51 protein-coding genes and 2 riboswitches (2 of these 53 cut by a window edge) are annotated in these 56967 nt (G+C 73.9%); of the genes, 15 read left to right on the top strand and 36 right to left on the bottom strand.

What is annotated here, in order from left to right:
- The 6 genes from murG to Q8791_RS15040 form a co-directional block, all read right to left on the bottom strand.
- Positions 1–552, bottom strand: the 5' end (the start) of a protein-coding gene (murG, locus tag Q8791_RS15015; RefSeq protein WP_330092314.1) for an undecaprenyldiphospho-muramoylpentapeptide beta-N-acetylglucosaminyltransferase. The gene continues 609 nt to the left of window position 1, outside the view; only the first 552 of its 1161 coding nucleotides appear in the window; it begins with the start codon at positions 550–552; the stop codon falls past the left edge of the window.
- Entirely contained in the window at positions 549–1976 is a 1428-nt protein-coding gene (ftsW, locus tag Q8791_RS15020) for a putative lipid II flippase FtsW (protein ID WP_330092315.1), read from the bottom strand. Before ftsW ends, murG begins: the two co-directional genes overlap by 4 nt.
- A 164-nt stretch (positions 1977–2140) precedes the next feature.
- A complete protein-coding gene (gene murD, locus Q8791_RS15025; protein ID WP_330092316.1) occupies positions 2141–3613 on the bottom strand; it encodes a UDP-N-acetylmuramoyl-L-alanine--D-glutamate ligase in 1473 nt (490 codons plus the stop codon).
- Positions 3614–3618: 5 nt separating this feature from the next.
- Positions 3619–4692, bottom strand: a complete 1074-nt coding sequence (gene mraY / locus Q8791_RS15030; protein WP_267945821.1) for a phospho-N-acetylmuramoyl-pentapeptide-transferase — start codon at positions 4690–4692, stop codon at positions 3619–3621.
- A complete protein-coding gene (locus tag Q8791_RS15035; RefSeq protein ID WP_330092317.1) occupies positions 4689–6137 on the bottom strand; it encodes a UDP-N-acetylmuramoyl-tripeptide--D-alanyl-D-alanine ligase in 1449 nt (482 codons plus the stop codon). The genes mraY and Q8791_RS15035 overlap by 4 nt, the downstream gene beginning before the upstream one ends.
- Positions 6138–6509: 372 nt before the next feature.
- Positions 6510–8177, bottom strand: coding sequence for a UDP-N-acetylmuramoyl-L-alanyl-D-glutamate--2,6-diaminopimelate ligase (locus tag Q8791_RS15040; RefSeq protein ID WP_330092318.1), 1668 nt, complete (start codon positions 8175–8177; stop codon positions 6510–6512).
- A 367-nt stretch (positions 8178–8544) separates the two neighbouring features.
- On the opposite strand from Q8791_RS15040, the gene mmuM reads away from it, so the two are divergent.
- The gene (gene mmuM, locus Q8791_RS15045) at positions 8545–9474 is read left to right on the top strand and encodes a homocysteine S-methyltransferase (RefSeq protein WP_330092319.1); all 930 of its coding nucleotides are present in this window, start codon (positions 8545–8547) and stop codon (positions 9472–9474) included.
- Here mmuM and Q8791_RS15050 read toward each other — a convergent pair.
- From Q8791_RS15050 to mraZ, 4 genes are all read right to left on the bottom strand, one after another.
- A complete protein-coding gene (locus tag Q8791_RS15050) occupies positions 9471–11453 on the bottom strand; it encodes a peptidoglycan D,D-transpeptidase FtsI family protein (RefSeq protein WP_330092320.1) in 1983 nt (660 codons plus the stop codon). The two genes, mmuM and Q8791_RS15050, sit on opposite strands and share 4 nt — an antisense overlap.
- Positions 11450–11896 carry a hypothetical protein gene (locus Q8791_RS15055; RefSeq protein ID WP_330092321.1) on the bottom strand — a complete coding sequence of 149 codons (447 nt, stop codon included), beginning with the start codon at positions 11894–11896 and terminating at the stop codon, positions 11450–11452. Before Q8791_RS15055 ends, Q8791_RS15050 begins: the two co-directional genes overlap by 4 nt.
- 9 nt (positions 11897–11905) lie before the next feature.
- Positions 11906–13027 carry a 16S rRNA (cytosine(1402)-N(4))-methyltransferase RsmH gene (gene rsmH / locus Q8791_RS15060; protein ID WP_330092378.1) on the bottom strand — a complete coding sequence of 374 codons (1122 nt, stop codon included), beginning with the start codon at positions 13025–13027 and terminating at the stop codon, positions 11906–11908.
- Between the two features lie 280 nt (positions 13028–13307).
- Complete coding sequence (gene mraZ, locus Q8791_RS15065; RefSeq protein ID WP_330092322.1) at positions 13308–13739, bottom strand: division/cell wall cluster transcriptional repressor MraZ; 432 nt, start codon at positions 13737–13739, stop codon at positions 13308–13310.
- A 434-nt stretch (positions 13740–14173) separates the two neighbouring features.
- On the opposite strand from mraZ, the gene Q8791_RS15070 reads away from it, so the two are divergent.
- From Q8791_RS15070 to Q8791_RS15080, 3 genes are all read left to right on the top strand, one after another.
- Entirely contained in the window at positions 14174–15166 is a 993-nt protein-coding gene (locus Q8791_RS15070) for an AAA family ATPase (RefSeq protein WP_330092323.1), read from the top strand.
- 234 nt (positions 15167–15400) lie between these two features.
- On the top strand, positions 15401–16621 hold the full coding sequence (locus Q8791_RS15075) for a DUF58 domain-containing protein (protein WP_330092379.1): 1221 nt from the start codon (positions 15401–15403) through the stop codon (positions 16619–16621).
- Positions 16622–16629: 8 nt separating this feature from the next.
- Positions 16630–19002 carry a transglutaminase family protein gene (locus Q8791_RS15080; protein WP_330092380.1) on the top strand — a complete coding sequence of 791 codons (2373 nt, stop codon included), beginning with the start codon at positions 16630–16632 and terminating at the stop codon, positions 19000–19002.
- 332 nt (positions 19003–19334) lie between these two features.
- On the opposite strand, the gene Q8791_RS15085 is transcribed toward Q8791_RS15080, so the two are convergent.
- From Q8791_RS15085 to Q8791_RS15135, 11 genes are all read right to left on the bottom strand, one after another.
- Entirely contained in the window at positions 19335–19742 is a 408-nt protein-coding gene (locus Q8791_RS15085; RefSeq protein WP_330092324.1) for a DUF3040 domain-containing protein, read from the bottom strand.
- 242 nt (positions 19743–19984) lie between these two features.
- On the bottom strand, positions 19985–21271 hold the full coding sequence (dinB, locus tag Q8791_RS15090; protein ID WP_330092325.1) for a DNA polymerase IV: 1287 nt from the start codon (positions 21269–21271) through the stop codon (positions 19985–19987).
- Positions 21272–21499: 228 nt separating this feature from the next.
- Entirely contained in the window at positions 21500–22297 is a 798-nt protein-coding gene (locus Q8791_RS15095) for a methyltransferase domain-containing protein (protein ID WP_330092326.1), read from the bottom strand.
- 50 nt (positions 22298–22347) lie between these two features.
- Positions 22348–22761 carry a transcription antitermination factor NusB gene (gene nusB / locus Q8791_RS15100; protein WP_330092327.1) on the bottom strand — a complete coding sequence of 138 codons (414 nt, stop codon included), beginning with the start codon at positions 22759–22761 and terminating at the stop codon, positions 22348–22350.
- Entirely contained in the window at positions 22761–23324 is a 564-nt protein-coding gene (gene efp / locus Q8791_RS15105; protein WP_330092328.1) for an elongation factor P, read from the bottom strand. Before efp ends, nusB begins: the two co-directional genes overlap by 1 nt.
- Positions 23325–23475: 151 nt before the next feature.
- Positions 23476–24558 (bottom strand): 3-dehydroquinate synthase, encoded by a 1083-nt coding sequence (gene aroB / locus Q8791_RS15110; RefSeq protein ID WP_330092329.1) that lies wholly within the window; start codon positions 24556–24558, stop codon positions 23476–23478.
- Complete coding sequence (locus Q8791_RS15115; protein WP_330092381.1) at positions 24555–25067, bottom strand: shikimate kinase; 513 nt, start codon at positions 25065–25067, stop codon at positions 24555–24557. Before Q8791_RS15115 ends, aroB begins: the two co-directional genes overlap by 4 nt.
- A 361-nt stretch (positions 25068–25428) precedes the next feature.
- Positions 25429–26610 (bottom strand): chorismate synthase, encoded by a 1182-nt coding sequence (gene aroC / locus Q8791_RS15120; RefSeq protein WP_330092330.1) that lies wholly within the window; start codon positions 26608–26610, stop codon positions 25429–25431.
- A gap of 111 nt (positions 26611–26721) precedes the next feature.
- Complete coding sequence (locus Q8791_RS15125; protein WP_330092331.1) at positions 26722–27684, bottom strand: prepilin peptidase; 963 nt, start codon at positions 27682–27684, stop codon at positions 26722–26724.
- A 212-nt stretch (positions 27685–27896) separates the two neighbouring features.
- Positions 27897–28598 (bottom strand): SseB family protein, encoded by a 702-nt coding sequence (locus tag Q8791_RS15130; protein ID WP_330092332.1) that lies wholly within the window; start codon positions 28596–28598, stop codon positions 27897–27899.
- A gap of 42 nt (positions 28599–28640) precedes the next feature.
- Positions 28641–29117, bottom strand: a complete 477-nt coding sequence (locus Q8791_RS15135) for a MarR family winged helix-turn-helix transcriptional regulator (RefSeq protein WP_330092333.1) — start codon at positions 29115–29117, stop codon at positions 28641–28643.
- A 158-nt stretch (positions 29118–29275) separates the two neighbouring features.
- Here Q8791_RS15135 and Q8791_RS15140 point away from each other — a divergent pair, with 158 nt between their 5' ends.
- The 3 genes from Q8791_RS15140 (at position 29276) to Q8791_RS15150 (ending at position 33285) form a co-directional block, all read left to right on the top strand.
- A complete protein-coding gene (locus Q8791_RS15140; RefSeq protein WP_330092334.1) occupies positions 29276–29818 on the top strand; it encodes a YceI family protein in 543 nt (180 codons plus the stop codon).
- Between the two features lie 277 nt (positions 29819–30095).
- Positions 30096–30401: a DUF2470 domain-containing protein gene (locus Q8791_RS15145; protein ID WP_330092382.1), complete on the top strand. Its 306-nt coding sequence runs from the start codon at positions 30096–30098 to the stop codon at positions 30399–30401.
- A gap of 157 nt (positions 30402–30558) precedes the next feature.
- Positions 30559–33285, top strand: coding sequence for a protein kinase domain-containing protein (locus tag Q8791_RS15150; protein WP_330092383.1), 2727 nt, complete (start codon positions 30559–30561; stop codon positions 33283–33285).
- 94 nt (positions 33286–33379) lie between these two features.
- On the opposite strand, the gene Q8791_RS15155 is transcribed toward Q8791_RS15150, so the two are convergent.
- Both Q8791_RS15155 and Q8791_RS15160 read right to left on the bottom strand, forming a co-directional pair.
- The gene (locus Q8791_RS15155) at positions 33380–35341 is read right to left on the bottom strand and encodes a sigma-70 family RNA polymerase sigma factor (RefSeq protein WP_330092335.1); all 1962 of its coding nucleotides are present in this window, start codon (positions 35339–35341) and stop codon (positions 33380–33382) included.
- Positions 35342–35458: 117 nt separating this feature from the next.
- Complete coding sequence (locus Q8791_RS15160; RefSeq protein WP_330092336.1) at positions 35459–35782, bottom strand: YciI family protein; 324 nt, start codon at positions 35780–35782, stop codon at positions 35459–35461.
- A gap of 145 nt (positions 35783–35927) precedes the next feature.
- On the opposite strand from Q8791_RS15160, the gene Q8791_RS15165 reads away from it, so the two are divergent.
- From Q8791_RS15165 to Q8791_RS15175, 3 genes are all read left to right on the top strand, one after another.
- On the top strand, positions 35928–36593 hold the full coding sequence (locus Q8791_RS15165; protein ID WP_330092337.1) for a DUF998 domain-containing protein: 666 nt from the start codon (positions 35928–35930) through the stop codon (positions 36591–36593).
- Between the two features lie 58 nt (positions 36594–36651).
- Positions 36652–37011, top strand: a complete 360-nt coding sequence (locus Q8791_RS15170; RefSeq protein ID WP_330092338.1) for a DUF1801 domain-containing protein — start codon at positions 36652–36654, stop codon at positions 37009–37011.
- A 144-nt stretch (positions 37012–37155) separates the two neighbouring features.
- The gene (locus Q8791_RS15175; RefSeq protein WP_330092339.1) at positions 37156–38082 is read left to right on the top strand and encodes an aldose 1-epimerase family protein; all 927 of its coding nucleotides are present in this window, start codon (positions 37156–37158) and stop codon (positions 38080–38082) included.
- Positions 38083–38163: 81 nt separating this feature from the next.
- Here the strand turns inward: Q8791_RS15175 and Q8791_RS15180 are convergent, their stop codons facing one another.
- The 8 genes from Q8791_RS15180 to rpe form a co-directional block, all read right to left on the bottom strand.
- On the bottom strand, positions 38164–38799 hold the full coding sequence (locus Q8791_RS15180) for a nucleotidyltransferase family protein (protein WP_330092340.1): 636 nt from the start codon (positions 38797–38799) through the stop codon (positions 38164–38166).
- A gap of 125 nt (positions 38800–38924) precedes the next feature.
- On the bottom strand, positions 38925–40091 hold the full coding sequence (locus Q8791_RS15185) for an XdhC/CoxI family protein (RefSeq protein ID WP_330092341.1): 1167 nt from the start codon (positions 40089–40091) through the stop codon (positions 38925–38927).
- 113 nt (positions 40092–40204) lie between these two features.
- Entirely contained in the window at positions 40205–40714 is a 510-nt protein-coding gene (locus Q8791_RS15190) for a PH domain-containing protein (RefSeq protein ID WP_407942003.1), read from the bottom strand.
- Positions 40715–40751: 37 nt separating this feature from the next.
- Positions 40752–41225: a 6,7-dimethyl-8-ribityllumazine synthase gene (ribH, locus tag Q8791_RS15195; protein WP_330092342.1), complete on the bottom strand. Its 474-nt coding sequence runs from the start codon at positions 41223–41225 to the stop codon at positions 40752–40754.
- A 152-nt stretch (positions 41226–41377) separates the two neighbouring features.
- The gene (locus tag Q8791_RS15200) at positions 41378–42667 is read right to left on the bottom strand and encodes a bifunctional 3,4-dihydroxy-2-butanone-4-phosphate synthase/GTP cyclohydrolase II (protein WP_330092343.1); all 1290 of its coding nucleotides are present in this window, start codon (positions 42665–42667) and stop codon (positions 41378–41380) included.
- Positions 42668–42758: 91 nt separating this feature from the next.
- On the bottom strand, positions 42759–43391 hold the full coding sequence (locus Q8791_RS15205; protein WP_330092344.1) for a riboflavin synthase: 633 nt from the start codon (positions 43389–43391) through the stop codon (positions 42759–42761).
- A 119-nt stretch (positions 43392–43510) separates the two neighbouring features.
- Positions 43511–43639: riboswitch (FMN riboswitch) on the bottom strand.
- A gap of 70 nt (positions 43640–43709) precedes the next feature.
- Entirely contained in the window at positions 43710–44822 is a 1113-nt protein-coding gene (locus Q8791_RS15210; RefSeq protein WP_330092345.1) for a phosphatase PAP2 family protein, read from the bottom strand.
- A gap of 241 nt (positions 44823–45063) precedes the next feature.
- Positions 45064–45735, bottom strand: coding sequence for a ribulose-phosphate 3-epimerase (rpe, locus tag Q8791_RS15215; RefSeq protein ID WP_330092346.1), 672 nt, complete (start codon positions 45733–45735; stop codon positions 45064–45066).
- A 260-nt stretch (positions 45736–45995) separates the two neighbouring features.
- Between rpe and Q8791_RS15220 the strand changes: the two genes are divergently transcribed.
- Both Q8791_RS15220 and Q8791_RS15225 read left to right on the top strand, forming a co-directional pair.
- Positions 45996–46391: a hypothetical protein gene (locus tag Q8791_RS15220; protein ID WP_330092347.1), complete on the top strand. Its 396-nt coding sequence runs from the start codon at positions 45996–45998 to the stop codon at positions 46389–46391.
- 3 nt (positions 46392–46394) lie between these two features.
- Complete coding sequence (locus tag Q8791_RS15225) at positions 46395–47423, top strand: hypothetical protein (RefSeq protein WP_330092348.1); 1029 nt, start codon at positions 46395–46397, stop codon at positions 47421–47423.
- A gap of 48 nt (positions 47424–47471) precedes the next feature.
- On the opposite strand, the gene Q8791_RS15230 is transcribed toward Q8791_RS15225, so the two are convergent.
- Both Q8791_RS15230 and fmt read right to left on the bottom strand, forming a co-directional pair.
- Positions 47472–48941 carry an RsmB/NOP family class I SAM-dependent RNA methyltransferase gene (locus Q8791_RS15230; protein ID WP_330092349.1) on the bottom strand — a complete coding sequence of 490 codons (1470 nt, stop codon included), beginning with the start codon at positions 48939–48941 and terminating at the stop codon, positions 47472–47474.
- Positions 48942–49016: 75 nt separating this feature from the next.
- Entirely contained in the window at positions 49017–49952 is a 936-nt protein-coding gene (gene fmt / locus Q8791_RS15235) for a methionyl-tRNA formyltransferase (protein WP_330092350.1), read from the bottom strand.
- A gap of 109 nt (positions 49953–50061) precedes the next feature.
- Here fmt and Q8791_RS15240 point away from each other — a divergent pair, with 109 nt between their 5' ends.
- A complete protein-coding gene (locus tag Q8791_RS15240; protein ID WP_330092351.1) occupies positions 50062–52248 on the top strand; it encodes a primosomal protein N' in 2187 nt (728 codons plus the stop codon).
- Between the two features lie 21 nt (positions 52249–52269).
- Here the strand turns inward: Q8791_RS15240 and Q8791_RS15245 are convergent, their stop codons facing one another.
- The 3 genes from Q8791_RS15245 to Q8791_RS15255 form a co-directional block, all read right to left on the bottom strand.
- Positions 52270–52812: a DinB family protein gene (locus tag Q8791_RS15245; protein ID WP_330092352.1), complete on the bottom strand. Its 543-nt coding sequence runs from the start codon at positions 52810–52812 to the stop codon at positions 52270–52272.
- Positions 52803–53510, bottom strand: a complete 708-nt coding sequence (locus tag Q8791_RS15250; protein WP_330092353.1) for an SAM-dependent methyltransferase — start codon at positions 53508–53510, stop codon at positions 52803–52805. Before Q8791_RS15250 ends, Q8791_RS15245 begins: the two co-directional genes overlap by 10 nt.
- A 711-nt stretch (positions 53511–54221) precedes the next feature.
- On the bottom strand, positions 54222–55601 hold the full coding sequence (locus Q8791_RS15255; RefSeq protein ID WP_330092354.1) for an aminotransferase class V-fold PLP-dependent enzyme: 1380 nt from the start codon (positions 55599–55601) through the stop codon (positions 54222–54224).
- 60 nt (positions 55602–55661) lie between these two features.
- Positions 55662–55776, bottom strand: a riboswitch (SAM riboswitch).
- A gap of 378 nt (positions 55777–56154) precedes the next feature.
- Between Q8791_RS15255 and Q8791_RS15260 the strand changes: the two genes are divergently transcribed.
- Both Q8791_RS15260 and Q8791_RS15265 read left to right on the top strand, forming a co-directional pair.
- Complete coding sequence (locus Q8791_RS15260; RefSeq protein ID WP_330092355.1) at positions 56155–56538, top strand: DUF3870 domain-containing protein; 384 nt, start codon at positions 56155–56157, stop codon at positions 56536–56538.
- Positions 56539–56546: 8 nt separating this feature from the next.
- Positions 56547–56967 carry the 5' end (the start) of a CaiB/BaiF CoA transferase family protein gene (locus tag Q8791_RS15265; protein WP_330092356.1) on the top strand. The gene runs 881 nt beyond the window's last position, so 421 of the gene's 1302 nt are visible here — the first part of the coding sequence; its start codon is at positions 56547–56549; its stop codon lies off the right edge, out of view.

Consider the following 56967-nt stretch of genomic DNA (forward strand, 5'->3'; position numbering starts at 1 on the left):
CGGGCGCAGGCCGAAGTAGGTGCGCGCCTTGTCGCCCATGGCCAGCCGGTCGAGGGTCGTGATCTGCTGCCGCAGGGGGATGCCGATGAAGCGGCCGTTGCGGATCTGGGTATGGGGGTGTCCGGTGAACACGTGCGGGGTCATGCGCGCGCCCAGCCGGTTGGCCAGCCCCGGGAGGGGGTTGGCCTCGTGCACGACGATGGGGATCTTGCGCCTGCGCGCGGCCAGGTAGCCGGGAGTGGCCACGTAACCGCCGAAGCCGACGATGACGTCCGCCTGCAACCTGTCCAGGTGCTCGCCCGCCGCGCTCAGCGCGCCCGCGAGCTTGCCCGGGACGCTGAGGAGCTGCGGGGTGAGCCTGCGAGGCAGGGGGACCGCCGGGATCAGCCCCAGTTCGTAGCCGCGCATGGGTACCAGCCGGGTCTCCAGACCCCGCTCGGTTCCCAGGCAGATGATCTCCGCGCCCGGGTCGATGCGTCGAAGCGCGTCCGCCAGGGAGAGCGCGGGCTCGATATGCCCGGCCGTGCCGCCTCCGGCTAGGGCTACCCTCATCGTTGCCGATTCCTCCTTGGCCGGTTCCCCGCCGGGACCGGTCCGTTCCTGTGCTTGGCCGTTGTCCTGCCGCCACGGGGGCCCGGAGTACGCGGGACCCGACCTGTGGTGGCGCGCTTGGAGGTCGCTCCGCCCCGGTTGTTCATCGAGGCCACGAAGTTCTCCAGGCCCAGCCAGCTTAGAGCCCTTTGTACCTGACTGGGACCCCGGGCCTCCAGGGCCCGGGCGGCCTGGGGCTCGGCCTTGGCCAGTGCGAGGAGGACGCCGAGGGCCACCATGGTGGTGATCAGCGACGAACCTCCGTAGGAGACCAGGGGAAGGGGGACGCCGGTGACGGGGAGCAGCCCGATGACCGCGCCCACGTTGATCATGACCTGCCCCATGAGCCAGGTGACGATCGCGAAGGCCGCCAGTCGCGGGAACGGCTCCTTGACACGGGTGGCGACCCGCAGGCCCGCGTAGCCGAGCACGCCGAACAGGGCGAGTACGAGAAGGGTCCCGATCAGGCCGAACTCCTCCCCGATGATCGCGAAGACGAAGTCGGACTCGGCGAAGGGCAGGAACCCCCACTTCTCCCGGCTGGCGCCGATGCCGACGCCGAAGATCCCGCCGGTGCCGAGCGCGTACAGCCCGTGCAGCGACTGGTTGCCCGATCCCAGGGGGTCGGCTCCGGGGTCGAGGAAGGAGGTGACGCGCGCCATCCGGTAGGGCTCGATGGCGATGACGATCACGGCCAGCGCCAGGACGAGGCCGAACATGGTCACGAAGAGCCTGCCCGGCGCCCCCACCACCCACAGCAGCCCCAGGAAGGTAATGAGGAACACGAGGGCGGTGGACAGGTTGGATCCGAGCAGGACCAGGAGCACCAGGAGTCCGCAACCGGGCAGCAGCGGGATGAGGAGGTGCCGCCACTCGGAGAGCTCGCGCAGCTCGTCCTTGCGGGCGAGGATGTTGGCTCCCCACAGGGCGAAGGAGAGCTTGGCGGGCTCGGAGGGCTGGACGACCAGGCCGCCGATGTCCAGCCAGCGGGTGGCGCCGTTGACCTCCACGCCCTGGAAGACGGTGAGCAGCAGCAGGGCCACCGACAGGATCATGGTGGGGTAGCCGACCAGGCGGAACAGCGCCTGGGGCATGTGCGAGGCCAGGATCATCAGCGGCAGGCCCACGGCGGCCGAGACGAGCTGCTTCTGGAAGAGGGAGAAGGAGGAGCCGGTCTCGGTGATGGACTTGACCATCGTGGAGGACAGCACCATGACCAGGCCGAGGGCGATCAGGAGGACCGCGGTGCCCAGGATCAGGTAGTAGGAGGTGAGGGGCCGGTCGAGGGACCTCGCCCACTCACGCCACAGGGCGCGTCCGCGCCCTCCGACCTCCGACCTCCCCTTGGCCCGGGCCAGCCCTGGAACCGCTGTCGTCGCCGCCATCCACACCCTCCGCACGATTCGCGCCTCAATACTGGCCTACGGGCGGGTAGGGAACCGTGGACATTTCCCGCGTGTTGGCCATCTTTGGCCTCCGGACGGGTGGCGGGGAGCACAACGGAGGCCGCCCGCGCGGATATCGTCACGCACGGGCGGCCTCCGACTACTCAGAGCAGGCGGTTGACGGCTTCCGCGAAGAGGCGGCCCCGCTCGGGATAGTTGGTGAACATGTCCATGGAGGCGGCGGCCGGAGCCAGCAGCACCGTGTCGCCCTTCTCCGCCATGGCGGCGGCCGCGGCGACCACCGCGTCCATGACCGTGTGGCCCGCGGGCGCGTCGGCGGGCGGCCCCTCGACCTCGACCACGGGCACGGCGGGGGCGTGCTCGGCCAGGGCCTCGCGCAGCCGGGCGCGGTCCGCACCGATCAGCACGGCGCCCCGCAGGCGGCCCGCCGCCGTCGCGACCAGGTCGTCGACCGCGGCGCCCTTGAGCAGCCCGCCGGCGATCCACACCACCGAGGGGTAGGCCCCCAGGGACGCGGCCGCCGCGTGCGGGTTGGTCGCCTTGGAGTCGTCGACGTAGTCGACGCCGCCGGCGGAGGCAACGAAGGCGATGCGGTGGGGTTCCGGCTCGAACGCGGCCAGCCCGGCCCGCACCGACGCGGGGGCGACGCCGACGGAGCGCGCGAGCGCCGCCGCAGCCAGGGCGTTGGCGACGTTGTGCGGGGCGGCGGGGCGCACGTCGGCGAGGGTGGCGAGCTCCTCGGCGCTGCTGTGCGGTTCGGCGCCGAGGGCACGGTCGACGAGGAGGTCCTCGACCACTCCGAGCTCCCCCGCCCTCGGGGTGTCGAGACGGAATCCGACGAGCGGCGCGTACGGGTCGCCGTCCTCCTCCGCCAGGCGGACCGACCATGCGTCCGCCGTGTTGACGACGCGGATCGTGCCGGGCGCGAACACCCTTCCCTTGGCCCGGGCGTAGGGGTCGAGCCCGCCGTGCCAGTCCAGGTGGTCGGGGGCGACGTTGAGGACGGCGGCGGCGTGCGGGCGCACGCTGCTGGACCAGTGCAGCTGGAAGCTGGACAGCTCCACGGCGAGGACGTCGTACACGTGGCCGTCGGCGTCGGGCAGGACCGCGTCGACGATCGGCGTGCCGACGTTGCCGACAGCGAGGGCGTCACGGCCGTCCGCGCGGAGCATGGCCTCCAGCATCCGCACGGTGGTGGTCTTGCCGTTGGTCCCGGTGATGGCGAGCCACACCTGGTCGGCGGGCTTGAGCCGCCAGGCGAGTTCGACGTCGCCGATGACCTCGATCCCGGCCTCGGCGGCCCGGACCAGCAGCGGGGAGTCGGGGCGCCAGCCGGGCGAGGTGACGACCAGGTCGCAGCCCTCGGGCAGCGGTGTGTCGCCGAGGACCACCTCGGCTCCGGCGTCGGTGAGTGCGGCGGCGACCGGTCGGACGGTGTCGTCGTCGCGGCCGTCCACGACGACCACGCGGGCCCCGCGGGCCAGGAGTGCCCTGGCGACCGGGGGCCCGGACACTCCCAGACCGGCGACGCAGACCAGCCGGCCCTCCAGGTCGACCCCGCGCGGCGCGGGGTCGGCGGCGGCGCTGTGCTGTGTGTCGGAAGAGTCGTGCGGCATGCCTTCTACCTTGGCATCCATTCGAGATAGAAGAGCCCGATGGCGATGGCCACGAACAGGCCCTGGATGATCCAGAAGCGGATCACGATGGTGGGTTCGGCCCACCCCTTGAGCTCGAAGTGGTGCTGGAGCGGCGCCATGCGGAACACGCGTTTGCCGGTGAGGCGGAACGACGTGATCTGGATCATCACCGACATGGTGATGATGACGAAGAGGCCGCCGATGAGCAGCAGCAGGAGCTGCGTGCGGGTGGTGATGGCCAGGCCCACGATGAGGCCGCCCAGCGCCAGGGAGCCGGTGTCGCCCATGAAGATCTTGGCGGGCGGGGCGTTGAACCACAGGAAGCCGATGCACGCGCCGAGCGCGGCGGCGGCCACCACGGCCAGGTCCAGCGGGTCGCGGACCGTGTAGCAGCTGTCCGACAGGTAGGACACGCACGACTGGCGCAGCTGCCAGTTGCCGATGATGACGTAGGCGACCAGGGACAGGATGGTCGCGCCGGTGGCGAGGCCGTCGAGGCCGTCGGTCAGGTTCACCGCGTTGGAGAAGCCGACGATGAGGAACAGCGCCCACAGGATGAACAGGCCCAGCATGAGCGGGGGGCCGAAGTCGCGCAGGAAGGACAGGCTGGGGGCCGCGGGGGTGTAGCCGTACCCGTTGGGGAACTGCGTGACCCCGTAGGCGAAGCCGATGCCGATGACGGCCTGGCCGACCATCTTCGCGCCGCTGCGCAGTCCCAGGCTGCGGCGCTTGTAGATCTTGATGAAGTCGTCCAGGAAGCCGACGCAGCCCATCCCGACGAACAGGAACATCACGAGCAGGCCGGACGCCGTCGGCCCGGTCGACGAGGGCTGCACCAGCCACAGCACCAGGTGGGAGCCGAAGTAGCCCACCACCGCGCCGAGGATGACGACGATGCCGCCCATGGTGGGCGTGCCCTGCTTGGTCTTGTGGCCCTCGGGGCCGTCGTCGCGGACCTCCTGGCCGAACTTGAACCGGTACAGGAGCTTGATCAGCGGCGGCATCAACGCCATGGAGACGATGAGCGACAGGGCCGCCGCGATGGAGATGCCGATCACTGGACATCACCCTTGGTGATGAGGTCGATAACCCTTTCGAGCGCTGCCACCCGCGATCCCTTCACAATGACGACGTCTCCTGTGCGCATGCGTTCGCGCAGCGCCGCCGCGGCCGCCTCCGCGTCCGCGACCCGGATGCACTCACCGCGCCACTCCCCCTGCCGGGCAGCGCGTTCGGCGCCGACGGCGATGCCCTCGGCCGCCTCTCCGACCACGATCAGGTGGGACACGCCCGTGCGGGCGGCCACCTCACCGATCTGCTCGTGTTCGGCGCCGCCGTCGTCCCCCAGCTCCGCCATGTGGGCGAGGACCGCGATGGACCGGCGGTTGCGGGCGAGCGCTTCCAGCGTGGTCAGCGCGGCCCGCATGGACTCGGGGTTCGCGTTGTAGGCGTCGTTGACGAGTGTGGCACCGTCGTGCTCGGTGACCTCCATCCGCCACCGGCTGACCGGGGTCGCGGCGCCGAGCGCGGCGGCGACCGCGTCGATGCCCATACCGAGTTCGTCGGCGACGGCGGCTGCGGCCAGGGCGTTGTGCACCTGGTGCGCGCCGACGAGCGCCAACCTCACCGGGGCGGTGCGCCCGCCCAGGTGGAGCGTGAAGGAGGGGGCGCCGGAGTCCCGGAGGACCACGTCGGTGGCGCGCACCTGCGCGTCCTCGCCCTCTCCGTAGGTGACGACCCTGGCCCGGGTGCGCGAGGCCATCGCGTTCACCCGGGGGTCGTCGGCGTTGAGGATCGCGACCCCGCCGGAGCCGCGGCCCTCGGAGCCGGGCGGCAACGCCTCGACCAGCTCGCCCTTGGCCTTGGCGATGGTGTCGCGGTCGCCGAACTCGCCCATGTGGGCGCTGCCGACGTTGAGGACCACGCCGATCCGGGGCGGGGCCACCTCGCACAGGTGGGCGATGTGCCCGACGCCGCGCGCGGAGACCTCCAGGACCAGGTTGCGGGTGCCCGTGTCGGCACGGAGCACGGTGAGCGGGTGGCCGATCTCGTTGTTGAACGAGCCGGCCGGGGCGACGGTCGGGCCCAGTCCTCCGACGACCTGCGCGATGAGGTCCTTGGTGGTGGTCTTGCCGGAGGAACCGGTGACCGCGACGACCTCTGCCGCGTCCGCTCCGCGTCGGACGTCGCTGAGTTCTCCCGCCACGTGCCGTGCGAGTCGGGCCAGGGCCGCGACGACCCCGTCGTCGCCCCCCTCGGCCAGCAGGTGCGGCGCGGAGACGGGGCGGGAGGCCAGGACGGCCACCGCCCCGGCCGCGACCGCCGACTCGGCGAAGTCGTGTCCGTCGACGCGCTCCCCGTCCAGGGCGACGAAGAGCGCGCCTGGCGCTGCCTGCCGCGAGTCGATGACTACGGGACCGTCGACGACGGCGTCGGGGCGCGCTGATCCGCCGATGGCGGTTTGGGTGATCTCAGCGATCCGATCGAGCGTGAGCGCGATCAAATCCACTCCTCATGTCAGGCCCGGCCCACGGCACCACAGGGGCTCTTGGCCACCGGCCGGAGTCAGGTCAGGGGATAGCACCGCGGATGCCGTGCGCGCGGTGCCGCGCCGGCTCACCGGGGCCGCGTCGGCGGTCTACGCCATGGGCGCCACCGTGGGCGGTCGGGCTGCGATTGCCGGACCTACCTTAGAACACATTGCGGTGTCCGGGGTCCCGCCGGGCCCTGTGTGGAGCAATATGGTCCACTTCGTGACCGGTATCGCGGCCTCGGCCATCGATCCGCGTGCCCTGGGCCGTGGGAACGCACGAGGGGCGCGGACATGGTCCGCGCCCCGTGTCCCAGACGGATGCCGCCCGGGAGTGTTGTGGGGTCATCCCTCGTCAGGCACCCTGTGGATGTCCTGGAGGGCCACGCCCAGCCGTTCGCGGGAGCTCACCGCGAGGTGGTCCCCGATGGCCCGGCGCAGCACCGCGCGGTCGTCGAAGGGCAGTACCTCGCCCTTGACGTACTGACCTGTCTCGTGGCCCTTTCCAGCGACGACGATCACGTCGCCCGACCGGATGCGGTCCACCGCGAGGCGGATGGCCTCGGCCCGGTCGAGTTCGACGGTCACGCGTGCGCGATGCTCCTCGGGGACCTTGGACACCCCTTCGAGCATCGCCGCGGCGATGGAGACGGGATCCTCGGTGCGGGGGTTGTCGTTGGTGATGACCAACTGGTCCGCCAGGCGCGCGGCGGCCTCTCCCATGAGGGGCCGCTTGGCCCGGTCGCGGTCGCCCCCGCAGCCGACCACCATGGTCACGTCACCGTCGGTGGTGGCGCGCAGCGCGGTGAGGACGGCCTCGATGGCGCCGGGTTTGTGGGAGTAGTCCACGAGCGCGGTGAAGTCCTGGAAGGCTCGCGGCACGTCGTCGACGACCACGGGCTCCATACGGCCGGGAACCCCTGGCGCGGCGGCCACGCCCGCGATCGCGATCTCCAGCGGCAGGCCCGCCTCGACCAGGCCGACGATGGCGGCCATCGCGTTGGAGACGTTGAACGGTCCGGGCAGGCCGACGGAGGCGTCCGCCTCCATGCCGCCGGGGCCGACGATGCGGAACGTGCTTCCGGTGGCCCCCAGTGCCACGTCCACGGCCCGCCAGTCGGCCGCCATGGCCGTGGCCGGGTCCGCGTCGGTGTAGCCGTCCACGGCGAAGGTGGTGACGGGGATCGTCCCGTCGGCCTCCACCATGTCCACGAGGGCGCGGCCGAACCGGTCGTCGGCGTTGATGACCGCGATGTCGCAGTACTCGGGGGTGAACAGGCGCGCCTTCGTGTCGAAGTAGTCGCGCAGGTCCGAGTGGAAGTCCAGGTGGTCCTGGGACAGGTTCGTGAAGATCGCCACGTCGTAGCGGGTACCGCCGACCCTGCCCAGGGCGAGGGCGTGGCTGGAGACCTCCATGGCGGCGGCGGTGACGCCCTCCTCGCGCATGAGCGCGAACAGGCCGTGCAGGTCCGTGGCCTCGGGGGTCGTGAGGGACGACACGACCCGCTCGTCCCGGACGCGCATCTCCACGGTGCCGACGAGGCCGGTGGTCATCCCGGCCCGGCGCAGACCGGACTCGACCAGGTACGTGACGGTGGTCTTGCCGCTCGTACCCGTGGTGCCGATCAGCAGCAGGTCCTGCGCGGGTTCCTTGAAGACCCAGGAGGCCGCCGTGCCGAGCGCGGCGCGCGCGTCGGGAACGACGACCACGGGCAGGCCCGCGGCGGAGGCGCGCTCCGCCCCGGCGGGGTCGGTGAGGATGGCGGCGGCTCCCGCCGCCGCCACCTGCGCGGAGAAGTCCGCGCCGTGGGCACGGGTTCCGGGCAGGGCCGCGTACAGGTCTCCGGGACCCGCCTTGCGTGAGTCGTGGGTGATGCCGCGTACGTGCACCTCCCTGCCGGGCACCTCGGCCGTGTGGTCCGCGCCGAGGTCCGGGCGCAGGAGGGTGGCGTCCGGCCCGAGCAGCGCTGCGAGGGCGGACAGGGGACGAAGTGGCGTGTGTTCAGGTCGCATTACCGGTGGCACGTGTGGAGGTTAACCGGTGAGGACGACCGGTCGGTAATTTCCACGCGGCGTTCGCCGGGGATTCCCGGACGGGGGCCGAGGCGGGGCGCGCGGGACCTCCCCCGCTCCGGTGACCGTCCGGTGCCCCCGGCGGCCCCCGGAGGGGGCCGGAGCACAACGACGGGACCGGCGGCCGGAGCGGGCCGCCGGGCCCCGCGGGGGCTCCGGTGCCGGGGAGGGGCCCCGGTCCGCGGGCACCGGGAGGCCGCCGCCGGACAGCCCCCGCGCCGGTTCCCGGCCGCGCCCGGACAGGGTGCGGGGCGACGGCGGCCGGTTCCGTGCCTACCCTGGTGGGAACTCGGCGAGGGAGGTCGGCGTGGTCCGGACGGAGCCCGGGGCGACGAGCGGACGCCCGCTCGTCCTCGACGGAGGGCTGGCGACCCGCCTGGAGTCCTACGGCCGGGACCTGGGCGGCGGGCTGTGGTCGGCGAGGCTGCTGGCCGACGAGCCCGACCTGGTCCGCCGGGTGCACCGGGACTACTTCGAGGCGGGCGCCGACGTGGCGACCGCTGCCGGGTACCAGGCGAGCGTCCCCGGACTGACCGCCCGGGGCTTCACCCGGCGCGAGGCAGTCGGGCTGCTCGTCCGCTCCGTGGAGCTGGCGCGGTCCGAGCGGGACGCGTTCGGGTCCGGCCTGGTCGCCGCGGGGGTGGGCCCCTACGGGGCCGCCCTGGCGGACGGCTCCGAGTACACGGGCGACTACGACCTGGACGAGGACGGGCTGTACGCCTGGCACCGCGAGCGGTGGCACGTGCTCGCCGGCGCGGGGGCCGACCTCATGGCCTGCGAGACGGTCCCCTCCCTGGCCGAGGCGCGGGCCCTGGCCCGGCTGCTCGACGAGGTCCCCGGTCCGAGCGCCTGGATCAGCTTCTCCTGCCGCGACGGGGAGCGACTCAACGACGGCACCCCGCTGCACCGCGCCGCCGCCGAACTCGCACCGCTGCACGCCGCCGGGAGGCTCGTCGCCGTGGGCGTCAACTGCACCGCGCCCCGCCACGTCCCCTCACTGGTGCGGGCGGTGGCCGAGGCGGGCCTTCCCGCGGTCGCCTACCCCAACTCCGGCGAGAGCTGGGACGCGGCCCGCGGGCGTTGGACGGGCGTCGGCGATCCCGGCGGGTTCGGTGCGGCCGCGGTGTCCTGGTGCGAGGCGGGAGCTGTGCTCGTGGGCGGGTGCTGCCGCACCGGCCCCGAGCACGTCCGCTCCGTGCGCGCCTGCCTGGACGCCCGCCCGGAGGCGTCCCGCTAACCCGCGTCCTCCTCCTCGAACAGCCGGATGGCGGGCGGGTCGGTGTCCGTCGGCGGGACCTTCAGCGACTTCAGCGCGAAGGACATGATGTCGTTGAACACCGGTCCGGCAGCCTCTCCGCCGTAGTAGGTGCCCTGCGGGTTGTGCAGGACCACCTGCACGACGATCTCCGGGTCGTCCGCTGGCGCGAAGCCCGAGAAGGTCGCCGTGTAGCCGCCGTCCTCGTAGCTGCCCGTCTCCGGGTTGATGCGGTTGGCGGTACCCGTCTTGCCCGCGACCCGGTACCCGTCGATACGGGCCTGCGGGGCGGTGCCCTCGTCGCTGGTGACCGCCTCCAGCATGAGCGCGAGCTGTTCGGCCGTCTCCTCGCTCAGCACCCGGCGCTGCTCGGGTTCCTCGGCGGGGGTGAACTCCCCGTCCGTGTCCACCGTCCCGGCGACCACCGTCGGGGCCACCCGCACGCCGCCGTTGGCGACGGTGGAGTACACCGAGGCCATCTGCGCGGCGTTCACCGACAGGCCGTGCCCGATGGACACCGACGGCAGCTGGGTCCCCCACCAGTCGTCGGGGTCCGTCAGCACGCCGGCCTCCTCACCGGGCAGGTTCAGCCCGGTCGGCTGGCCGAGCCCGAAGTCCTCGATGTAGGAGTGCAGGACCCCGGCCTGCACCTGGTCGGCGATCTTGATCGTGCCGACGTTGCTGGACTGGGCCATGATGCCGTTGACCGTGAGGCGCTGCGTGCCCTCGTTGCTGGAGTTGCGGAAGGTCTGGTCGTAGTACTGGAGGGCGTACGGCACGGTGTACACCGTGTCCGGGGTGGTGAGCCCCTCCTCCAGCGCCGCTCCGACCGTGATGACCTTGTTGGTGCTGCCGGGCTCGAAGGTCTCCGCGACAGCGCCGTTGGACCACTGCTCGGGTCCGGTCGAGTCGATGTCGGCCTGGGAGTACGTCGGGAAGTCGGCCATCGCGAGGATCTCCCCGGTGCCGACGCGCTCCACGACGACGCTGCCCGCGACGGCGTCGAGCTCCTCCACCCTGCTCGCGAGGGTCTGCGCGGCGTACCACTGGATGTCCTGGTCCAGGGTCAGCCGTACGTCCTGGCCGGGCACGGGCTCGCGGACCAGGCCTCCGGCCATGGGGATCTGGGTGCCGTCGACGCCGACCTCGACCTGCCGCTTGCCGGACTCGCCCGCCAGGGTGCTGTCGAGGTAGCCCTCCAGGCCCTCCAGGCCGTGGCCCTCCGAGCCCACGAACCCGACCAGGTCGGCGGCCCCGGTCTCCTCCGGGTAGACGCGGTCGTAGGCGACCTCCGAGCCCACGCCGGACAGGCCCAGGTCCCGCAGTTCCGCCCAGTCGCGCGGCAGGATCTTCGTGGCCACCACCTGGTAGCGGCTGGGTGTGGCGTCGACCTTCGCGGCGACCTCGTCCTCGTCCAGGTCGAAGCGCGTGACGAGCTCGTCGATGAGCTGGTCGCGTTCGTCCTCCTCGACCTCCTCGGGGTCGACGAAGACGGTGCGCACCTCCACCGACAGCGCGAACGGGTTGCCCCCGGCGTCGGTGATCTCGCCGCGCAGGGTGGGGATGTCGATGGTCTGCAGGCGGGTCTGGGAGGCCGCCTCGGCGTACTGCTCCGCCTCCAGCCCCTGGATCTGCACCAGGCGCCCGGCGAAGAGCACCATGATGACGACGATCAGCACACCGCCGAACTTGATCCGGCTGTGCGGCTCCCCCCGCCGGAAGGTGCGGCGCAGCAGGGGCGGGGGCGGAGGCGGCGCCGACCGGCGGCGCGCGGCGCCCCGGTCCCCGTCGCGCCCTCCGCGCGCGGACCGCCCCTCGGCCCGTGCCGAGGAACGGGCGCGGGCGCCGCCCTCGGGGCGGCGCGGTTCGCGCTGGGGGCGCTTGCTGGGCCGGGCCCCGGAGCGGCTCGCCGCTCCGGGCCTGCGGGGGTCACGGGGGCGTCGGTCCCTCGGTGTGCTCACTCACCGCTCCCGGCGCTCCCGGTGATCTCACCGTTCTCGAGGTCGAGGAAGCGCGTGGCCTCGCCCTGCTCCATGCCCATGGACTCGGCCTCGCCGGCGATCCGCTGGGAGGTCTCCAGGTGGGCGACGTTGTTGCGGCGCTGCTGCTCCTCGTACGACAGCTCCCGGTTCTCCGCCTGGAGGCTGGTGATGGCGAACGCCTCCTGGGCGACGACGCTGCGCAGCACCAGAAGGCTGACCAGCGCCCCACCGAGCAGGCACAGGACGAGGAGCACGAAGGGGATGCGCGGCGCGCGCCCCTGGCCGCCCGAGGCCGCCCGCCCGCGTGCCGTCCCGGACTTCCCGGCGGTGGCGCGCTTGGGCGAGGAGGGGGCGGCGCCCCCTCCTCCCTCGGCCCCGGCCCGGCGGGCCGATGCTCGACGCGTGTCCGTCCTCGTGCTCATCTGCTCTCCCTACTGCCGCGGCGGCCGTACCCGTTCGGCCGCCCGGAGGCGGGCCGACTGGGCGCGCGGGTTGCGTTCGTTCTCTTCGTCCGTGGGGAGCTCGGCCCCCCGGGTGAGGAGCCGGAGTTCGGGCTGCCGGTCGGGGAGGGGGACGGGCAGGTCCGCGGGCGTGGTGTCGGTGGCCAGGGAGGCGAGCGCCCTCTTGGTCATCCGGTCCTCCAGCGAGTGGTAGGACAGGACGGCGATGCGCCCGCCGACGCCCAGCCGGGAGATCGCGGCGGGCAGGGTGCGCTCCAGGATGGAGAGCTCGGCGTTGACCTCGATGCGCAGCCCCTGGAAGGCGCGTTTGGCCGGGTGTCCGCCGGTGCGGCGGGTCGCCGCGGGGATCGCCTCGCGGACCAGTTCGGCGAGTTCGCGCGTGGAGTCGATCGGCCCCTGCGCGCGCCGCCGTTCGATGGCCCTGGCGACGCGGGACGCGAAGCGCTCCTCGCCGTAGGCCCGCAGGACCCGGGTGAGCTCGCCGACCGGGTAGGTGTTGACGACCTCGGCCGCGGTCAGGGACTGCGTCCGGTCCATGCGCATGTCCAGCGGCGCGTCGTGGGCGTAGGCGAAGCCGCGGTCGGTCTCGTCCAGCTGGGGCGAGGACACGCCCAGGTCGAGCAGGACGGCGTCCGCCTCGGTGACCCCCGCCTCGTCCAGCGCGTGCGGGATGTCCGAGTAGACGGCGTGCACGAAGTGGGTGCGGTCGGCGTAGGGGGCGAGGCGGGCGGCGCTGCGCTCAAGCGCGGTGGTGTCGCGGTCGACCCCGACCAGGCGCATCGTGGGGCAGGCCCTGAGCAGGGCCTCGGAGTGGCCTCCCAGTCCCAGGGTGCCGTCCACGAGCACCGCGCCGGGCGCGGTGAGCGCGGGAGCGAGGAGTTCGACGATCCGGTCGAGCATGACCGGGACGTGCAGCGGGCCCTCCCGACGCCGTCCACCGTCCTCGGACGGCGCCTCCGGCGCGGCCCCCGCCGCGCTCTCACCGCTGCCGGCGTCGCGCTCCGGACCGCCGCGGGCGGTGTCGCCGATGTCCTCGTGCTCAGTGGCCGAGCCGTCCCCCTCGGGGCGCTCGTTCTGCCGGGTGTCCCCCATGCGGTGCTGATCCTCCACGCTTCGCCGTCTCCCCCTGGTCGCCGCGGTAGCGCCACGATGGTGCGCTCCGCGGTGTCCTTCGCGTGGCCCGGCCGGGGTCCGGCAGGGCCATCCGGACACGGCCGCTATTGTCCACCGTTCGGCGGACTCGCGTACACGACCTGGCACCGGGGAAGTCGCGCCAGCTCGTGTGCGCCGTGTCCGGAGGCCGTTGCCGACCCCGGGTCTGCAAGGGTGTGGAACTGTCGTGCCGCTCGTTCCGGCGGTGGCTCCACCGGCTTCACAGCACCCCGGGCAGCACCTCCTCCGAGAGCTGCGCGAAGGCCTGTTCCTGCTCGGCCTCGTACTCGGACCACGCGTCGGCGTCCCAGATCTCCAGGCGGGTGTTGGCGCCGATGACGACGCACTCGCGTTCGAGACCCGCGTACTCGCGCAACTTCGACGGGATGGTCACCCTGCCCTGCCTGTCGCAGGTCTCGTCGGAGGCACTGGCGAAGAGGACTCGGCTGTAGTCGCGGACCGACTTGGCCGTGACCGGGGTGCTGGCGAGCGCGTCGGTGATGCGCTGGAACTCCTCCGCCGGGAAGACGTAGAGGCAGCGCTCCTGGCCCTTGGTGACCACCAGACCCCCCGACAGCTCGTCGCGGTACTTCGCGGGAAGGAACAGCCGTCCCTTCTCGTCGAGGCGAGGCGTGTGGGTGCCGAGGAACACACTCCCACCCCCTCACTCCGAAGTGGAGAATTCACCCTCTCCACGCTGCTCCACCTTACTCCACTCTTCCCCACCGTCAACAGCTCCAATCGGGATTCACACCCTGAAGAATCGACAAATGCGCAGGTCAGGAGGGTGGAGCGCGAGAGGCCCGCGCGGGCGCCCCCGGGTGTCGTCCGGCACTCCCTCCCCACATACCCCCCGACCTGCGCAAACGACCCCTCCTCGCGCGCGGTCGCGCGTGGGGCGAGCAGGGTGCGCCCTATGGGGAACCCCCATGCTCGAAGGAGCGATTCGGGCCCTTTGACCTCTTTGGTTGTCCGTGGAATCAATCGTCCGCCGATTCCGGCACTTTGGTTTGCAATCGCTCCGATTGGGCCTAGCCTCGGTTCCGAACACCGACACACGAAGCCATACGGAGCGGGAGGGGTCTCGTGTCACTCGGCACACACCACGGCGGTCGCGGGGGCGGCGTCCAGGAGGACGTCAGCGGGATCGTCGCCGTGGCGGACCGCGTCCGCGGCGCGATCGAGACGGTCATCGAGGGCAAGCCGGAGGTGCTGCGCATCGCTCTGACGGTCCTGCTCGCCGAGGGCCACCTGCTCATCGAGGACGTTCCAGGTGTCGGCAAGACCATGCTGGCCAAGGCCCTGGGGCGGGCGGTGGACTGCTCCGTGCAGCGCGTCCAGTTCACCCCGGACCTGCTGCCCAGCGACATCACCGGCGTCAGCGTCTACCACCAGGACCGCCGCGAGTTCGAGTTCAACCCGGGTCCGGTCTTCGCCAACATCGTGCTGGGCGACGAGATCAACCGGGCCTCGCCCAAGACCCAGGCCGCCCTCCTGGAGTGCATGGCCGAGCGCCAGGTCAGCGTCGACGGGCAGACCCGCGCCCTGGAGCGGCCGTTCATGGTCGTGGCCACGCAGAACCCCTCGGACATGGAGGGCACCTACGCCCTCCCCGAGGCCCAGCGCGACCGGTTCATGGCGCGGGTGTCCGTCGGCTACCCGGCCCCGCAGGCCGAACTCGACATGATCGACTCGCACAGCTCCCGCTCCCCCCTGGACACCCTCGCCCCGGTCACCGACGCCGAGCAGATCCGCGACCTCACCGACCGCGTGCGCGCGGTCCACGTCGCCCCCGGCATGCGCCGCTACGTCGTCGATCTCGTCAACTCCACCCGGACCAGTCCGGACCTGCGCCTGGGCGCCTCGCCGCGCGCGACCCTGCACCTGGTGAGGGCGGCACGCGCCTACGCCGCCCTGGACGGACGGCACTACGTCGTCCCCGACGACGTGCAGGCCCTTGCGGTACCGGTGCTCGCGCACCGGCTGCTGCCCGCACCGGAGGCCCAGATGGAGCGCCTCTCCCCCGAGCAGATCGTCGCCAAGCTGGTCGCGCGCCTGCCCGTGCCCGGACCGCAGTAGCCGCGGCCAGCCGGGGGCCGCGGCGCCCCGCTCCTCCCGTTCCCCCGCCCGTCCTCCCCGCCCCGCCGGGTCCGGGCCGCCTCCGAGAGAGGGTCCATGCGCCCGCCCGTCGTCCGCCATCCGGCGCCTTCCGCGCACACCCCGCCACCCGCCGAGCCGCCGGTCTCCGACCACCCCCGGACGCCGCCAGCACAGGAGCGCCCCCGGCGGTCCCTCACCCCGCGCGGCGCGTTCATGCTCGGCTTCGGCGTGATCGCCCTCGTGGCCGGATTCGTCGTCGGGCAGCGCGAACTCGTGGGCGTGGGCGTGCTCCTCACCGTGGTGCCCCCGCTCTCCGCCCTGACGGTCCTGGGAGCCGCCTCCCGGATCGCGCACAGCCGGACCGTGGCGCCCACCCGCGTCGCCACCGGCCACGACGCCCGGGTCCTGGTCCGGGTCGGCAACGCCTCCCGCGCCTGGCCGGTCGCCTCGGTGTCCGTCGAGGACACCCTCCCGGTACCCCTGGGCGCCGAGCCCCGGTACACCGTGGGCTACCTCGGGCCGCGCTCCGTCCGCGACGTCTCCTACCTCGTGCGGCCCGCCACGCGCGGCAACTACCCGGTGGGCCCGCTGCGCGTGGCGGTGACCGACCCCCTGGGGTGCGTGCGCGTCGTCCGCCGGGTCGGCGCCCCGACCCACCTGCTCGTGACCCCCGTGACCGTGCCCCTGGCGGCGCTGGGCTCCGCCGACGGTTCCCAGGGCGAGGAGTCGCCCCGGCGCTCGCTGACCGGCGCCGGCGAACAGGACCCGGTGCCGCGCGAGTACCAGTACGGCGACGAGCTGCGCAGGGTCCACTGGCGCTCCACCGCCAAGCACGGTGAGCTGATGGTGCGCCGGGACGAACAGCACTGGCGGGAGAACAGCACGATCCTGCTGGACACCCGGCGGTCCGCCCATGGGACGGAGGGGCCCGCGGGGTCCCTGGAGACGGCGGTCAGCGTGGCCGCGTCCGTGGCGCTGAACCTGCTCGACGGGGGCCACGGCCTGCGCTTCCACACCGAGCGCGGCCGGGTTCCGACCATGAGCGCGGCCGGCGTCCTGGACGGTCTGGCCGTCGCCGAACCCTCCGACACCCCCGGGCTGCTCGGCGGCATCAGCCTGCTCGGCACCTCCCGCGGCACGTCCAGCCTCGTCGTGGCGGTCCTGGGCGCGCTGGCCCCCGAGGAGGCCGCCGCCCTGGCCCGCACCGGCGGCAGCGGGGCGCGGGTGGCCGTACTGTGCGCCCACGCCGCCTGGACCGGCCACGACGCCGTGGCCGGGGTCCGCGACATCCTGGCGTCCGCCGGATGGCGCGTCCTCGTCCTCTCCTCCCTCGCGGAGCTGCCGCGGCTGTGGAGCCTCGCGGCCGCACCCTCCGGAACGAACGCCTCCGCGCGGGCCGCCGCGCCCCGCACCCCCGGAAAGGGCCCGCGTTGAGAGCACTGATGCCCCTGGCGTCCCTGGTCTGCCTGCTGGCGGCACTGCCGCTGCTGGACACGGTCGTGCGCGGTGGGACCTGGTGGGTCCCCGCCGCCGTCCTGACGGCGGCGGTCGCCGGGATCTCCGCCCTGTACCGCCTGAGCGGGTGGAACACCCTCCCCGTGCCGTTCCTCCAGCTGTTCGCGGTCGTGTTCCTCAGCACCCCCCTCTTCGCCCCCCAGGACGCCTTCCTCGGCCTCCTGCCCTCCGGGGACTCGGTGGAGCACCTGGTGCGGGCGTTCGGGGAGGGCATCGCCACCATCGACGGGAACCCGCCGCCGGTGGCGGCCTCCGGCGGGGTGACGATGATCATCGCGCTGGTGTTCGCGGTGTTCGCGATGGCCTCGGACTTCCTCGCGGTGACCGCGCGCTGCCCCGGCATGATCGGCGGCCTCCTGTTGGCGCTGGTGGCCGTCCCGCTGGTGGTGGACGACGGCGGCGTGGGAGCGGTGGCCGCGGTCTCCTGCGCCGTCGGCTTCCTGCTCCTGCTCGCGGTGGACGTGTGGGTGCGCGGTCACGAGTGGGGCATGCGCGTCCCCGACGGCCCCGACTCCTCGGCACGCCTGGTGAGCGGGGTGCGCCGGGTGGTGACGGTGTCGGTGGCCTCGGCCGCCGCCGTCCTGCTGGCCGTGACGGTGCCGCTGGCGGTTCCGTCGCTGCGCAGCGACGTGTTCTACGCGATGGCCGACGGGGCCTACATCGGTGTCGGCGGGGACGTCATCACCACCACGCACCCGCTGGTCTCGCTCCGCCGGGAACTGGGGGCCTCCTCCGACCGGACGGTGCTGACCTACCGCACCGACGCCGAGCAGCCCGACTACCTGCGCACGTACGTGCTGGACGAGTTCGACGGCGAGAACTGGACGATGTCCCCGGTCAGCGCGTCGGGCGACACCCTGGTCAGCGGGGAGCTCCCGCTGCCCACGGGCTGGGACCGCGAACCCTCCGCCGACCCCGTGACGACGCGGATCTCGCTGGACTCGGACACACCGAGGATGGACTTCCTGCCGCTGCCGTACTGGGCGCGCGCGGTGGACGCCCCCGGGGAGTGGTACGCCGACCCCGACAGCCTCATGGTGTTCACCACGGACAGCCCGCCCACCGGGCTGAACTTCTCCGTGGAGACGGTGGACCGGACCCCCTCGGGGGACGAGCTGGCCGCCTCCGGGACGCCCCTCTCGCTCCCCGGCGACCACCGGAGCCTTCCGGGCGGCCTCGACCCGGCGGTGCAGGCGCTGACGGACGGCCTCGTCGCGGGCGCGGAGTCGCCGTACGAGCGGGCCGTGGCGCTCCAGGAGTACTTCACCGGAGGCCTGTTCACCTACGACCTGTCCCCGCCGGGGGTGCCCGAGGGCTCCGACCCGCTCACCCACTTCCTCCTGGAGGACCGGGTGGGCTACTGCGAGCAGTTCGCCGGGGCCATGGCGGTCATGGCCCGCCAGGCCGACATCCCCTCCCGGGTCGCCGTGGGCTACACGGCCGGCGAGCTCCAGGGCGACGGCCGGTGGTCGGTGTCGGTGGGCGACGCGCACGCGTGGCCGGAACTGTACTTCGAGGGTGCGGGCTGGGTGCGGTTCGAGCCGACCCCCGCGGCGGAGGGCGGCACGGGTCAGGGCTCCGCCACGGTGCCCGACTACGCGTCCGGCGGGAGCACCGGGGAGCGGTCCCCGGAGGAGCCCAGGGACCCGGCCACCGAGAGCCCCGAGGCCCCGGAACCGACCGGGGACCGCGAGGAGCCCAGCGAGTCCCCGGAGGCGAGCGGGTCCCCCGAGGACGAGGACTCCGGGACCGCCTCGGCTGCCGGCGGCGGGTCCGCGGCCGGCCCGGACCTCTCGTGGCTCCCCGCCGCGGGCGGCACGGTGGGCGCGCTGCTGCTGCTGGCGCTGCCCGCGCTGGTGCGGGCCCTGGTGCGCTGGTCCCGGACGGCCTCACTCCGGGGAGGAGACCCGGCGGCGGACGCGCACACCGCGTGGCGGGAGCTGCGGGACACCTGTCTGGACCTGGGCGGCGCCTGGGTGCTGGCCGAGAGCCCGCGTGCCACGGCCGAGCGCCTGGCCCGCTTCTCGACGGAGACCGGCCGCTCCGGTGACGGACCGCCTCCCGTGTCCGCGGCGGCCGTCGCGGCGCTGTGGCGGCTCGCGCTGGCCGAGGAGTCCGCACGCTATGCACCCGCGCCCACCGGCCCCGCCGACCTGCGCGAGGACCTGGGGACGGCCTGCGCCGGCCTGGCCGCGGCGACCGGTGCGGGGACCCGGATCCGAGCGATTCTGCTGCCGCGGTCCCTGGCCCCCTGGCGCCGGCCGCGTCCGGCACCGGACCTCGCCACCGCGACGCCGTAGGACACCGCCGGGCCGTCCCGGACCCGCGTCGCGGGGCGGGCACGGCCCGGGTTTCGGCCAGCCTCGAAGGCGCTTAACAAGCCTGGACCTAAGCGAAGTCTGAACTATTCCACGACGGGCGGTTCGTGCTCGCCGCCCGCGCCCCCACGACAACGTGGTGGGGTGCCGCGAAAAACTGGGGGGCCCCCCCACGGGGCGGGGGGCGGCCACCACCGGCGGCACCCCACCACGTGTCGGTGCGCGTCCGATCCGGGGACCGGACACGAACCGGCGTCATGAGAGGCGCGACCACGCGCCCGACGGCCGCACGGGGCGGCCGCGGGTCGGCGGAATCACTCCTCGCCTTCCTGGCGACGACGCCAGCGCTCCTCGAAGCGGTTCATCATGCCGGGACGGCTTCCGCCCCGACGCTTCTGTTTGGGCTCAGCCGCTGCCGCCGCGGCCTCAGCCCCCCCACCGGACGCCTTGCGCCACGCGTTGGCCCCCCACAGGAAGCACGACAGCATGACGAGGAACCCGAGGACGCTGATGGTGACCTGGACAGCGGTGGACTGGAGCATCAGCCCCGTCATCAGCAGTACGACACCGATGACGAATCCGAGCCCGGCCTTGATGATCCAGCGCTTGTAGTGGACCGCGGGGTTCGTCTGCCGAACAGTGTTCGCGAACTTCGGGTCCTCGGCATACAGCGCCCGCTCGATCTGGTCGAGCATGCGCTGCTCGTGTTCAGAGAGCGGCACGGCGCCTCCCTACGACAGTCCCCGATTGGGGTGACGGGTACTGATGAACATTCTCTTGGTCAGTGGTATGCCCAGAATACGTTGCACTAGCGCCTGGTGGAAAGAAAAGCTGCGCGCGCACCTGACCCACAACGGCCACGATACCCTCGCCCTGTATCGGAAACACCGGCTTCCATGCCTCTCTTCTACCCTGACTCCGGTCGTACCCTTGGAACGCTCCGAGGGCGCCGGAAGTTGCCGCATCATACGTCGTTTTCGTCACGCTTGGCCAACACGGCCGACTGTATCGCGCCTGGACCGAAACGAGCTGTTACCCGGTCCATAACCCGTTCAACGTCCCGCCAACCAGAGTCCTCCTCTCCCAATGCCAATTGACGGTGGGCCTGCTCCTCCGGGGTGACCCCCTCGACCCGCACTCCGATCAGGCGCAACGGTGTCCGGCGCAGCCCGGAGGCGGCGTACAGTTCGCGGGCGACGGCGCTGATCTCGCGGGCCACGTCGGTGCTCTCGGCCAGGGTCCGCGACCGCGTGATCGTGGAGAAATCCGCTCGGCGCAGCTTCACGCTCACCGTGCGTCCCACCTGGCCCGACGCCCTCAGTCGTCGCCCCACCTTCTCCGCCAGCCTCAGCAGCTCCCTGTCCACCACGTCCGGGTCGGCGACGTCCTCGTCGAAGGTCTCCTCGGCGCCGACGCTCTTGTCCGCGGTCTCCTGGACGACGACGCTCTCGTCCACGCCCCGGGCCAGCGCGGCCAGGCGGCTGCCGGCCTTGTTCCCCAGCTCCATCCGCAGCATGTCCGGCTCGTACCGGGCCAGCTGGCCGACCGTGCGCAGGCCCAGGCGGACCAGGGTCTGCTCGGTCCTGTCCCCCACCCCCGGCAGCGCGCCCACCGGGAGCGGGTCCAGGAACCCCCGCACGTTGGCGGTGGGCACCAGGAGCAGCCCGTCGGGCTTGCAGTGCGTGGAGCCGAGCTTGGCGGTGAAGCGGTTGGCGGCCACCCCGACCGAGCAGGTGAGGCGCTGTTCGGAGCGCACGCGCTCGCGGATCATCGCGGCGATCCGCACCGGTCCGCCCAGGCGGCGCCGGGCCCCGGACACGTCCAGGAAGGCCTCGTCCAGGGAGAGCGGCTGCACCACCGGGGTCACCGAGCGCAGGATGTCCATCACGGCCTCCGACGCCTGCCGGTAGGCGGCGCCGTCGGGTGGGAAGACGGCGGCCTCCGGGCACAGCCGCAGCGCCCGCGCCATGGGCATCGCCGAGTGCACGCCCTTCGCCCGGGCGAGGTAGTCGGCGGAGGAGACGACGCTGCGCGGACCGGTGCCGCCCACGATGACGGGGCGGTCGCGCGCCTCGGGGTGGCGCAGCTGCTCGACGCTCGCGAAGAACGCGTCCATGTCCAGGTGCAGGATGTGGCAGTCGGAGTCGGGGCCGGACCCGTCCTCGGGGAAGTCGACGCCCAGCGGCACGATGCCGTCCGGGGAGACCATTCCGCGGAGTGCGGCACCGCGTTCCAGCTGACGTCGGCTCATAGGACCAGGTTATGCCCTGGCGAAGTGTGTGCGCCCCCCGGTACCGTGCCCCGCCCGCCTGCGCGGAGGCCCGTTCCGGGCCTTCGCGGGGGTGTGCGCGACGTCCGGCCGCCCCGCGCCCGGAGCACGCCGACGGGCGGCTCACGGGCGGGGCGCCGGACGTCCGAGGAGGTGCGCGACGGTGTCGTCGGCGGACCCCGGCGCGGGAGCGCAGGGGCCCGGCCCGTCTCAGGGACGGTGGGCGATGGCGTGCAGCTGGGTGGCGATCCCGATCAGCTCGGGGTGTTCGGCGGCGGACCGCTCCAGCTCCACCAGGTGCTGCCCGGCCTGGGCGTCGCCCTCCCAGGCGTGCCCGGGGACCAGGTCGGCGAAGACCCTGACCCCGCGGACGCTCTCCCTCGCCAGGCCGGCCCCGCGGACCAGTTCCAGGAGTCGGCGGCTGGTGAAGCGGCGCGGCATGGGGTCGCCCTCGCCCCAGCGCCCGTCCGGGTCGCCGAGCAGGTGCTGGGCCTCCGCGATGTGCCCGGCCAGGGCCCGGTGCAGCGCGCCGGCCGCGGCGTTGGTGACGAGCAGGCTCACGGCACCGCCCTCACGGGTGATACCGACCACGTCGCGCAGTGCCGCGACGGGGTCCTCCACGTACTCCAGCACGTTGTGCACCAGCACCAGGTCGGCGCTGCCGGGCGCGAACAGGGACGCCAGGTCGCGGGTCTCCCCCTGGACGCCGCGCACCGAGACCCCCTGCTCGGCCGCACGGCGTTCGAGGGCCGCGAGGGAGTCGGGGCTGGGCTCGACGACCGTCACGTGGTGGCCGAGCTCGGCGAGCGGGACCGCGGCTCCGCCGGTGCCTCCACCCGCGTCGACGATCTTCAGGGGACCGCCTTCCGCGAGGCCTTCCAGCAGCCGTGAGAGTGCGTCCCACACGACCGCCGTCCGGGCCGCTCCGGCGGCCCGCGCCGGGCCGGTCGCCCAGCCCGCGCCGGACCCGCTGCCCGTGGTCGCGCTCACGCCGGTCCTGTCAGTCACTTGCGTCCCCTCAAGCACGTTGCCCCGACCGTCCCGCCCGTTCGGCGGTGTCAGAGCGAGAGCGTCGCCTTGTTCTCCATCAAGCGTGACAGAAGTCCGCTGATGAAGTTGGGCGACTCGTCGGTGGAGAGCTCCTTGGCCACACCGACGGCCTCGGCGATGGCGACGCCGTCGGGGATGTCCTCGGCCCAGAGCAGCTCGTAGGCGCCCATCCGGAGGATGTTGCGGTCGACGACCGGCATGCGCTCCAGGGTCCAGCCGATGGCGTAGGTGTCCAGGAGTTCGTCGATGCGCTCACGCCGTCCGTCGACCGAGCGCGCCAGGTCCTCCGTGAACTCGTTGATCGGAGGTTCGGGCTGGGCCCGGCGGCGCTTGATGACGTCCTCCACCGAGGTGCCGCGCACCTCGGCCTCGTAGAGGACCTCGACCGCGCGCCGCCGCGCCTTGCGCCGTGCACCGCTCATCAGTTGACTCGCCCGAGGTAGTCGCCCGTGCGGGTGTCGACCTTGACGCGCTCGCCGGTGGTGATGAACAGGGGCACCTGGATGGTGGCGCCGGTCTGGACGGTGGCGGGCTTGGTACCGCCGGTGGAGCGGTCGCCCTGGACGCCCGGGTCGGTCTGGGTGATCTCCAGCTCGACGGCGGCGGGCAGCTCGACGTAGAGCGGGTTGCCCTCGTTGGTGGCCACGGTGACCTTGGTGTTCTCCAGCAGGAAGTCGCTGTTGCCGCCGACGACCGTCGCGGAGACCGGGATCTGGTCGAAGGTCTGGGTGTCCATGAAGATGAAGGAGTCGCCGTCGTGGTAGAGGTACTCCATGTCACGGCGGTCAACGCTGGCGAACTCGACCCGCGCGCCCGCGTTGAAGGTCTTGTCGACGATCTTGCCGGTCAGCACGTTCTTGAGCTTGGTACGGACGAACGCGCCGCCCTTGCCCGGCTTGACGTGCTGGAACTCCAGGACGCTCCAGAGGACGCCGCCGTCGAGCCGCAGGGTCGTGCCGTTCTTGATGTCGTTCGTCGAGGCCACTTCGGTCGTCTCTCCAGGGGTGTGACACGTCGGGGACCGGACCCGGGGGACCGGTCGGTGGTCGGTGGGGTGGTGCGCGGGCACCTCGGGGACCTCCCCGAGTGCACCAGTGCGCACATCACCCGTCTGCAGTCTAGTGGCTGTGTGGGACTCAGGCGTCGCCCGTGACCGCGCGGTACGCCTCGTCGAGCAGTTCGGGGGAGGGACCGCTGAGGATCGCGGGGGAGGCCAGGCCGTCCAGGACGACGAAGCGCAGGGTCGCCCCGCGGGCCTTCTTGTCGACGCTCATGGCGGCGCGCAGCTGGGGCCACGCCTCCTGTGCGTAGGAGGTGGGCAGCCCCACCGACGACAGGAGGGCACGGTGCCGGCCGACCAGGTCGGCGCCGATGCGCCCGTCCAGACGGGCGAGCTCGGCGGCGTAGACCATGCCGATCGCGACCGCGTAGCCGTGCCGGAACGTGTAGTTCTCCGCCCGTTCGACCGCGTGCCCGAGGGTGTGGCCGTAGTTGAGGATCTCGCGGCGGCCGCTCTCCCGCAGGTCACCGGAGACGACGTCGGCCTTGACCCGGATGGCGCGCTCGATGAGTTCGCGGGTGTGGGCGCCCTCGGGGCTCGCGGCGCCCTCCGGGTCCTCCTCCACCAGGTCGCAGATGACCGGGTCGTCGATGAACCCGGCCTTGATGATCTCGGCGAGGCCGCCCACGTAGTCGGCCCTGGGCAGGCTCGGCAGGGTGGCCAGGTCGCACAGGACGCCGGCCGGGGGGTGGAAGGCGCCGACGAGGTTCTTGCCCTCGGGGGTGTTGATGCCGGTCTTGCCGCCGACCGCCGCGTCGACCATGCCGAGCAGGGTCGTGGGGACCAGGACGGAGCGGACCCCGCGCAGCCAGGTGGCGGCGACGAACCCGGCCAGGTCGGTGGCGGCACCGCCGCCGACACCCACCACCGCGTCGGTGCGGGTGAAGTTGAGCTGTCCGAGCCGGGACCACAGGCCGGTGGCGACGGCGGCGGTCTTGGCTGCCTCCCCGTCGGGCACGGGCAGGGAGTGCGCGCGGTATCCGGCGGCCTCCAGCGCTCCGACCACGGGCCGGGCGATCCCGCCCAGGCCCTCGGGGTGGATGACGGCGACCTGCGCGGCGTCGCCGACCAGGGAGGGGAGCTCGGAGAGGACGCCGCTGCCGACGACCACCTCGTAGCGGCCGGCGGGGTCGCCGACACCGATGCGGGTCACGGTCACTGCTGGGCCTTTCCGGTGCTCTGTCCGGCCAGCGTGGGCAGGATGGCGTCGACGATCTCTTCGGGGTGGAAGCCGGTCGTGGGAACGGTGACGGTGGCGAGTCCCTCGTAGACGGGCAGGCGCTCGTTGAGCAGCTTGCGCAACTGCGTACGGGGGTTGCCGGAGAGCAGGGGCCGGGCCGCGTCCATGCCGACGCGCTTGGCGGCCTCGCCGAACTCCACCTGGAGGTAGACCACGTGGTGGTCGGCCAGGTCGGCCCGGGTGCCCTGGTCGAGGACTGCGCCGCCGCCGACGGCGATCACACCCTCCCAGGCGTGCAGGCCCTCGGCGACGACCTCCCGTTCGAGGGCGCGGAAGTGCTCCTCGCCGTCCTCGATGAAGATGTCGCCGACGGGTTTGCCCGCGCGCCGCTCGATCTCGGTGTCGGTGCACAGCAGGTCCGCCCCGAGCCGTCCGGCCAGGGCCTCTCCGACGGTGGACTTGCCCGATCCGGGCGAACCGATGAGCACCGCGATCGCTCTTGCCACGCTCTGCCTGCCTAGGTGGGATCCGGGTCACCGCCCGCGTGCGCGGGTGAGTCGGTGGACCCTCCGTGTGCTGTCCGCGCACCCCGCCGTCGTGTGCCCGCTCGGGGCCGCCGGTGGGTGCCTGTGCCCTCCTGTCTAGCAGAAACCCGGCGCGTCGGGTGCGCCGGGGACGCACGCGCTACTCCGGGGGCTGCGGTTCGGGGGCGTGGCGCACCGCTCGGGCGCGACGGGATCGGGGGCGGGCACGGGGCCGCGGTGGCCCGCGGCGGTGCGTGGCGCACCCTCGGCGGAGGGACCCCGGGCCCGTCCCCCGAGGGAGGACGGGCCCGGGGCCGCCGGTGGTTCAGCGGATCTCGAGGGAGTCCATGTAGCTGCGGAGGTTGCGCGCGGTCTCGGCGACCGAGTCGCCGCCGAACTTCTCGACCGCGGCCTCGGCGAGCACCAGGGCGACCATCGCCTCGGCGACCACGCCCGCGGCCGGGACCGCGGTGACGTCGCTGCGCTGGTGGTTGGCCTGGGCGGGCTCACCGGTCTCGATGTCGATGGTGTCCAGGGCGTTGGGCACCGTCGCGATGGGCTTCATCGCCGCGCGCACGCGCAGCGGGTCACCGGTGGTCATACCGCCCTCGACCCCGCCCGCGCGGTTGGTGCGGCGGCGCACCCCGTCCGGCCCGGGCTCGATCTCGTCGTGCGCGACCGAGCCGCGGCGGGCGGCGGTGCGGAACCCGTCGCCGACCTCGACCCCCTTGATGGCCTGGATGCCCATGAGGGCCCCTGCCAGCCGGGAGTCCAGCCTCCGGTCCCAGTGCACGTGGCTGCCCAGCCCCGGCGGCAGCCCGTAGGCGAGGACCTCGACCACGCCGCCCAGGGTGTCGCCGGCCTTCTTGGTGTCGTCGACCTCCGCCACCATGCGGGCGCTGGTCTCGGGGTCGAAGCAGCGCAACGGGTCGGCGTCGACGGCGGCCAGGTCCTCGGGGCGCGGCTCCGGGCCGCCCTCGGGCACCTCGACCGGCCCCATGGACACCACGTGGCTCACGATCTCGACGCCGAGCGCCTGACGGCAGAACTGCCGGGCGACCTCGCCGATCGCGACGCGGGCCGCGGTCTCGCGGGCGCTGGCGCGCTCCAGGATCGGGCGCGACTCAGCGTGCCCGTACTTCTGCATGCCGACCAGGTCCGCGTGCCCCGGGCGGGGGCGGGTGAGCGGCGCGTTGCGCGCCATGCCCTCCAGTTCCTCGGCGGGAACCGGGTCGGGCGACATCACCTTCTCCCACTTGGGCCACTCGGTGTTCCCGACCTCGATCGCGACGGGACCCCCCTGGGTGCGGCCGTGGCGAATGCCTCCGATGACGGAGACCTGGTCCTTCTCGAACTTCATCCGGGCGCCACGGCCGTACCCGGCGCGGCGGCGGAGCAGCGCGGCGGCGATGTCGTCAGAGGTGACGGACACACCGGCCGGGAGGCCCTCCAGAATCGCGACGAGTGCGGGTCCGTGGGACTCCCCCGCGGTCAGCCAACGCAACATGTGCACGATCCTCCCACGGATCGCGGGGCGGGGTGCCACCCGGGGGCGGCGTCGGGCGCGGCCGGAGCCGGTGGACCCGGACCGTCCGGGGAGCGCACTCCCCCGCACGCCCTACGGCAGCAGGGGTGCCCCGGCGAGGACGGTGGCCAGCGTGGCGGCGAGCATGAACGGACCGAGCGGGAACGGGTCCCGGCGTGTGATGCGGCGCAGCACCAGGAGTACGACGCCGACGAGGGAGAACGCCGCGAAGGCCCAGAAGACCGCGGCCAGCGCCCCGAGCGGTCCCGCCGCCCATCCCGCGTACAGGCCGGTGAGGCCGGAGAGCTTGACGTCGCCGAACCCGATCCCGCCGCGGTGGACCCGCCACAGCAGCCAGTAGAGCACCGTGACGAAGACCATGCTGGAGAGCGCTCCGCCGGCCCGTTCCAGGTCGGGGCCGCTGGGCGGGAGAAGGACGGACGCACCGACCAGCACCGCGGCGACCGGGTAGGCGGGGGCGACGACGGCGTCGGGCAGGCGCAGCACCCGCAGGTCGATGACGGACAGCAGGACGCCCACGGACACGAGCCACAGGACGGCGAGGAGGCCGAAGGGCGACGGGTCGGGGCGGAGGGTGCTGACGGCTCCCACGAGTCCGAAGAGGAGAGCGGTCACCGCGATGACCGCGGGGTGGGAGCGGATGACCTGTTCGCAGTGGGGGCAGGCGCCGCGTCTTCGGAGCGGCCGGACCGCGACGGCGGAGAACCCGGGCACGAAGCGGAGTTCGGCGAGGCAGTGGGGGCACCGGGGCGGTGGCGGCCCCTCGTCGTCCTCGTCGGTCGGAGGCAGGCGGTGGAGCGTGTGCGCGGCGGTCCCGGGCTCCGCGCCGGCCTCGTCGTGACCCGCCGCGGGCGGGGCCCCGTGCGACGCGGCGGCGCCCCGTCCGCCCTGTGCCCTCGGCGGCCGGGCGGGCCCGAACAGCGGGACGAGCCGCCCGTTGAACCGGCCGGCCGCCAGGCCGACCAGGACGAGGGCGACGGCGACGAGGACCGTCCACAGGAGCGGGGAACCCGCGAGCACCGAGGGAGTGGGCATGGTGGGAAGTTACCCTTCCGGTTCCCCCCGCCGCACGGCCCGGTCCCCTCCTGTGGACAACCCGCCCGCTCAGGCGGTGGGCGGCCCGCCGGGGTCCGGGCGATCTCCCCCGGGACGGCGCGCGGGGTCGGCCCCGGCCGCGCTCCGCACGCGGAGGGGCGCGGCGGACGCGGGCCCGGCAGACGCGGGCCGGACGGACGCGGGGGCGCTCCCTAGTCGCGCCGGGCCCGCACGACCGCGCTCAGCTCGATGCCTCCGGGCAGGACGTGCCTGAGTTCGGCGGCGAGCCGCTCGGCCACGCGGCGCAGCTCCTCGTCGTCGCGCTCCTCGAGTTCGAGGCGGATGCCGATCTCGGCCCGCTCTGAGGGGTGGATGCGCACGCGCTCGATGCCGAACTCGCCGTGGGTCACGCGGTAGATGAGGGCGAGGACCTGCGGGTCGTCCTGGGGCTCGGGGACGGTTCCGGTCTCGGCGAGCATGGCGAGGAAGCGGCCCTGGACGGTGTGGGGCACGGGGCCGGACACGTCGAGGACCAGGGCGTCGGCCTCCTCCTCCACGGCGGCCTGGCAGGCGTCCCTGGTGGTGAAGGGGACGGGGCGCGCGTCCGGGCGCCAGCGCCGGACCGCGTCGACCGAGGTGAAGGCGAGCACACCGCGGCGGCCGTCCCTGCCCGTCATGATGGGGACGGCGACCTCGCTGTTCTTGTCCTTGGTCAGCCCGCCGGCGCCCTGTTCGGTCTCGGTGGCCACCGCCACGACCGGGATGAGCACGCGGGACGCGCTGAGGGCGGCCAGGACCTGGCGGTCGCCGATCTCGCCCGCCGCGTGTTGGCGCAGGCGTTCCTGGACCTCCGGGTCGGCTCCGCCGTCGTCGTCACGGAAGTTCTGGGCGCCGATGATCGATGGTCTGCTCACGGGCTCCGACTCTACCCGGGGCGCGGTGGCCCCGTGCTCGGGTCACACGGAGTCCTGTCCCCGGGGAACGGCTTCGTCACCTTCGAGTGCGTCGATGACGGCGGCGAGCTGTCGCACCTGGTCGCCGGTGAGCCTGTCGAAGATCAGGGAGCGGACCCGGCCCGCGTGGCCGGGGGCCGCCTCGTCGAGGACGCGGGCCCCCTTGTCCTCCAGGACGGCCCAGAGCCCGCGGCGGTCGTCGTCGCAGTGCTCGCGGCGCACGTAGCCGTCGCGTTCGAGCCGGGCGACCTGGTGGGAGAGCCTGCTCTTGGACACGATGACGCTGTCGGCGAGGACCCGCATGCGCATACGGCGGTCGCGGGCCTCGGAGAGGTGGACGAGGATGCCGTACTCCACGAGCGTGAGCCCGGTGCGGGCCCGCAGATCCCTGTCCAGCTCGTCGTAGATCCAGGCGTTCATCCTGAGGAACCCGCGCCAGACGCGCTGTTCGCCCCCGTCGAGCCACGCCTCGTTCTCCATGGCCCCAGCGTAGGGCGTGACCGTCGGCGGGATCTTGCACGCTCCCGAACGAGACCCTAGAATGCTTCCCAGGAAGAATCTTCTAAGGTACTTTGTTCCTCAGGAGAGAACGCCGGACTCGACTCGCGGGTCCGCCGAACCCGACAGGGAGACACCCCATGGCAGCTCAGGAACTGAAGCCCGGCACCTGGACCATCGACCCCACCCACTCCGTCATCGGCTTCTCGGTGCGCCACATGATGGTCAGCAAGGTGCGCGGCCGCTTCGAGAAGTTCGAGGCGACGCTGACCGTGCCCGAGGACGCCACGCTGGCCTCCGTCGAGGCCACGATCGACGCGAGCTCCATCAACACCGACAACGGCGACCGCGACAACCACATCCGCTCGGCCGACTTCTTCCACGTCGAGGAGCACCCGCAGTTCGCCTTCCGCTCCACCGGCATCGAGGCCAAGGGCGAGGACTTCGCCCTCAAGGGCGAGCTGACCATCAAGGGCAAGACCAACCCGGTCGAGCTCACCCTGGAGTTCAACGGCTCCACCCTGGACCCGTACGGCCTGACCCGCGCCGGCTTCACCGCCTCCACGCAGATCAGCCGCAAGGACTTCGGCGTCGACATCGAGATGCCCATGGACGGCGGCGGCGTGGTCGTCGGCGACAAGATCACCATCGACATCGACGCCGAGTTCACCCACCAGGCCTGAGGCCCCCGGCCCGGCGGTGACCGGCCGCGCCGCGGGAACGGCGCCCCGGAGGCCTCCGGAGGCAGCACCCCGGCGCGGACGGACGGGGGACGGCCACCGCACGGGCATGGTGACGACACACTGTCATCATCCTCGGAATCTCGGATATCGTCGGCGGGGGGGGGGCGCACAGCCCTCCCCCCGCTTCGCCACGCCCCGACACCGTCCACCGCCAGGAGGCACCGTGCCCTCGCCCAGCCCCTTCTCCGCCGACGTCGTCTCCGCGGTCACCGCGCACATGAACGGCGACCACCCCGAGGACACCCTCCTCATCTGCCGGGCGCTCGGCGGCGCCCCCGAGGCGACCGCCGCCCGGATGACCGGGCTCGACGGCGACGGGGGCGACTACGCGGTGACCGTGGACGGCGCCGAGCGGACCGTCCGCGTCCCCTGGGGGCAACCGCTCACCGAGCGCCCGCAGATCCGCGCCGAGGTCGTCCGCCTGTACCAGGAGGCCTGCGCGAGGCTCGGCGTCACCCCGCGGGACCAGCATCCGACCGGCACGGAAGCGGCGGGAACCGGCCGGAACTCCACGGAGGCGTGAGGAGTCAAACGGGGTAGGGGTGAGACGTCGGACCCGCGTGCGGACGGTCCCGAAGACACCGGAAACGGTGCCGCTCGGGACCTAGTCTGGAAGGGTCCGTCGATCCCCCCGGACACCGACGACACCACCGCCTATCCGAAGGATGGCCCCGACCTCCATGGTCACGCCCGACCACGGCGACGAGAACGCGCCGACCCAACGGATCGACCCCACCGCGACCACCGCACGGACCGGCACCGGTGAGGGCGCCGGCCGTGCGGGAGTCACGCGCCGGGTCACGCGTGTGTTCCGCCCCGGCTCCGACGACCGCGACGGCGGACCGGCGCCCACCCGCGTCACCCCACCGCCCCCACCGGACCGCACCGGCGTCCTGCCGGGCGGGAACGGCGGGGGGCCGACCGCGAGCCCGACCGCGCCGGCCGGCCCCGGCGCACGGCAGCCCGCACGGACCATCCCCGGGGACGGCCGCGACGACGGCCGCACCCCCTGGTGGCGGACCCTGTTCGGTCCGCTCCTGGACTGGATGGCCCGCCTGGTCTCGCGCGTGGTGGTCGGCCCCGCGGGCGACCTCGACTACGCCGTGCCCGCCGAACTGCGCCGCCGCTACCAGGTCCTCGACCACGTCGGCGCGGGGGGCGAGGCCGTCGTCTACCTGGCACGGCCCACCGACTCCCCCGAGCGCCGCCTCGCCCTGAAGGTCTACCGGCCCGGCCACGACATCAACCGCGAGCTCCTGGACCGGCTCCGCGCCCGCGGCACCGCCTCACCGCACACCCCGGCCATCCACGGGTACGGCACCGCGGCCAGCTCCTGGGGCGAGGACCTGGCCTGGGAGGCCCAGGAGTACTTCTCGCTCGGGACGCTGCGCGCCGTCATCGACCAGGCGCCCCTGGACGACGACAGGGCCCGCGCCGTGCTCTCCGCCGTCGCCGAGTGCCTGCACCACTGGCAGGACGAACTCCAGCACAACCACACCGACGTCAAGCCCGAGAACCTGCTCGTGCGGTCACTGGACCCGCCGGTCGTCGCCCTGACCGACTTCGGCGGAGCCGTGCGGGCCACCATGAGCCGCGTCTACGGCGGGTTGGCCATCACCGAGGACTACGCCGCCCCCGAGGTCGTCGAGGGGCGCCGGGAGGCGGCCGCCTCCTGGTGGTCCCTGGGCGTGATGGTGCACGAACTCGTCACCGGGCGCCGCCCCGAACGCGGCGGCAACTGGCTCACCGCCCGCAACACCGAGGTGGACATCTCGGCGATCACCGACGAGCGCTGGCGCCTGCTGGTCCGCGGCCTGCTCGCCCCCGCTCCGTCCGCCCGCTGGGGCCACGACGAGGTCACCCAGTGGCTGGCGGGCGAGCGCCCCCAGATCCGCACGGCGCGCCGCCTGCGGCCCGTCAACTTCGCCGGAGCCAGCCACGAGGACCCCCCGAGCCTGGCCTTCGACCTGCTGGACCGCTCCGACACCGGCGCCATGTGGCTGCGCAGCCACTGGTCGGAGCTGCGCACCTGGCTGGACCGCGAGGTCAACGACTACACCTTCGACCGCGCCTACCTGACCGGTCTGGACGCCCACCCCGAACTCGCCCACGTGGCGATCAGCGCCCTGGCCGCCCGGTACGTGCCGGGCATGCCGCCGCGCTTCCGCGGCCACGAGATCAGCGCGGACGGCCTCCTGGCGCTGGCCACCGGCGACGCGAGCCGCCACTCGGTGGTGCGCGAGGCCGTGGAGTCGGGCGCGGTGGGCCTGGGGTCCCAGCACTGGTGCCCGCACCCGGCCTGCCGGTCCGGCGGCTCGGGCCGGTGCGCCCTGTTGGAGCGCGTCCAGCACGAGGTGCCCCTTCTCATGCGCCGGGTGTCCGAGAACGTCGACCGCCTGGTCGGATCGGGCCCCGACGCCCCCCGCCGCCCCGACACCCACGAGACGGACACCGCGTGGGCGCGGGCCGTCGAACTGGTACTCGTCCCCGACACCGCCTCCCGGCACCGCTCCCGCCTGCGCCGCCAGTCCTGGCACCCCGGCCAGCGCAGCGACGCCCCGCACGCCCCGTGGTGGGTGGAGCAGCGCCGCCAGGCGCTGCGCGACGGCACCGGTGGCGACGCGGTCGCCACCAGGGGCGCCCTGCTCACGGCGGTGCTGCTGCTGCCCGAGGCGGTCCGGGTCGGCGGGATCGTCTCCGCCCGGGAGCGCGCCGACGGCAGGGCGCGCCGCCAGGACCGGTGGGCGTCCCTCGCCGGATCCGCACAGGAGCGCTGGACCAGGGCCCGCGAGAGGGTGTCGACGGCGCGGCAGCGCCGGGCCGAGGCCACAGCGCCGACCAGGCCCGACAACCCGGCGGCCCCCAACCCCTACGACCCCGCCGGGGCACGGGAGCCGGCGCGGAACAGCCGCGAGCAGGAGCGCGCCACCCGCCGGGTCGAGCGGACCATGAGCCAGATCCAGCGGGCGATGTCGGCCGGCCGCTGCCGCCGCTTCGCCTACCCGGCCGCGCTGCTCGGCCTGGTCGACGGGCTGGGCCGGGTCATGCGCCCCGAGAACGGCTTCTACCCCGAGAGCGAGTTCGTGACCGGCGCCTACACCGGCCTGCTGGACGCCGGCAGCGGCGGCTTCCTGGGCTGGCTGGCCGAGGTGACCGGGTCGGTGACCGACCTGCTGCCCGGCGGTGTGGGCTCCGCCTGGTGGTTCCCCGTGCTCCTGGCGGTCGTGCTGGTGGCGCTGGGCAGGTCGGCGGCCAGCAAGAAGGCCAACGCGCGCGCCCGCCGCCGCCTGGCGGCGTTCCGGCTGGCCGTGGCGGGATCGCTGCTCATGCTGGTGGTGCTGTTGTCCACGGGGCTGATCGCGCTGGGCTCGGGTGTGCTGATCCCGCTCGACAGCCTGCTCGGCTGACCCTCCCGCCCACGGGGAGGCGCGGGTGCGCCCGCCGCCTCCCCGGCCCCGCGGGCGGGGTCACGCGCCGGACCGCTCCGTCACCCCCGCCGCCTCACCCCCGCAGACGGCGCAGGGTGTACCCCTCCCCGGCGGGGTCCAGGGCCCTGGTGGCCTGTTTGAACAGGTACTCGGCGCGCGGGTACGACAGGCGTCCCCTCCCCGTCTCCGGGCACAGGTCCGCCTCGCCGGGCCTGCGCGCCGGCCCCGGACGGCGGTCCGCGAGGAAGAGCGGCCCCCGCTCCCGCCCCGCCACCAGCAGGGGCAGCAGCCGGGCCGTCCCCGAACGCCAGCGCACACGGGAACCGCCCGAGCGGGCGCGCCGGTCCTCCAGGTCCAGGTCCTCCACGTTCAGCGCCAGAACCGCGCCCGGCCCCGCCCCGGACTCGTGCACGAGCAGCCACAGGACGCGCTCGCGCAGGGCCCGCCCCTCGTCCTCCCACAGCCGCGCCAGGTGCGCGGGGTCGACCGGCGGGGACCCGGTGCGGGCCTCGGCTCGCCGCTCCAGCCCCGCGGCCGGGTCGTCCAGGCCCGCCCAGGACCCGAACGAGCGGACCGCCGACCGGTGCCGGTTCCAGGTCCGCGGCGCCCCCTCCCCCCATGCGGCGGCGAACACCCGCGCCACGCCACCGGCGTCCAGGTCGGCGAGGGGCAGGTCCTCGCCCAGGGACCGGCACAGGCGTCGCAGCGTCTGCCCGTAGGAGCGGACGGTCGCGGCGTCCAGCTCCCCGCGCCCCAGGAAGTCCCGGGCGGCCCCGCCCAGGGTCGGTCCCGCGGCCCGGGGATCGGCGACGCCCTCGGCCCTGCGGAGCAGGAACGCCCGCTCGACCGCGTTGCCGGTCAGAGCCGCGGCACGCCGGAACTCGCGCCCCGCCTCCGCGTGCCGGCCCAGCCGGACCAGCAGGTCCCCCCGTACCCCGGGGAGGAGGTGGTAGTCGCGCAGCGCGGGGTCGTCGGCCAGCGCGTCGACCAGTGCCAGGCCCTCGGAGGGGCCGTGCACCCTCCCCACCGCCACCGCCCGGTTGAGGCGCACCACCGGGGTCGGCAGGCGGTCGACCAGCAGGTCGTACAGGGTGGCGATCCGCCCCCAGTCGGTGGCCTCCGCGGTGGCCGCCCGGGCGTGGCAGACCGCGATGGCCGCCTGGAGCATGTAGGGGCCGGGCGGTCCCCCCGCGTCGCGGGCCCGGAGCATCGCGGCGAACCCCCGCCGGATCAGCAGCTGGTCCCAGCGCCCCCGGTTCTGCTCGTCCAGCCGGAGGAGCTCGCCGGAGGGACCGGTCCGGGCGCCGGCGCGGGACTGCTGGAGTTCCATCAGAGCCACGAGGCCGTGCGCCTCGGCCTCGTCGGGCACCAGTTCGGCGAGGGTCCGTCCCAGGCGCAGCGCCTCCAGGCACAGGCCCGGGCGCATCAACCCCTCCCCGGACGTCGCCGCGTAGCCCTCGTTGAAGACCAGGTAGACCACGCCCAGCACCGACGAGAGGCGTTCGGCCAGGTCGGCCCCCTCGGGCAGGTCGAAGCCCACCCCCTGCTCGGCGAGCGTGCGCTTGGCCGCCGCGACGCGCTGGGAGATGCGGGCCTCACCGGTGAGGAAGGCGCGGGCGATCTCCTCCGTGGTCAGCCCCGCGACCAGGCGGAGGGTCAGCGCGACCCGCTCCTCCCCGGACAGCGCCGGGTGGCACGTGACGAACAGCAGGCGCAGGACGTCGTCCCCGGGCCCACCGACGGGGTCGTCCCCGGGCCCGCGCCCCATGTCGTGGGCGATCTGCTCGTGCTTGCGCTCCAGGCTCCGGGAGCGGCGGATGCGGTCGACGGCCCGGCGTTTGGCGATCGCCATCAGCCAGGCGCCGGGGTTGTCCGGCACTCCCGTCCCGGGCCACTGTTCGAGCGCGGCGACGAGGGCGTCCTGGGCCAGTTCCTCGGCGGCGCCCACGTCGTGCACCATACGGGTGAGCCCGGCGATGATCCTCGCCGACTCCAGTTTCCAGACCGCGTCGACGGTGCGGTGGGCATCGGTCACGGGCACGATGACAGCACCGCCCCGGGGCGAACGCAACCCGGGGCGGCACCGTGCACGGCGGGTCCCCGCGCAGGGGGGCTCGGGAGGCGCCGGAACCGGAGCCGGCGCCCAGGCCGGTCAGGGACCGAAGACCTGCTGGACCACGCTCTCACCGTCGCCGACGATGCGGCGGAATCGGCGGGCGACCTCGAGCGCTTCCTCCCGGGAGCGGACCTCGACCAGGGCGAACCCGGCCACCGCCTCCCTGGCCTCGGTGAAGGGCCCGTCCGTCACCGTGATCTCGTCTCCGGCCGACGTCACCCGGAGCCCTCCGGGCTCCAGGCCGCCGGTCGCCAGCAGCACGCCCGAGGCGGTGAGCTCCTCCACGAACCTGGCCATCTCGGTGTGGAGGTTCTCGTCGGGGGCGTTCTCGGTGGGCCTGGTGGTCATCAGGTAGCGCATGCGGTCGTGTCCTCTTCTTGCCGTCGGGTGCTTCCGAAGAGACGTCGAACAGGGCGATGTGACAGGGAACGCGGCCGTTCCCTGTCACATCACCGGTTCGACGTGTCAGCGAGAACCAAGGGACAACGCAGCGAGAGGCTCCACCATGACCGCGACCCGGAACACCGCGCCCACCGCCGGGCACACCAGCACAAGCACCCGCCCGCTCCTCGGCGCAGCGATCGTCTCCGCCCCCCTCTGGGCTGCCGTCTCCCTGGCGCAGGCCGCCACCCGCGAGGGGTTCGACCTGACCCGGCACCCCCTGAGCATGCTGAGCAACGGCGACCTCGGCTGGCTCCAGATCACCAACTTCGTGCTCGCCGGCCTCCTGGCCGCCGCGGGAGCGGCCGGCCTGCACCGGGTTCTGCACGGCACCCCGGGAGGCACCTGGGCTCCCCGGCTGGTCCTGGTCTACGGCGCCGGGATGATCGCCGCGGGCGCGTTCGCCATGGACCCGGGCCAGGGGTTCCCCTCCGGCACCCCCTCAGGTGCCCCGGAGGCGCTCAGCTGGCACGGCTACGGCCACATGGCCGCCGGGACGATCGCCTTCACGGCGCTGATCGCCGCCTGCTACGTCCTGGGCCACCACTTCTCCCGCACCGGGCACAGGGGCGCCGCCACAGCCTCCCGTGTCGCGGGTACCGCCCTTCTCATCGGCAACGGCTGGGCGATGACCGGGGGTCAGTACGGATCACTGACCCTGGCAGTGGGCGCCCTCACCGCGATGCTGTGGATCTCCGCGGTCGCCGCCCGGTACCTGCGCACCACCTGACCCTTCCGTACCGCCCCCGCAGTCACCCCGCCGACCGCACCACGACCGAGGAGCCACCATGGCCAGGTACGAAACCGTCGCCGACTACGTCGCCGCCCTCCCCGACACCCGGCGGGCGACCACCGACGCCCTCCTCCCGATCGTCGAGGGGGCCCTCCCCGGGGCCGGAGCGATCTGGCACGGACACCCCACCTGGGGTCTGGGGGCGAAGCCCGGCCAGTCCCCCGTCTGCTACGTCAAGGCCTACTCCTCGTACGTGACCCTCGGCTTCTGGCGGGGGCGGGCGCTGACCGACCCGTCGGGCCGCCTGGAGCCCGGAGCGAGGGAGATGGCGCAGGTCAGGCTCCGCTCCCCCGAGGACGTCGACTCCACCCTGTTCACCGACTGGCTGTCCCAGGCCCGCGACCTCGAAGGGTGACGCCCCGCACGCCTCCGCCCCGGGGTCGAAAGGCGTGCGGGCAGGTGCTCCGGGAACCGCGGCGGCGACGGGAACCGGGCGCCGGGTGGGCTATGATCGGCCGGTTCGGCGAAAGGCCGGACCACGACGGGAAGCGGGGAACACGTGGGTGAGGTGATCGAGCTGCGCGCCGGGGAGTTCCTGGCCCGCGTCGACCGCAACGGAGCGGGCCTGCAAGCGCTCACCTGGCGTGACCGCGACATCGTGTGGCCCTACGGGAACGACGGCCCGAAGGCCTTCCAGGGCCAGGTCCTGGCGCCGTGGCCGAACCGGGTGGACGCGGGCGTCTACAGGTTCGCCGGCACCGAATACCGGCTGGAGGTCAACGACTCCGCGACGGGGACCGCCATCCACGGCCTGGTCCACGACCGCGAGTGGTCGGTCGAGGCCGTGTCGGACGACTCCGCCACCCTGCGACTGGACTTCGACGGCACGCCGGGCTTCCCCTTCCCCATGGAACTCGTCATCACCTACCGCCTGGCCGACGACGGGCTGACGCTCACCGCCCAGGCCCGCAACACCGGCGACTCCCCCGCCCCCTTCGGCCTGGGCTTCCACCCCTACCTCACCCTGGGCGAACCCCTGTCGGCGCTCGCAGCGCGCGGCGACCTCACCCTGGAGGTCACCGCAAACGCCCGGCAGCCCGTCGACGACCGCCTCCTGCCCGTCGGCGGGCCGGTCCCGGTGGACGGCGGAGCCTTCGACTTCCGCCCTCCGGGCACACAGGTGGGCGACACGGTGTTGGACACCGCGTTCACCTCCCTTGAGCGCGACGGCGACGGACGCGCGTGGGTGCGGGTCTCCGGGCCCGCCCACCGGGTGTCGGTGTGGGGCGACCGCAGCTTCGACTGGTTGCAGGTGTTCAGCTCCGACACCCTCGGCGGCGACGACCACCGGGCCTACCTGGCGGCGGAGCCGATGACCTGCCCCGCCAACGCGCTGGCCACCGGAACCGACCTCATCGTGCTGGCTCCGGGCGACACCGCCCGGCACGCGTTCGGGATCACCGCCGAGGACCTCACCCGGGCCTGACCGGCGCCCTCCCGGGGCCGCGCCACCCGCTCACACCGGCCGGGCGACCACCGCGAAACCGGGGTCCCCCGGCTCCCGCGGTCAGCCCTGTCCCGAGGGCTCCCCGCCCAGCAGGCCGGTGAGCCGTTCCAGGTCCTCTGCCGTGTCGATGTCCTCCGGGCTCGCGACGTCGTCACACGCCACGGCGGTGACCAGGTGCGAGTACGCCCGCAGGAACGGGCGCGCGCCCACGTCGTGCACCGCCAGCCCGTACACGGTCGACCAGTACTCGCGCCCCAGCATCACCGGGTTGCGCTGGTTGCCGTTGTAGGTCGCCACGGCGGCGCGCGCACCCTGGTCGTGGGCCTCCACCAGCCGGTGCACCGCCTCCGGGGTCACCAGGGGCTGGTCGGCCAGGGCGATCAGGACGGCGTCCACCGACTCGGGCAGCGCGTCGATCCCGGCGCGCACCGAGGACCCCATTCCGCTCTCCCAGTCGGGATTGTGCACCGTGTGGGCGTCGCGCACGACCGCGTCGGCCGCGCCCAGCACCACCATGACCGGCGCGCACCCGCCGTCGCCCAGCGTGCGCACCCCCCGGTCCACCAGCCGTTCCCCACCCACCTCGACCAGCGCCTTCGGGCGCCCGAGTCTGCTGCCGGAACCCGCCGCCAGCAGGAGGCCGGCGACCCGGCCAGCCCGTTCCCTCTCCCTGTCCCGCGCGTCCCCAGTTCCCATGACGCGATGATGCCACGCGGGCAGGCCCGGGACGGGTCACCTGACACAGCCGGTCCGGCGACCTCGCTCACCGCCTCCGCACCACCCGCCGTGACCAGCGACATCTGTGTCCGAGCTGTTTCGGTTCACATGGACGCGTGACCGAATCCGGCCGGAACCAGGGGCGATTTCGGGCTGTCCCGGTGGATACGCCCACTGGTATCGCGCAACGCGCGCCCACTCCCGCCCCACCGGGTCCTCACCAGCTCGGCCGCGATCGACACCGCCGTCTCCTCCGGGGTGCGAGCCCCCAGGTCCAGTCCGATCGGCGAGTGCAGGCGCTCCAGGGCCTCCTCGCCCACCCCGGCCTCCAGCAACCGGGCCACCCTGTCCTCGTGGGTGCGCCGCGAGCCCATCGCCCCGATGTACCCGGCGCGGGTCCCCAGGGCGGCCCTGAGCACGGGCACGTCGAACTTGGGGTCGTGGGTGAGCACGCACACGGCGGTGCGCTCGTCGATCTCGTCGGCGATCTCGTCAAGGAACACGTGCGGCCACTTCACCACCACCTCGTCGGCGGTGGGGAACCGCTTGGGCGTCGCGAACACCGGACGGGCGTCGCACACCGTCACCCGGTAGCCCAGGTAGGAGCCCAGGTCGGCCACGGCCGCCGCGAAGTCGATCGCCCCGAACACCAGCATGCGCGGAGCCGGAGCGAACGACTGGACGAACACCTCCAGCTCGTCGCCGCGCCGCTGCCCGTCGGACCCGTAGCGCAGCAGCCCCGTACTGCCCTGCGCGAGCATCCCGCGCACGTCGTCGTCCAGCGCGTCGGACAGCCGCCCGCCGGAGGGACCCAGGTCGCCCTCGGCGTGCTCGGGCCAGACCACGCGACGGCGCCCCACACGACCCGCGTCCGAGGGGTCGGACACGATGGTCGCGACGGCGACCGGGCGGTGCTCGTCGATGGCCCCGAGCACAGCGCCGAGCTGCCCGTACGTGGCACGGGTGACCGGCTCGACGAACATGTGCAGGGTTCCGCCACAGGTCAGACCGACGTTGAAGGCCTCCTCGTCGCTCACACCGTAGGTGCGGCGCACCGGGACACCAGTACGGATCGCCTCCAGGGCCTCCTCGTAGACGGCGCCCTCCACGCAACCGCCGGACACGCTCCCGACGACCTCACCGGAGGCACTGACCAGCATGGCGGCGCCCGCGTCACGGGGGGCGCTCTTGTCGGTGTCGATGACCGTGGCCAGCGCGAACACCTCGCCCGAGCCGTACATGTCGGACACCGCCGATCGGATGTCGCGCACGCGGCACCTCTTCCCTGTTCGGTCGAGTGGCTCTCAGTACCAAACTATGTGCCCCACGCAACACGACGGGAGTCCCCGTTCCGTCAAGAAACGAGGACTCCCGTTGGAGATACCTACGACCGGCCGGGCTCCTGGGCCTCACCGCGGTCGTGCAGCAGCGCCCGGAACTCCTCCAGGTTGCGGCGGGCGAGGTCACCGTCGGCGCTCTGGATGCCCATCACCGCCAAGGTGGTGCCGTCGGACAGGTCGACCGAGGGCCAGGGCTCACCCACCGGCATCCGGATGTCCACGACCTCCGCCCACGACAGCACGTGGGTGCGGATGCCGTTGACCACGGTCACACCCTCCTCGGCGGCGACCAGCCTGGGCCGGGCGATCATGTGCAGGCCGGCGGCGATCGCCACACCCAGCCCGACCAGCAGGAACCGGTCCATCATCCGCCAGTCCCCGGGCAGGATCACGGCGAGCACCACCATGGTGGCCACGATCAACAGGCCGAGCCCGTAGGCGACCATCCGCACCGACCGGGGCCGCCACGTCCTCGGCAGGACCGGCTGCTTCGACGCCTCGTCCACCGGCTGTTCCTTCGTCCGCACCGACTGCTCCACCGTTCCACCAGACATGGCCGGGGTGTCACCCCGTGCGCGCGACGCGATCCGGTCAGCGGCGCAGCCCCCGCAGGGCCACCGCCGTGTCCAGTGCGGCCAGCGCCGCCTCGGCACCCTTGTTCTCGATGCTGCCGGGCAGGCCGGCGCGGTCGCGCGCCTGTTCCAGGGTGTCACAGGTGAGCACACCGTTGCCCACGGGGGTGGACTCGCGCAGGGCCACCTCCGTGAGGCCGTGCGTGACCGACTGGCACACGTAGTCGAAGTGCGGGGTACCGCCGCGGATGACCGCGCCCAGGGCGATCACCGCGTCGTGCTTGCGGGCCAGCTCCTGGGCGACCACCGGGAGCTCGACCGCGCCCGCGACCTCGACCACGACCGGGTCGGCCGCACCCGAGGACTTCACGACGTCCTGGGCGTTGGCGAGCATCGGACCGACGATGGACGCGTTCCACCGGGTCACGACGATGCCCACCGAGAGCCCGGTGGCGTCCACCGTGTGCTGGTCGGGACGTCCTTCACCACTCATGAGGGTCTCCTGTGTGTGTGATGCGCTGTCCACGGGGCCGGCGGGAGCCGGACCCCGGGCATGTGTTGCTCCGGCCTGGGCGGGTGCGGCCGGCGGACACCCCAAAGGCGCCGTGTCCGGCGCCCTCCGCGACGGCGGTGCCGGCGGGCGGCTCAGTCGGCGACGTCCGCCAGGTCGTGCCCCATACGGTCCCGCTTGGTGCGCAGGTAGGCGATGTTGTCCTCCGTCACGAAGGACGGCATGCCGACCCGCTCCTTGACCCGGATGCCGTGGCGCTCCAGGCTCTCGGCCTTGTCGGGGTTGTTCGACAGCAGGCGCACCGACGCCACCCCCAGGTCGCTGAGGATCTGGGCCCCGGCGCCGAACTCGCGGGCGTCGGCGGGCATCCCCAGTCTCAGGTTGGCGTCGACCGTGTCCGCGCCCCGGTCCTGGAGGCTGTAGGCGCGCAGCTTGTGCAGGAGGCCGATCCCCCGGCCCTCGTGGCCGCCCAGGTAGACGACCACCCCGCGGCCCTCCGCGGCGATGTCGGCCATGGCCGCGTCCAACTGGGCGCCGCAGTCGCAGCGGTGGGAGCCGAACGCGTCCCCGGTGAGGCACTCCGAGTGCAGGCGGGCCAGGACGTCGGTGCCGTCCGCCAGGTCACCGAGGACCAGCGCGACGTGCTCGGCGCCGTCCGCCGTCCCCTTGAAACCGACGGCGCGCCACTCGCCGTGCTCGTTGGGCATACGGGTCTCGACCATGCGCGTGACCAGCGGCGGGTGGGCCTCCTCCTCGGTGAGGGTCTCACCGAGGGCCACCCGGTGGGCGGCCAGCTGCTCGACCGACACGAGCTTCAGGCCGTGCTCGTCCGCGAACTCGCGCAACCGGGGCAGGCGGGCCATGGTGCCGTCGTCGTTGACCACCTCGGCGAGCACCCCCGCGGGGCGCAGCCCGGCCAGGCGCGCGAAGTCCACCGACGCCTCGGTGTGGCCGCGGCGGGCGAGGACACCGCCCGGGCGGGCCCGCAGCGGCAGGATGTGGCCGGGGCGGACGAAGTCGACGGGGCGGCTCCCGGCGGAGGCCAGCAGGCGCACGGTGAGCGCGCGGTCGGCGGCGGAGATGCCCGTGCTGACACCCTCGCGGGCGTCGACGGTGACCGTGTACGCGGTGCGCAGGCTCTCCTCGTTGCGCGCGGTCATCAGCGGCAGGTCCAGGCGGTCGAGGTCGCCGCCCTCCAGTGGGACGCACACCACGCCGGAGGTGTGACGGATCATGAACGCCAGCAGTTCGGGCGTGGCGAGCTCGGCGGCGAAGATGATGTCGCCCTCGTTCTCGCGGTCCTCGTCGTCCACCACCACGATGGCCCGCCCGGCGGCGAACTCGGCGATGGCGTCCTCGATCCGGTCGAGGACCACGGCCTCACCCGCGTCGGAGGTGGACGGGGTGGCGTCGGTGACGGTCATTACCGCTCCCTGAGGTGGATCGTGCGTGTGGGTGGTGTGGTGGTGACGGCCCGCCCCGGCGGGTCCGTCCCGTGGCGCCGTGCGCCGGCGGTCACTCCCGTGACCGGCTCGCGGCCACGGAGGCGATGCGCTCGACGTACTTGGCGACGACGTCCACCTCGATGTTCACGGTGGCGCTGGTGGGGAGGCCGCCCAGGGTGGTGGCCCTCAGGGTCTCGGGAATCAGGCTGACCTCGAAGAACTCCTCGTCCGCACCGGGTGCGCTGACCGCGGAGACGGTGAGGCTGGTCCCGTCGACGGTGATCGACCCCTTCTCGACCACGTACGGGGAGAGCTCCGCGGGCAGGCCGAAACGGAGAACGTCCCAGTTGTCACCGGGATTCCGGGAGAGCAGGCGGGCGGTGCCGTCGACGTGGCCCTGGACGATGTGGCCGCCGAGGCGGCTGTCCACGCGGGCGGCGCGTTCGAGGTTGACGGCGGAGCCGACGGAGAGGCCGCCCAGGGACGACCGGTCCAGGGACTCCTTCATCACGTCGGCGGTGAAGGTGCCGTCGCCGCGGTCGACGACGGTCAGGCACACGCCGTTGACCGAGATGGAGTCGCCGTGCCCGGCGTCGGCGCTGACCAGGGGGCCGCGCAGCGTCAGCAGCAGGGACTCGCCCGTGGTGCCGGCGGGCTCGATGGAGACGACCTTGCCGAGTTCTTCCACGATTCCGGTGAACACGCCTGTGCATTCCCTTCGCCTTGACAGGCTCCGGGGCAAGGGTGTGGAACGGGTCCACGACAAGGCCGGGACTGGTCGCCGTGCGTCACGGGGAGCCACGGCGGACAGACCGGCCCAACACGCGCTGCCTCCCATCCGGACTTTCACCGTCGGTACCGGAATCACACCGGTTCAACCGGCCGATGGATTCGGCCGGGTCGCGGACTATAACCGCCGGTTCGGAATTACACCGACCCCGGAGCACGCATTTGACTGTTGTCTCAACGTTTCGGATCTTAACGCGTCGGTAGCGGGGACGCATAGCCGTTGTGACCGGAATCATTTCCCGTCGTCGCGCGCGGTCCCGTCCGCGGGAACGCCACCGGGACGGCCCGCCCCCGGGTCGCCCCCGTCCTCCTCGGCAGGACCGCGGACCTCGGGCGCACCGGCGCCGGGGCGCCCGGCCAGACCGCTGCGGATGAACATCTCGGGCGCGCCGAAGGCGGCCCAGAAGGCGACCCCGGCGTAGGCGGCGAACATCACGACCGCCTCCGCCAGGCCCGTGAGACCCCCGGCCACGACGTGGACGACCACCTGGACGACCACGATCCCGGAGATACCGAGGGCGAAGCGCGCGGCCCGCGAGGTGGCGCTCCCCTCGGCGCTGTACCAGCCGCGCCCGGCGAGCAGGGTGAAGCCCACGAGCCCGCCGAGCAGCGCACCGGCCACCGTGAACAGGCTGGTGAGGGTGTGCCCTGCCGGGTCGGTGGGCGTCGCGCCGATCCACTCCGCCGGGACCGTCCAGTCGCCCCGTGCCAGTGACTGCCACAGCGCCGCGACCAGGCAGGGCAGGACGGACACCGCGAGCGCGCAGCCGACCCACCGGGCGGTGCCCAGCCCCAGCCACCAGGCCACGATCCGGTCCTCCCAGCGCAGGGCGGCCCACAGGATCACACCGCCCACCAGGAGACCCACCAGCACGTCGCTGAAGAAGTGCACCCCCAGGTAGATCCGGGACAGGCAGATCGCGGCGATGAGCGCGACGGCCGTCCACGCCCAGAGGCGGCGCCCCGACCTGAGGCCCAGATAGCCCCAGAAGACGGTCGAGGCCTGGGCGTGCTGCGAGGGCATGCCGAAGCTCGACCCGGACGAGTACGCGGTGACCTGGGCGCTGTACCAGTAGGGGCGCGCGCCGTAGAACACGGCCTTGCCCGCATAGTTGATCACCCCGGACAGCGTCAGGGCGACGAAGAGGCGGGCCCCGAGGCCGGGGTTCACGCACCAGAAGACGAGGGCGACCAGGGGGATCAGGACGAACTGCGAGCCCAGCTGGGTGATCGCCAGCAGCGGAACGGCGGCCCAGTCCCCCAGGCCCTGGATCCACCCGATGGCGGTGGACTCCGGCTCCCACAACACGTCCATGGCCGTGTGACCGGCCGTCCGAGCGTTCAACGCGCACTCCACGTGTCCGCGCCTGGCAACGCGCTCACGCCGCGCCGCTCCCCCGGGCGCGCGTACGCGGAGGGGAAGACGGAGCCGCGACCAAGCGAAATCCTCGACTGACGACTACGGTCCGGAAGCATAGGGGTACCGGCGCCGGGTGACCAGCCGCACACGGCACCGCCCCGGGATCGTTATGCGCGGCGGCCTCCGGGACCGCGTCGGGTGGGACCGGGGTCGCCCCCGGTCCGGTTCACCTGCCGCCGGCCGCCTCGACGGCGAGGGCGCGCAGGGACTCCACGGCCTTGGCCGGGTCCTGGGCTCCGTAGACGGCGGATCCGGCGACGAAGACGTCGGCTCCGGCCTCGGCGGCGCGCTCGATGGTCTCGGCGCTGACGCCGCCGTCGACCTGGAGCCAGACGGAGGCCTCACGGGTGTCGAGGATCTCGCGGGCCCGCCGGATCTTGGGCAGGACCACGTCGAGGAAGCTCTGGCCGCCGAAGCCGGGCTCGACCGTCATGAGCAGGAGCATGTCCATCTCGCCGACGATGTCGGCGTAGGGCTCGACGGGCTCGGCCGGGTTGAGGGCCAGACCGGCGCGCGCGCCGAGGCGGCGGATCTCGCGCAGGGTGCGCACGGGGGCGCTCGCGGCCCGGGCGTGGACGGTGACGCTGCCCGCGCCCGCCTCTGCGTAGGCCGGGGCCCAGCGGTCGGGGTCCTCGATCATCAGGTGGCAGTCCAAGGGGGTGTCGGTCGCCTTGAGCAGGGACTCGACGACGGGCAGGCCGAGGGTGAGGTTGGGGACGAAGTGCCCGTCCATCACGTCGACGTGGAGCCAGTCGGCGGACGGGGAGACCGCGGCGGCTTCGTCGGCGAGGTGCGCGAAGTCGGCGCTCAGGATGCTGGGTGAGATCTGGATTGCCACGCCAGCAGTGTAGCCAGGCGGCCCGGGGGTTCTGCCCTCTGCGGGGGTGGGAGCTGGGCGGACGCGGCGTACGGCGGGGCCCGCGCCCCCCGTCCGTGGTTCTCCCCGTCGGAGTCCGCACTCGGAACCGGTGGCTTTACGTTGTAGATTCACAACGTCTCCCGGTCCGGCAGGAAGAGGACTCCGAAAAGCCCCGCGTCGTCGGGCCCCGCGGGGGTACGCTCACCGCAGTCAGCCCCCCAGCGACCGGAGGAACCCCCATGGGCGACGGCACCGAGACCCGCCTGGGCACCGTCTGCGAGCACGCCGACGAGATCCGCGGCCGGCTCTCCGGGGTGGACGGCGCGAGCTCCCTCGTCGACGCCGTGATCGCGGCCGCCGTCGAGGACCGGGGGGTGTCGGCGGCACTGGACGACCTGCACCGCGCCCTGGTGGCGCTGGGAGACGGCGCGGGCCTGCACGGCTACGCCGCGGGCGCCCACCGGGTGGGAGCCCTCAACCCCGCACCGTCGGGCATCGGGCTCCCCAGGCCGGCCTCCGCGCTCTACCGCTGCCCTCAGGGCAGGTGCTCCCGGACCTGGGAGCCCAACCCGGCCGAGGACCCTCCGACCTGCCGGGTCGGCGACCGCCCGCTCCGCGCCCCCCGGCGGGCGTAGACCGTGGGCGGCCTCCTGACGGAGCTGGGAGCGAGGCTCACCGAGCGGTGGGTGTCCGCCCTCGCACTGCCCGGCGCCCTGTACCTGGCGGTCGCCCTCGCCGCGTACCTCCTCGGCTGGGACCGGGCCTGGGACGCGGGCCACCTGGTCGCGGAGATCACCCGCTGGGCCGAGAACCCGCGCGTGGACACCTTCGGCGGGCAGGCCGTGGTGTTCGCCGCGGTGCTCGCCGGGAGCTCCGCCGTCGGACTCCTCGCCCAGGGGACCGGGCGCCTCGTCGAGAGCCTGTGGACGGCCGCCGACTGGCACCGGTGGCCGCCTCCGCTGCGCGGGTGGACCGTCCGGTGGGTGGAGTCGCGCCGCCGCAGGTGGGACCGCCTCCGCGGCGAGGTCGAGCGGACCCGGGCGGCGGACGACGCGGAAGGGCGGGACGGGGAGGTCGCGTTCGTGTCCGCCTACGACCGGATGGCGCGGCTCTCCCCCGAGAGGCCCGAGCGCCCCACCTGGGCCGGGGACCGGATCGGGGCGGTGCGCACGCGCCTGGACCGCGACCACGACGCCGATCTCGCCGTCCTGTGGCCGCACCTGTGGCTGGTCCTGCCGGAGGAGGTCCGCCTGGAGGTCACCGAGGCCCGGGACGCTCTGGCGCGCGCCACGGGTCTGGCCGCGTGGGCGCTGCTCTACCTGCCGCTGGCCGCGTGGTGGTACCCCGCCGCGCTCGTCTCCGCGGTCCTGGCCGCGATCGCGCGGTGGCGGACCCGGGCGGCGGCCGAAACCTACGCCACGCTGGTCGAGGCCTCCGTCCGCCTGCACGCGGTCGACCTGGCCGACCACGTGGGGGTCTGCCACGAGGGGCGGTTCGACCGGGACCTGGGCGAACGGCTCACCCTCCGGCTCAGGGCCAGCATGCCCCCGCCGCCCCCGGACGGGGGGAGCGGCTCCGCCGCGGCGTCCGGCGGCCCCGGGGCGTCACCCGCGCCCGCCGCGCCGTCGGACGGAACGGCCACGGACCCGGACGGACAGGCGCACTGACAGCAGGGCGTGGAGGGGACCCGGGCGGGCGCCCGGGCCCCCGGCGGATCAGTCCCGGCCGGCCTTGCGGAACAGGGCCAGGAACATCGCGTCCGTGCCGTGGACGTGCGGCCAGAACTGGACGTAGTTCCCGTCCGGGCCCGCGGCCAGGTCCGGTACCTCGTCCAGGTAGTCGGCCGCGCGCAGCAGCGCCAGATCGTCCCGCTCCGAGAGGACGCGGCGGACGATGCCGTCGGTCTCATCCAGGTGCGGAGAGCACGTCACGTACGCCACGACCCCGCCGGGCCGGACGGCGTCCGCGGCGCTGACCAGCAGGTCGTGCTGGAGCGGCGCCAGCTCGGCCGCGGAGTTCTCGGTGCGGCGCCAGCGCGACTCCGGGCGGCGCCGCAGCGCGCCCAGGCCCGTGCACGGCGCGTCCACCAGGACGCGGTCGAACACCCCGGGCCGCCAGGCGGGCCTGGTGCCGTCGGCCGCCACCACCCGTCCGGCGTCGCGCGGGGCGCGTCGCACGGCCGTCGCGACCAGCCCCGCACGGGCGGGCTGCACCTCGGACGCCAGCAGGCGGGCCCCGCGCTGTCCGGCGAGGGAGGCCAGAAGACCGGCCTTGCCGCCCGGGCCCGCGCACATGTCCAGCCACAGCGCGTCGTCGCCGTGCGCGTCGACCCGGGTCAGGGCGAGGGCGACCAGCTGGCTGGCCTCGTCCTGCACCGCGGCCCGGCTCTGGCGGACCTCGCGGATCGCCGCCGGGTCGCCCTGGGGCAGGTAGGCGGCGAAGGGCGAGTAGCGCCCCTCCTCCGCGCCCGCGGCCACCAGGTCCTCGACGGTCGAGCGGCCGGGCTTGGCCACCAGTGTCACCCGGGGCCGCTCGTTGTGGGCGGCCAGCAGGCTCTCGGTGCGGACGAGCCCGGTGGAGGAGCGCTCCCCCAGCGCCCGCGCCAGCTCCTTGACCACCCAGCGCGGATGGCTGCGCACGACCGACAGGTACCCGCTGGGGTCGCGCTCGCGGTCGGGGGCGATCACGGCGGTCCACTCGTCCAGGTCGCGGGCCGACACCTTGCGCAGCACGGCGTTGACGAAGCGTCCCCGGTGGTGGCCCACCACACGGCGGGCCAGGTCGACGGTGGCGCTGACGGCGGCGTGCGGCGGGATCTTCGTGGACAGGAGCTGGTGGGCCCCCAGCCTCAGCACCGGCAGCGCGTCGGCGTCCACGGAGGCGAGCGTGCGGTCGACGCACGCCTCCAGGATGGCGTCGTAGGTGCCCTGGAGCCGCAGCGTGCCGTAGGTCAGCTCCGTGGCCAGGGCGGCGTCGCGTCCGCTGATGCCGCGCTCGGTGAGCAGGGCGGGCAGCAGGAGGTTGGCGTAGGCGTCGCGCTGCTCGACGGCGCACAGGACGTCGTAGGCGACCCTGCGGGCGGGGTCACGGGGCGCGGGCGGCCCCGACGCTCCCTGTCCACCGCCCTGTACGGGCTTTCCGCCCCGGCGGGGCCGGCGGTACGGGGATCGGGACTGCTCGCTCAAGTGTGCTGCCTCAACAAACCGGGGACGGGGCCTGGCGGGCGGCCGTTCGGCCCGCCAGGACGAGACTACGGCAGCTCACGCGCCCAGTCGGTCATCTTCGGTGGGACGCACGCCACGCGCCCAGTCCACGGCGGCCATGGCGCGCTTGCCCTGGGGCTGTACCTCGCCCAGGGCGACGGGGTGGGTGCTGGTGCCGACGAGGACGTGCTTCTTGCCCGCGTGGAGCTGCCCGGGGTCGAGGTCGGGGGTGTCCGCGTCGGTCACGGGGGTGACGGGCCCGACCTTGAGGCGGGTGCCGCGGAAGGTCGTCCAGGCGCCCGGGGCGGGGGTGCAGGCGCGGGCCGCCCGGTCCACGCGCAGGGCCGGGTGCGTGAAGTCGAGCTCGGCGTCCGCGGCGGTGAGCTTGGCCGCGTAGGACAGCCCGTCGGGCTGCTGCTCGACCGGTTCGAGCTGCCCGGACGCGATGCCGTCGATGGTGCGCTTGAGGAGTTCGGCGCCGGAGACCGCCAGCCGTCCGAGGAGCTCTCCGCTGGTGTCGGTGGGGCGCACGGTCTCGACCAGGGTCCCGAAGACGGGCCCGGCGTCGAGCTCCTTGACGATCCGGAAGGTGGACGCGCCGGTGACGTCGTCGCCGTGCAGCACCGAGTGCTGGACGGGGGCGGCGCCGCGCCAGGCGGGCAACAGGGAGAAGTGCAGGTTCACCCAGCCGTGCCGGGGGATGTCCAGGGCGGACTGCGGCAGCAGGGCGCCGTAGGCGACCACGGGGCAGCAGTCGGGGGCGATCTCCGCGAGGCGCTCAAGGAACTCGGGGTCGCCGGCCTTGGCGGGTTTGAGGACCTCGATGCCCTCGGCCTCGGCCACCTCGCCGACGGGGCTGGCGGAGATCCGGCGGCCCCGTCCGGAACGGGCGTCGGGCCGTGTGACCACGGCCGCGACCTCGTGCTCGGAGCCGAGCAGCGCCCGGAGCGAGGGCACCGCCACCTCCGGTGTTCCGGCAAAGACGAGCTTCATGATCGGATCCCCCTCCGCTGCGCGTACGGGACACTGTTCTACCAGTCACCGGGAGGGTTCCCGTCGCGGAGGAGCGGCGGTGTCGGACGGTTCTGGTAGACCAGTGGTGATGACAGCGCAGTCCGACCAACCCAGCGACGCCCTCTTCGACCTGTCGGAGCTGGTGGACCCCAGAGCCGCGGCCAGGGCCGAGGCAGAGCAGGCGTCCCGCCCGGAGCCGAGGAAGCCGGCCGGGCGGTTGTCGGTCGCGCGCGTCGTCGTGGACACCCCCCTCCCCCACCTGGACCGCCTCTTCGACTACCGGGTCCCCGCCGACCTGGACGGGGCCGCCGTTCCCGGCTGCCGGGTCAAGGTCGTCTTCCACCACCGGCTGCTCGGCGGGTTCATCGCGGAGCGGGTGGAGCGCTCGGAGTTCTCCGGACGGCTCGCCTACCTGTCCGAGGTGGTCTCCTCCGAACCGGTCCTGACCCCGGAGATCCTGGAGTTGGCCCGTGCCGTCGCCGACCGGTACGCGGGCACCCTGAACGACGTGGTCAAGCTCGCCGTCCCGCCGCGCCGGGTGCGGGTGGAGCGGGAGAACGACCGGGCGGCGCAGGCCCGGGAGAAGGACGCGGAGGATCCGGAGGAGACCGGACGAGGGCCGGAGCAGCCGTCCGGGGACCCCGCCGACGCCCCCCCGGCGGAGGGCGCCCCGGTACCGGAGGACGGGGCCCCGGTACCGGAGGTCGACCCCGGGCCCTGGAGCGACTACCCGGAGGGCCCCGCCTTCGTGGGCGCCCTGCGCGGTGGGCGCGCTCCCCGGGCGGTCTGGAACGCCCTTCCCGGAACCGACTGGGCGGACGCGGTCGCGGTGGCCGCCGAGGCCTCCCTGGCCGCGGGGCACGGCACCGTGGTGGTGCTCCCCAACAGCCGCGACGTCCAGGCGGTCGACGCGGCGATGATCCGCCGCCTGGGCGAGGGACGGCACGTCGCGCTGCCCGCCGACCTCGGCCCGACCCCGCGCTACCGGCGCTGGCTGTCGCTGCTGCGGGGAGAGGTCCGGGTGGTGGTGGGAACCCGCACCGCGATCTTCGCCCCCGTCCGCGACCTCGGCCTGGTCGTGCTCTGGGACGACGGCGACGACGTGCACACGGACCCGCACACGCCCTACCCGCACGCCCGGACCGTGCTGGCCATGAGGGCCCACCGGACGGGGGCGGGGGTCCTGTTCGGCGGGCACACCCGCACCACGGACGCACAGCTCATGGTCGAGTCCGGGTGGGCGCACCCGCTGGTCGCCGACCGGGCGACGCTGCGCAGCCGGGCCCCGGTCGTCAAGGCCGCCGGGGACGACCGCGAGCTCGCCCGCGACGAGGCGGCCCGCACGGCCCGCATGCCGAGCCTGGCCCTCAAGTCGGCGCGGGAGGCGGCCAGGACGGGGGCGGTGCTGTTCCAGGTGCCGCGCCGTGGCTACCTCAACACCCTGGCCTGCGCGGGCTGCCGCGAACCCGCGCGCTGCGAGAACTGCCGGGGGCCGCTCGCGATCCGCGAGGCGAACGCCCTGCCCTCCTGCGGCTGGTGCGGACGGGTCGCCGGGCAGTGGGCGTGCCCCGACTGCGGGGCGACCCGGATGCGGGCCGTGGTGGTGGGCGCCCGCCGGACCGCCGAGGAGCTGGGCCGGGCCTTCCCCTCGCTGACCGTGCGCACGTCCGGGCGCGACGAGGTGCTGTCGGAGGTCCCGGACAAGCCCTCCCTGGTGGTGGCCACGCCCGGGGCCGAACCGGTGGTCAGGGACGGCGGGTACGCGGCGGCCGTGCTGCTCGACGGCTGGGCGCTGCTGAACAGGGCCGACCTCCGGGCCTCGGAGGAGACGTTGCGCCGCTGGTTCAACGCCGCCGCCCTGGTGCGGCCGGGCGGCACCGTGGTGGTGTCGGCCGATGTGTCGCTGCCGGTGGTGCAGGCCCTGGTCAGGTGGGATCCCGGCGGGTTCGCCGAACGCGAGCTGGCCGAACGCAGGGAGCTGGGGTTTCCCCCCGCCGTGTCCATGGCGTCGATCACCGGGGCCCCGGACCACGTGCGCGAACTCCTCGCCCAGGTGGACCTGCCCGAGGGCGCCGAACTGCTCGGGCCGGTACCGGTGGCCGCGGAGCGCGGGCCGGGAGGCGAGGGCTCACCGACGGAGCGCGCCCTCCTGCGGGTGCCCCGCGACGGGGTGGGCGCGCTGGCCCGCTCGTTGAAGGCCGCCGCGTCGGCGCGCAGCGCGCGCGGCGACGAGCACCTGGCCCAGGTGCGGGTGGACCCGCTGCACGTGGTCTGACCGCCGTCCGGGCGGCCGGGTTCAGGTCCGGGAGGGTTGGGCGCGGTAGAGGTCGCGCAGCAGCGCGATCTCGGCGCCGTGGTGGATGATCTCCCGGTTGACGTGCAGCACGAGCGCGACCGTCGGGAAGCCCGCCCACTGGGGCGCCTCGGTGCCTCTCACCGGCGCGGACAGGCCGTCCTCGTCGAGGGCCTGGATGTGCTCGGACCAGACCTCGTAGGCGTGGCGCAGACGCTGCTTGGCCTCGACCGCGTCGCCGGGCCAGTTGACGCTCTCCCGGGTGTAGGTGCGGTCGCCGAAGTGCCAGTTGGTGCGGGTCTCCAGGACGTCCACCACGAGGTGTCCGAGCCGCCAGGCGATCGTGGTCACGGGCGGCGGCTCGGGTTCGGGGACCGCCGAGTCCGGCTGGTACCGCCCGTCCGCCCCCTGGCGCACGGTCCAGGCCCCGGGTGCGGGCAGCCAGTGGTACTCGGCGTCGGTCAGCCCCTCCAGCCGTGGCCAGAGCGAGTACTCCCAGTAGAACTGGACCTGCGCCAGAACCTCACCCGTCCAGTTCACCGCCATCTGCGGGTCCCCCTTCCGCTCCCGGGCGCACGGCCCAGCCCTGCCAGGGTTCCGGTTCCCCGGTCGGACACGTCCTCGTCCGGATAGGGCCACCATCGCAGATCGGCCACACCTGGTTCAACAGGGAGGAAGGGGTGGAAGGCGCGCTCGACCACGGCCCGGGGGGCGGGGGACGCGAGCGCGAGGTAGCCGCCGCCGCGCATGAGGGCGTGCAGGCCCCCGATGCCCTCGGGCGGGTCGTCGGCGGTGAAGGGCCGGGTCATCAGAACGGCGACGGGCTCGTCGAAGTCGACGAGCCCGGAGGTCCCCAGACGGCGCAGGAGCCCCGCGGTACCGGAACCGTCGCCGGAGAGCACTGCCGCGTTGGCGGTGGGGAGCATGCCCGCCGCGCCGTGCGGGGCCAGGTGGACGACGGTGGCGTCGGGGTCGCAGGCGTGGACGCGCTCGGTGGTCCCGGGCACGGGACAGCCCCAGTCGACGAACTGGCGGACACCGGCGTCGGCGCGCAGGTAGTCGATGACCCGTCCGAGAAAGGCCCGGTGCAGGCGGGTGTGCTCGCTCTGCCCGGTGGCGGCTGGCTCGCCCGCGCGCGGGTCGAGGCTGACCACGCGCGACCGTCGTCCTGGCACCTGCACGGGTTCCCGTTGCCGGAACACGGCCGCGAGCGGACCCGCCTTGGGCCCTCGGACGTCCGTCACGATCACGCTCCCCCAGCCGGTTCGCTTGTGGGAGGCAGGACGCGCCGCGGAGCGAACCGGTCGGGTCCGTCGGCGTCACGCCATGCCGTCAGGGCCTGATGCTACAGGCTGGGAAAGTGATTCCCGGCACACCATGGAGTGAAATGTGCCTTGTTGTACTTTTTGTTGTTCGGTGCGTAGCAAGGTTCCGGATCCTCCGCCCCGGAAGGGCTTCCCGACACGTTCCGGTGCCCGGAGGGTGCGGGGCTGCCGCCACCGGCACCGGCCCGCCTCCCCTGCGCGCGGCCGCCCGCTCAGCGACGCGACGGGGCCGTGGTCGGCCTCCCCGCGGACGCCGCACACTGCCGTGCGACCACCGACGCGCCCGGCCCCGCCACCGGCCACAGCGGGCCCGCCGGGAACGGCCTCCCGCGCGCGGGCCGCCTCGCCGGCGGGCCCCACCGAGTGCGGGGGACCGGAGGCGCGGGGACGGGAAGGGCGAGAGCCCGCAGGACCGGGGACACGCGCACGGGAGGCACCGACCGCGGAGGGTACGGGCCGTGAGGGTCGTCGGTGCGCCGGGGCGGGGACGAGGCGGCACGAGGGGTGCGAGAGAGCCAGGCGCGGAGGCACGCGGGAGACGGGCAGCGCCCCCCCGCGGGCCCCGGACGCAGCGCGCCCCGGTGACCGTGCCGGTCACCGGGGCGCCCGTCGACGGGGGCCGTCCCCGCGTCAGAGCACGTTGCGCGGGTCCGGAACCGGGGCCAGGCGGCCGTCGCAGTCGGCGTACTCCCAGGCCGGGCCATTGGCGACCAGGTCGGCGACCGCGCCGACGAGCCGGTCCACGTGCTCCGCGGTGGTGCCCACCCCCAGACTCGCCCGCACGGCCTGGGTGTGGCCCTCGGGCAGCAGGTGCCGGGTGAGCGGGTGGGCGCAGAACAGGCCGTCCCTCACCCCGATGCCGTGCTCGGCGGACAGTGCGGCGGCCAGCAGGTCGGCGGGCAGGCCGTCCACCGTGAACGAGATGATGCCGACCCGCGGGTGCTCGGGGCCCCACAGGGTCAGCTCGGTGACGCCCGCGACGGCGGCCAGCCCGGCGCGCAGCCGCTCCAGGAGCGCGGACTCGCGGATGTGCAGGAGTTCCTGGGTGGCCGGGGTGAGGGTGTCGCAGGCGGCGGCCAGCGCCACCGCGCCGAGGACGTTCGGGCTGCCCGCCTCGTGCCGCGCGGGGAGGTCGTTCCACACCACGTCGTGCTCGGTGACCAGTCGGGTGGCGCCGCCCCCGGACAGGTACGGGGTGGCCTCGCGCAGCCAGTCGGCGCGTCCGGCCAGCACCCCGGAGCCGAAGGGCGCGTAGAGCTTGTGCGCGGACAGCGCCACGTAGTCGGCGCCCGTCTCCTCCAGGCTGAACGGCAGGTGCGGCACGTACTGGGCGGCGTCCACGACCACGCGGGCGCCCTCGGCGTGCGCCGCCGCCACCAGTTCCTCGACCGGCCAGATCTCACCGGTGACGTTGGAGGCGGCGGTCACGCACAGCAGCCTCGGCCCCTCGGGGGCCTCCCGCAGCGCTGTGCGGGCCGCCTCGACGGCGGCTTCGGCGGTGGCGGGCAGCGGCAGGCGGACCACGCTCCCGGCACGGGCGGCGGGGTGCTCCCAGGGCAGGAGTGCGGCGTGGTGCTCGGTCTCGAACACGACCACCGTGCAGCCCTCGGGCACGGAGCGGGCCAGGAGGTTGAGGGCGTCGGTGGTGCCGCGCACGAACACCACCGCGTCCGCGGGCTCGGACCGGGCCCCGAGGAACCGGGCCACGCTGCGCCGGGCCCGCTCGTAGGCGTCGGTGCTCACCTGCGAGTGGTGGCCCGCGCCCCGGTGGACACTCGCGTAGTAGGGCAGCGCGTCGGCCAGGGCGTCCGCGACCGGGGACAGGCAGGGGGCGCTGGCGGCGTAGTCGAAGTTCGCGTACTCGACGCGCTCGCCGGTGACCAGGGGGACGCCCTCGTCCGCGGCGACGATCGTGCACCCGGCGGTGTCGCCCGAGGGGCGGTCGGCGGATCCGGACGGAGCACCGGAACGGAACGAACGCGCGGTGTGGATGGGGCTGACAACGGTCATGAAGCACCTCTTCTGCGGGTCATGGGACCCACAGGGGTGCCGTCACGGCTACGCCACAGGGGTCCGCGCTTGTCTGACACGGTTGTGTCGGGACCTGGTCCTCACCCGGGGCACCCCACCGCGGAAGGAGGGTTGCCGACCAGCAAGCCGGGGCTTCGCGCTGGTACTCGTGACCTGCGACGCAGGCTAACACACGCGCGGCGGGGCCGACCAGCCGGGCCCTTGTGTGGCCTGGACCACCCCGCCGCCCGCCCCGCGGCGCAGCGGGGCCCGGGGCCCGGGGCGCGGTCCCCCGCCCGCGCAGGCCGGGCGGGCCGCTGGTCCGCCGGGCGCACCGGTCCAGGGCACCCTGCCCGCGCGAGGGGACGGGGGAGGTGCGGGCGTTCGCCGAACGCGCGGGCCGCGCCCCGCTTGACAGCCGCCGAACCGGTCGGGCCATACTTGGGGTGCCTGCCCTCACGCCGCCGGTGCCCGGTTTCCCCCGGCCACCCTCCAGGCGCGAGACTCCAGAGCGTTGGAGTTTTCGCATGCCCGCGAGCGAGAGGTGTGTCCGTTGCACGGCGACGACCGTATCCAGCAGGTTCTCCGCAACCCCAGGGTTGTCCTCATCTCCGGCTACGCCCGTCTTCCCGACTCGGTGGCGAGCCATTCCCAGTACCAGCGGCTCGGCGTCGTCCTCGCCGTGGACACCGCGGACGGCCGCATCGTCGCCGCGGACACCACCCTGCTCACCGACCTGGGCAAGGACTTCTTCCGCGCCCTGGTCGAGGGCGCCTCGGTCACCGAGGACATCGCCGAACTGGTCCAACGGGTACAGACGCGGTACGCGGGCCAGTCCGGCGCCGCACTGACCACGGCCCTGCGCCGCTGCCTGGAGTCCTACTACCAGCTGCGGGAGGGCGACCAGCTGCCCGGCGGCCCCGACGCCAAGGAGTGACACCCCTCGTGACCGACACCCCGCCCGTTCCCGGCGACGACGCCCCCGGCCCCGGGCCGGGCCCGGCCGCCCCGCTCCCCCTCGCGGGGGTGCGCGTCGCCGACCTCTCCCGCGTGCTCGCGGGCCCGTACGCGACCATGCTCCTCGCCGACATGGGAGCGGAGGTGGTCAAGGTCGAGCAGCCCGGGCGCGGCGACGACACCCGCGCGTGGGGCCCGCCCTGGGCGGGCCCCGCCGACGGCGGGGACGGCCCCGGCGAGGCGGCCTACTTCCTGTCGGTGAACCGCAACAAGCGCAGCCTGGCCGTGGACCTGAAGGACCCCGACGGCCTGGCCGCCGTCCAGGAGCTGTGCGCGTCCTCCGACGTGGTCGTACAGAACTTCCGGCCCGGCGTGATCGACCGGCTCGGCCTCGGCTACGAGGCGGTGA

It is taken from the genome of Nocardiopsis codii, from assembly GCF_036327455.1.
Classification (GTDB): Bacteria; Actinomycetota; Actinomycetes; order Streptosporangiales; family Streptosporangiaceae; genus Nocardiopsis; species Nocardiopsis codii.

What these genes read in the sequence shown, in the direction of transcription:
- ftsW (WP_330092315.1), bottom strand. Translation starts at nt 1,976, where the DNA reads ATGGCGGCGACGACAGCGGTTCCAGGGCTGGCCCGGGCCAAGGGGAGG.
- murD (WP_330092316.1), bottom strand. Translation starts at nt 3,613, where the DNA reads ATGCCGCACGACTCTTCCGACACACAGCACAGCGCCGCCGCCGACCCC.
- Q8791_RS15040 (WP_330092318.1), bottom strand. Translation starts at nt 8,177, where the DNA reads ATGCGACCTGAACACACGCCACTTCGTCCCCTGTCCGCCCTCGCAGCG.
- Q8791_RS15055 (WP_330092321.1), bottom strand. Translation starts at nt 11,896, where the DNA reads ATGAGCACGAGGACGGACACGCGTCGAGCATCGGCCCGCCGGGCCGGG.
- rsmH (WP_330092378.1), bottom strand. Translation starts at nt 13,027, where the DNA reads ATGGGGGACACCCGGCAGAACGAGCGCCCCGAGGGGGACGGCTCGGCC.
- Q8791_RS15075 (WP_330092379.1), top strand. Translation starts at nt 15,401, where the DNA reads ATGCTCGGCTTCGGCGTGATCGCCCTCGTGGCCGGATTCGTCGTCGGG.
- Q8791_RS15080 (WP_330092380.1), top strand. Translation starts at nt 16,630, where the DNA reads ATGCCCCTGGCGTCCCTGGTCTGCCTGCTGGCGGCACTGCCGCTGCTG.
- dinB (WP_330092325.1), bottom strand. Translation starts at nt 21,271, where the DNA reads ATGAGCCGACGTCAGCTGGAACGCGGTGCCGCACTCCGCGGAATGGTC.
- nusB (WP_330092327.1), bottom strand. Translation starts at nt 22,761, where the DNA reads ATGAGCGGTGCACGGCGCAAGGCGCGGCGGCGCGCGGTCGAGGTCCTC.
- aroC (WP_330092330.1), bottom strand. Translation starts at nt 26,610, where the DNA reads ATGTTGCGTTGGCTGACCGCGGGGGAGTCCCACGGACCCGCACTCGTC.
- Q8791_RS15125 (WP_330092331.1), bottom strand. Translation starts at nt 27,684, where the DNA reads ATGCCCACTCCCTCGGTGCTCGCGGGTTCCCCGCTCCTGTGGACGGTC.
- Q8791_RS15135 (WP_330092333.1), bottom strand. Translation starts at nt 29,117, where the DNA reads ATGGAGAACGAGGCGTGGCTCGACGGGGGCGAACAGCGCGTCTGGCGC.
- Q8791_RS15140 (WP_330092334.1), top strand. Translation starts at nt 29,276, where the DNA reads ATGGCAGCTCAGGAACTGAAGCCCGGCACCTGGACCATCGACCCCACC.
- Q8791_RS15145 (WP_330092382.1), top strand. Translation starts at nt 30,096, where the DNA reads ATGAACGGCGACCACCCCGAGGACACCCTCCTCATCTGCCGGGCGCTC.
- Q8791_RS15150 (WP_330092383.1), top strand. Translation starts at nt 30,559, where the DNA reads ATGGTCACGCCCGACCACGGCGACGAGAACGCGCCGACCCAACGGATC.
- Q8791_RS15160 (WP_330092336.1), bottom strand. Translation starts at nt 35,782, where the DNA reads ATGCGCTACCTGATGACCACCAGGCCCACCGAGAACGCCCCCGACGAG.
- Q8791_RS15165 (WP_330092337.1), top strand. Translation starts at nt 35,928, where the DNA reads ATGACCGCGACCCGGAACACCGCGCCCACCGCCGGGCACACCAGCACA.
- Q8791_RS15170 (WP_330092338.1), top strand. Translation starts at nt 36,652, where the DNA reads ATGGCCAGGTACGAAACCGTCGCCGACTACGTCGCCGCCCTCCCCGAC.
- Q8791_RS15180 (WP_330092340.1), bottom strand. Translation starts at nt 38,799, where the DNA reads ATGGGAACTGGGGACGCGCGGGACAGGGAGAGGGAACGGGCTGGCCGG.
- Q8791_RS15190 (WP_407942003.1), bottom strand. Translation starts at nt 40,714, where the DNA reads ATGTCTGGTGGAACGGTGGAGCAGTCGGTGCGGACGAAGGAACAGCCG.
- ribH (WP_330092342.1), bottom strand. Translation starts at nt 41,225, where the DNA reads ATGAGTGGTGAAGGACGTCCCGACCAGCACACGGTGGACGCCACCGGG.
- Q8791_RS15200 (WP_330092343.1), bottom strand. Translation starts at nt 42,667, where the DNA reads ATGACCGTCACCGACGCCACCCCGTCCACCTCCGACGCGGGTGAGGCC.
- Q8791_RS15220 (WP_330092347.1), top strand. Translation starts at nt 45,996, where the DNA reads ATGGGCGACGGCACCGAGACCCGCCTGGGCACCGTCTGCGAGCACGCC.
- fmt (WP_330092350.1), bottom strand. Translation starts at nt 49,952, where the DNA reads ATGAAGCTCGTCTTTGCCGGAACACCGGAGGTGGCGGTGCCCTCGCTC.
- Q8791_RS15240 (WP_330092351.1), top strand. Translation starts at nt 50,062, where the DNA reads ATGACAGCGCAGTCCGACCAACCCAGCGACGCCCTCTTCGACCTGTCG.
- Q8791_RS15245 (WP_330092352.1), bottom strand. Translation starts at nt 52,812, where the DNA reads ATGGCGGTGAACTGGACGGGTGAGGTTCTGGCGCAGGTCCAGTTCTAC.
- Q8791_RS15255 (WP_330092354.1), bottom strand. Translation starts at nt 55,601, where the DNA reads ATGACCGTTGTCAGCCCCATCCACACCGCGCGTTCGTTCCGTTCCGGT.